The sequence below is a fragment of the Pseudomonas sp. Eqa60 genome (genome assembly GCF_018326405.1).
Classification (GTDB): domain Bacteria; phylum Pseudomonadota; class Gammaproteobacteria; order Pseudomonadales; family Pseudomonadaceae; genus Aquipseudomonas; species Aquipseudomonas protegens.
In genome coordinates this window covers 4,779,400-4,825,000 of the sequence record NZ_AP024342.1, presented here as the reverse complement: position 1 = coordinate 4,825,000, position 45,601 = coordinate 4,779,400, and the positions used below count along the sequence as shown (strand labels likewise).

Here is a 45,601-nt window from a genome sequence, read left to right as displayed (position 1 = left end):
GAAGTCGGAATCGCTAGTAATCGCGAATCAGAATGTCGCGGTGAATACGTTCCCGGGCCTTGTACACACCGCCCGTCACACCATGGGAGTGGGTTGCACCAGAAGTAGCTAGTCTAACCTTCGGGAGGACGGTTACCACGGTGTGATTCATGACTGGGGTGAAGTCGTAACAAGGTAGCCGTAGGGGAACCTGCGGCTGGATCACCTCCTTAATCGACGACATCAGCTGCTTCATAAGCTCCCACACGAATTGCTTGATTCATTGAAGAAGACGATAGAAGCAGCTTTAAGCTCCAAGCTGATAGCTCCAAGCTAACAGTTACAAGCTCGAAATTGGGTCTGTAGCTCAGTTGGTTAGAGCGCACCCCTGATAAGGGTGAGGTCGGCAGTTCGAATCTGCCCAGACCCACCAATTTTGTTATGGGGCCATAGCTCAGCTGGGAGAGCGCCTGCCTTGCACGCAGGAGGTCAGCGGTTCGATCCCGCTTGGCTCCACCATAAACTGCTTCTGAAAGCTTAGAAATGAGCATTCACTTTGAATGTTGATTTCTAGTCTTTTGATTAGATCGTTCTTTAAAAATTTGGGTATGTGATAGAAAGATAGACTGGACGTTACTTTCACTGGTAACGGATCAGGCTAAGGTAAAATTTGTGAGTTCTCTTTTAATTAAGAATGCAAATTTTCGGCGAATGTCGTCTTCATAGTATAACCAGATTGCTTGGGGTTATATGGTCAAGTGAAGAAGCGCATACGGTGGATGCCTTGGCAGTCAGAGGCGATGAAAGACGTGGTAGCCTGCGATAAGCTTCGGGGAGTCGGCAAACAGACTTTGATCCGGAGATCTCTGAATGGGGGAACCCAGCCATCATAAGATGGTTATCTTGTACTGAATACATAGGTGCAAGAGGCGAACCAGGGGAACTGAAACATCTAAGTACCCTGAGGAAAAGAAATCAACCGAGATTCCCTTAGTAGTGGCGAGCGAACGGGGACTAGCCCTTAAGTGGCTTTGAGATTAGCGGAACGCTCTGGAAAGTGCGGCCATAGTGGGTGATAGCCCTGTACGCGAAAATCTCTTAGTCATGAAATCGAGTAGGACGGGGCACGAGAAACCTTGTCTGAATATGGGGGGACCATCCTCCAAGGCTAAATACTACTGACTGACCGATAGTGAACTAGTACCGTGAGGGAAAGGCGAAAAGAACCCCGGAGAGGGGAGTGAAATAGATCCTGAAACCGTATGCGTACAAGCAGTGGGAGCAGACTTTGTTCTGTGACTGCGTACCTTTTGTATAATGGGTCAGCGACTTATTTTCAGTGGCAAGCTTAACCGAATAGGGGAGGCGTAGCGAAAGCGAGTCTTAATAGGGCGTCTAGTCGCTGGGAATAGACCCGAAACCGGGCGATCTATCCATGGGCAGGTTGAAGGTTAGGTAACACTGACTGGAGGACCGAACCGACTACCGTTGAAAAGTTAGCGGATGACCTGTGGATCGGAGTGAAAGGCTAATCAAGCTCGGAGATAGCTGGTTCTCCTCGAAAGCTATTTAGGTAGCGCCTCATGTATCACTGTAGGGGGTAGAGCACTGTTTCGGCTAGGGGGTCATCCCGACTTACCAAACCGATGCAAACTCCGAATACCTACAAGTGCCGAGCATGGGAGACACACGGCGGGTGCTAACGTCCGTCGTGAAAAGGGAAACAACCCAGACCGTCAGCTAAGGTCCCAAAGTTATGGTTAAGTGGGAAACGATGTGGGAAGGCTTAGACAGCTAGGAGGTTGGCTTAGAAGCAGCCACCCTTTAAAGAAAGCGTAATAGCTCACTAGTCGAGTCGGCCTGCGCGGAAGATGTAACGGGGCTCAAACCATACACCGAAGCTACGGGTATCACGTAAGTGATGCGGTAGAGGAGCGTTCTGTAAGCCTGTGAAGGTGAGTTGAGAAGCTTGCTGGAGGTATCAGAAGTGCGAATGCTGACATGAGTAACGACAATGGGTGTGAAAAACACCCACGCCGAAAGACCAAGGTTTCCTGCGCAACGTTAATCGACGCAGGGTTAGTCGGTCCCTAAGGCGAGGCTGAAAAGCGTAGTCGATGGAAAACAGGTTAATATTCCTGTACTTCTAGTTATTGCGATGGAGGGACGGAGAAGGCTAGGCCAGCTTGGCGTTGGTTGTCCAAGTTTAAGGTGGTAGGCTGGAATCTTAGGTAAATCCGGGGTTCTAAGGCCGAGAGCTGATGACGAGTTACCTTTTAGGTGACGAAGTGGTTGATGCCATGCTTCCAAGAAAAGCTTCTAAGCTTCAGATAACTAGGAACCGTACCCCAAACCGACACAGGTGGTTGGGTAGAGAATACCAAGGCGCTTGAGAGAACTCGGGTGAAGGAACTAGGCAAAATGGCACCGTAACTTCGGGAGAAGGTGCGCCGGTGAGGGTGAAGGACTTGCTCCGTAAGCTCATGCCGGTCGAAGATACCAGGCCGCTGCGACTGTTTATTAAAAACACAGCACTCTGCAAACACGAAAGTGGACGTATAGGGTGTGACGCCTGCCCGGTGCCGGAAGGTTAATTGATGGGGTTAGCTAACGCGAAGCTCTTGATCGAAGCCCCGGTAAACGGCGGCCGTAACTATAACGGTCCTAAGGTAGCGAAATTCCTTGTCGGGTAAGTTCCGACCTGCACGAATGGCGTAACGATGGCGGCGCTGTCTCCACCCGAGACTCAGTGAAATTGAAATCGCTGTGAAGATGCAGTGTATCCGCGGCTAGACGGAAAGACCCCGTGAACCTTTACTATAGCTTTGCACTGGACTTTGAATTTGCTTGTGTAGGATAGGTGGGAGGCTTTGAAGCGTGAACGCCAGTTTGCGTGGAGCCATCCTTGAAATACCACCCTGGCAACTTTGAGGTTCTAACTCAGGTCCGTTATCCGGATCGAGGACAGTGTATGGTGGGTAGTTTGACTGGGGCGGTCTCCTCCTAAAGAGTAACGGAGGAGTACGAAGGTGCGCTCAGACCGGTCGGAAATCGGTCGTAGAGTATAAAGGCAAAAGCGCGCTTGACTGCGAGACAGACACGTCGAGCAGGTACGAAAGTAGGTCTTAGTGATCCGGTGGTTCTGTATGGAAGGGCCATCGCTCAACGGATAAAAGGTACTCCGGGGATAACAGGCTGATACCGCCCAAGAGTTCATATCGACGGCGGTGTTTGGCACCTCGATGTCGGCTCATCACATCCTGGGGCTGAAGCCGGTCCCAAGGGTATGGCTGTTCGCCATTTAAAGTGGTACGCGAGCTGGGTTTAGAACGTCGTGAGACAGTTCGGTCCCTATCTGCCGTGGACGTTTGAGATTTGAGAGGGGCTGCTCCTAGTACGAGAGGACCGGAGTGGACGAACCTCTGGTGTTCCGGTTGTCACGCCAGTGGCATTGCCGGGTAGCTATGTTCGGAAAAGATAACCGCTGAAAGCATCTAAGCGGGAAACTTGCCTCAAGATGAGATCTCACTGGAACCTTGAGTTCCCTAAAGGGCCGTCGAAGACTACGACGTTGATAGGTTGGGTGTGTAAGCGCTGTGAGGCGTTGAGCTAACCAATACTAATTGCCCGTGAGGCTTGACCATATAACACCCAAGCAATTTGCTTAAGAAGCGAGTTGCGGTGTGTGAAGACGATACAAACCGAAAGTTTGCGAACACACAAAGCTATTACATACCCATTCGCTGGCACGTTGCACAAGCAACGGACTGGCTACCGAATTTCTTGACGACCATAGAGCGTTGGAACCACCTGATCCCATCCCGAACTCAGAAGTGAAACGATGCATCGCCGATGGTAGTGTGGGGTTTCCCCATGTGAGAGTAGGTCATCGTCAAGATTAAATTCCGAAACCCCAACTGCGCATGCAGTTGGGGTTTTGTTTTTGCGCGTGGAAAAACTTGCGCTATCCAAGTAGCCGCCAAGGCGCCATTGATCAGCCGCGATGGAAATCCCCTCAAAGTCCGTGGGTGGTTTTTGGTATGGTGCAGCTCTTTTTAAAGGACTTGAGTTCATCCGCACGGAACAGCGTCGACCTCTATTCACCGAGAAGCTGTAGCAATGCCCGAAGCGATTCCGATCAAGGACCACGAGAAAGAAAGCCGCCTGGTCAACAAACGGCTGCTGGCCTGTGCCGTATTGGTGGTGGCCATCACCTGCGCCCTGGTGGCGCGGATGTATTTTCTGCAAGTGGTGGAGTTCGACTACCACTCCACCGTTTCCGAGAACAACCGCGTCCATGTGCTGCCGATCACTCCCACCCGGGGGCTGATCTACGATCGCAACGGCGTGGTCCTGGCGGACAACCGCCCCAGCTTCAACCTGACGATCACTCGCGAACGCACCACCGACCTCAAGGGCGAGCTGGACACCGTGGTCGATCTGCTGCACTTGCCCCCGGAAGACCGCACGCTGTTCGACAAGGAGATGAAGCAGGCCCGTCATCCCTTCGTCCCCGTGACCCTGTTCTATGAGCTCACCGAAGAGCAGATCGCCGTGCTCGCGGTCAACGAATACCGGTTGCCCGGCCTGGACGTGGAAGCCCAGTTCGTCCGCCACTATCCCCTGGGCGCACACTTTGCCCACTCCATCGGTTACGTCGGGCGGATCAACGAGAAAGAAGCCAAGACCCTGGACTCGGTGGAGTACCGTGGCACCCAATCCATCGGCAAGACCGGCATCGAGAAATTCTACGAAGCCGAACTGCACGGTCATGTCGGCTATGAGGAAGTAGAAACCAACGCCCAGGGCCGGGTGATGCGAGTGCTCAAGCACACCGATCCGATCCCCGGGAAGAGCATCGTCCTGAGCCTGGACATCAAGCTCCAGGAAGCCGCTGAGGAGGCCCTGGGCGATCGCCGTGGTTCCGTGGTGGCCCTGGACCCGGCCACCGGCGAAGTCCTGGCCATGGTCAGCAAGCCAAGTTTCGACCCCAACCTGTTCGTCACCGGCATCAGCTTCAAGGAATACGCTGCGCTGCACGACTCCATCGACCGGCCCCTGTTCAACCGAGTGCTGCGGGGCCTCTACGCGCCGGGCTCCACCATCAAGCCGGAAGTGGCGATTGCCGGCCTCGATAGCGGCGTGGTTACCGCTTCGACCCGGGTCTTCGATCCGGGCTATTACCAACTGCCGGACTTCGACCACAAGTACCGCAACTGGAACCACAGCGGCGATGGCTGGGTGGACATGGACGCAGCGATCATGCGTTCCAACGACACCTACTTCTATGACCTGGCGCACAAGCTCGGCATCGACCGCCTGCACGACTACATGGCGATGTTCGGTCTGGGCGAGAAGGTCTCTCTGGACATGTTCGAAGAGTCTCCCGGCCTGATGCCCTCCCAGGCCTGGAAACGCGCCACCCGTCGCCAGCCATGGTTCCCGGGGGAAACCGTGATCCTCGGCATCGGCCAGGGCTATATGCAAGTCACGCCGCTGCAACTGGCCCAGGCCACCGCGCTGATTGCCAACAAGGGCGTGTGGAACCGTCCGCACCTGGCCAAGACCATCGATGGCGTGGCCCCGGTGGACGAGCATCCGATGCCCAACATCCTGCTGAAGAATCCCCGTGACTGGGATCAGGTCAACCACGGCATGCAGATGGTGATGCACGATCCCCGCGGTATCGCCCGCGCCGCGGCAGCAGGGGCGCAGTACCGCATCGCCGGCAAGAGTGGTACGGCCCAGGTGGTGGCGATCAAGCAGGGCGAGCGCTATGACCGTCTCAAGACCCGCGAGCGCAACCGTGACAACGCCCTGTTCGTGGGCTTCGCCCCGGCGGAGCATCCACAGATCGTGATTTCGGTGATGATCGAGAACGGCGAAGCCGGTGGTCGGGTGGCCGGCCCCGTGGTGCGGCAGATCATGGACGCCTGGCTACTGGACCAGAACGGCCACCTCAAGCCGCAGTACGCAGCCCCGGCCAAGGCCCCTGGCGATCCTCACGTCTGAATCATTTCAACATCAGGCTACCCGGCGCCGGCTCATGCTGACTGAGCATGTGCTGGATGCTCTGCAGAAACAGTACCTCGGCCCGGCTCATGCGCTGCTCGCGGTTCCACAGCAGGTGAATGTCGACATCGGCAATGCCTTCGTGTGGCGGCAGGCGCCACAGCAGCCTGGCGTCGACATCGGCGGCCACCACATGCTCCGGCAGGCAGCCGATGCCAAACCCGGCGATCACCAGGCGCCGTACTTCCTCCAGGCTCGGCGAGGAGGCGACGATGCGTCCGCTGAAGCCCTGCTGGTCACGGAAGATGGTCAGCGGCGAGAGCATGCCGCCGATCTGGTCGCTGGTGAAACTGACGAAGTTCTCCCGCTGCAGATCGCCCTGGGCCACGTCCTGACGCCCGAATAGCGGGTGATGCTTGCCGCAAAAAAATGCGTAGCGCTGCCGCAGGAACAGCCGTTGTTCCAGGCGTGGCTGTGGCCGCCGATTAAGGCTCAGGCCCAGAGTCGCGGTCTTCTCCTGCAGGGCGCTGACGATGTCCGAGCTGCGCATCACTTCCACCTCCAGATCGACCCGCGGGTGCTGACGATGGAAGTCGGCCAGGAAGTCATCGAAGCGTTCGCTGAAGATCCGGCTGATGATCAACAGCCGCACTTTGCCGATCACTTCGTCGGCGGGCTGTTCCAGCATGCTGCTGACCTGGGACATCTGGCCGTAGATCTCTCCGGCCAGTGCGAAGATCTGCTCACCCACTTCGGTCAGGGCAAAGCGTGGGCCGCGCCGGGCGATCAACTGCCGGCCCAGTTGTTCTTCCAGGCGCTTGAGGGCCTGGCTGACCGCCGGCTGGGTCAAGTGCAGGCGCGCCGCTGCACGGCTGATGCTCAGCTCCTGGCCAATCACCCGAAAGGTGCGCAACAGGTTCCAGTCGAGGCGGTCGTTGAGCAGGCGGCGGGCATCGCGGTCGGACATGGCAGGGGCTCTGGTTCGGGCTGTAGCTGAATAATAAGCCAGGATAATAATCGAGATAACCAATAGAAAATTGACTAATTATCCCCCGGAACGGATAAATCCACCCCAGACAGGTGCCAGCAGAAGCCCCTGCGCCCGACCCTTCCTCCTGCCACAAAAATAACCAAAGGAGCCAACCATGAAGCCTTCCGCTTCGCCGCAGCCACGCCGGGCCGCGGCCGCCGCCTTTATCGGCACCATGATCGAGTGGTACGACTTCTACATCTACGCCACCGCTGCGGCGCTGGTGTTCGGTGCCTTGTTCTTCCCTCCGACGACAAACTGTTCAGCACCATGGCCGCCTTCGGCACCTTTGCCGTGGGCTTCTTCGCCCGACCTTTGGGGGGCATCATCTTTGGCCATATCGGCGACCGCATCGGCCGCAAGAAATCCCTGGTCATCACCCTGCTGATGATGGGCGTGGTCACGGTCTGCATCGGCCTGCTGCCAACTTATGCACAGATCGGTGCCCTGGCGCCGGTGCTGCTGATCCTGCTGCGCATCGTCCAGGGCATTGCCGTGGGCGGTGAGTGGGGCGGGGCGGTGTTGATGGCCGGCGAGCACGCGCCCAAGGGCCGGCGCAACTTCTTCGCGTCTTTCGCCCAGCTGGGCAGCCCGGCGGGGCTGATCCTTTCGCTGCTGGCCTTCAGCGCCGTGACCCGCCTGCCCGAGGACGCCCTGATGAGCTGGGGCTGGCGCCTGCCGTTCCTGGCCAGTGCGCTGTTGCTGCTGGTGGGCCTGGCGATTCGCCTGGGGGTCAACGAGTCGCCGGAGTTCCTCGCCAGTCGCGAGCTGGCGGCCAGGTCGCTACGAAAGGAGCAGGCTCCGGTAATGGAGGTGCTGCGCACCGCCTGGCGTCCCTTGCTGCTGTGCATCGGCGCCAACACCCTGGGGATTGCCGGGGTGTATTTCACCAACACCTTCATGATTGCCTACACCACCCAGCAACTGGAGATTCCCCGTTCGCTAATTCTCGAATGCCTGTTCGTGGTGGCGCTCATCCAGTTCTGCATCCAGCCCCTGGCCGCCTGGGCCGCCGAGAAAATTGGCGCCACGCGCTTTCTCTGCCTGGTGTCGCTGTTGGCCATGGCCTCGCCCTATCCGATGTTCGTGCTGGTGAGTTCCGGGCAGGCGCCGCTGATGATCCTCGGCATCGCCCTGGCAGTGGTGTGCATGGCCTCCTTCTACGCGGTGATCGCCGGTTACGTCAGCGGCATGTTCGAGACCCGGGTGCGCTACACCGCGATCTCCCTGGCCTATCAAGTCTGCGGTGCCCTGGCCGGTGGCCTGACCCCGCTGATCGGCACCTGGCTGGCCCACAGGTTCATCGGCCAATGGTGGCCGATGGCGCTGTTCTACAGCCTGATCGCCGCAGTATCGCTGGTCTGCGTGCTGGCTCTGTCTCGCCGCCATGCCCAGGCCCATCGCCTGGAAATGGCGTCCAACGCTTGATTGTCTGGAGAAACGATCGATGTTGAAAATCAATGGCCAACGCCTCTGGGCGAGCCTGATGGCCATGGCCGAAATCGGTGCCACGGCCCGTGGCGGCAGCTGCCGCCTGGCCTTGAGCGATGAAGACCGGGCTGGTCGCGAACTGTTTGCCCACTGGTGCACCGAGGCCGGCATGAGCCTGAGCGTCGACCCCATCGGCAACCTGTTTGCCCGGCGCCCCGGGAGCGACCCGGACGCTGCCCCGGTGATGATGGGCAGCCACCTGGACACCCAGCCCGAAGGCGGGCGCTTTGATGGGGTCTACGGTGTGCTGGCCGGATTGGAAGTGGTGCGCACGCTCAATGACCTCGGGATCCAGACCCGCAAGCCCCTGGAAGTGGCGGTCTGGACCAACGAGGAGGGCGCGCGTTTCACCCCGGCGATGTTCGGCTCGGCGGTGTTCACCGGGGTCATGGCCCTGGACGCCGCCCTGGCGGTGCGTGACGCCGATGGCATCAGCGTCGCCCAGGCCCTGCAGCGCACCGGTTATGCCGGCAGCCGGCCCCTGGGCGCAGCGGTGGATGCCTACTTCGAAGCCCATATCGAACAGGGCCCGATCCTTGAAGACAACGCCAAGAGCATCGGCGTGGTCAGCGGCGGCCAGGCCATCCGCTGGCTCGATGTGCAGGTCGAAGGCCTGGCGGCCCACGCCGGCACCACGCCGATGCCGCTACGCAAGGATGCGCTGTACGGCGCGGCGCAGATGATTCTTGCGGTGGAGCAGTTGGCAGCGGATTTTGCCCCCCAGGGCCTGACTACCGTGGGTGAGCTGAGCATCGCCAAGTCGTCGCGCAACACCATTCCCGGCTTGTTGAACTTCACCGTCGACCTGCGCCACCACCAGGATCGGCAGATCGCCGCCATGGAGCAGCAGGTGGAGGAACGCCTGCTGGCCATCGCCAGCCAGCGCGGGCTCAAGGTCAGTATCAGCCGGCACTGGGTCAGCCCGGCCACGCCATTTGATGCCGAGTGCGTGGCGGCGGTGCAGCAGGCGGTGGATGGCCTGGGCTACCCTCAGCAGTCCATCGTCAGCGGCGCTGGCCATGACGCCATCTTGCTGGCCCGCTACTGCCCGACGGCTATGGTGTTCATTCCCTGTGTCGGTGGCCTGAGCCACAACGAAGCCGAAGACGTGTTGCCCGAGGACGTGCGCCAGGGCGCCGATGTATTGCTTAACGCCGTGCTGGCCCGTGCTGGCCAGGTTGAATAAGGAGAAGGTCATGCGCAGTTTTTTCCACCCCGAACAGTTGCTCCACCATCCACGCAGCTACTACTCGCGCGGCCAGATGCGCATACCCCAGGAGGTGCCGGAGCGCGCCCAGCGCCTGGTGCAGGCCGCACACTCCCTGGGTTTTGCCGTCGAGCAGCCACGGGATGCCGGGATGGCACCGTTGCTGGCGGTACACGGCGCGCCGTACTTGGCGTTCCTGCAGGATGCGCACCAGGGCTGGAAGGACATCCCCGAAGACTGGGGTGATGAGGTGATGTCCAACATCTTCGTGCGTGAGCCCAATGCCCTGCGCGGGGTCCTGGCCCAGGCCGCGTGCTACCTGGCCGACGGTAGTTGCCCGGTGGGTGAGTCGACTTGGCGTGCAGCCTACTGGTCAGCGCAAAGTGCCGTCGCCGGGGCCCAGGCGTTGCTCGACGGTGAGCCGGCGGCCTACGCCTTGTGCCGCCCGCCGGGCCACCACGCCCGGGCCGAGGCGGCCGGGGGCTTTTGCTACCTGAACAATGCGGCGATCGCCGCCCAGGTCCTGCGGGACAAATACGCCCGGGTGGCGGTGCTGGACACCGACATGCACCACGGCCAGGGCATCCAGGAAATCTTCTACGAGCGCGCCGATGTGCTGTATGTCTCGGTGCACGGCGACCCGACCAACTTCTACCCGGGGGTGGCCGGGTTCGCCGAAGAGCGTGGCGCCGGGGCGGGGGAGGGCTACAACCTCAACCTGCCGATGGCCCATGGCGCCAGCGAAGGGGATTTCCTCGCCCATCTGGAACAGGCCCTGGTGGCGGTGAAGGCGTTCGATGCCGAGGTGCTGGTGCTGTCTTTGGGGTTCGATATCTATGAACTTGACCCGCAGAGCAAGGTGGCAGTGACCCGGGACGGCTTCGCCATCCTTGGCCAGCGAATCCGCAGCCTGGGCCTGCCGTGCCTGATCGTCCAGGAAGGCGGCTATCACCTGGAAAGCCTGGAAGACAACGCCCGCGCCTTCTTCGCAGACTCTGGCGCCTGGGCCCTGTAGGCACCACCAGCCCTGCCCGCTCGCAGGAGCCGGCTTGCCCGCGAAAGGGGCCTCACGCCTTGCACCCGACTAAAGGCCCTCGTTCGCTGGCAAGCCAGCTCCTGCACAAACTGGCATGCATTCGTCTTAGGAGCCGGCCTGCCGGCATAGGGGGCTCAAGCCCTGCGCTCGTCTCGGGGCCCTCTTCGCTGGCAGGCCAGGGCCAACGGGAGGGGGCGTGCGGTACTTGCCATTTGCTTTACGTTAACGTCAAGATGCTCGAGCGCCCGTTCCACTGGCGCAGGTTTTGCTTGATCTCCAATGACAGGGGCAGCAATTCAGGGCTGCCCGATGATCCGGGCAAAGCCCCTTTACTGCCCCCTGAACCCGGTGTAGACATTGACCACGGCTTGCGTGCTTCGCGCAATCCAAGGGAGTGGAGCGGGATGCAGCGGGCGGACCGATTCGGAGCGCTTGATGACTCTTATAAAAACAATAAAGGGTGAGCAGCAACACGAAGCCCGGCTGGCCCGGGAACGGCTGCACCTGGAAGGCCAGATCCCCGACGGGGTTCTGCGTGCGGAAATCGATGCCTCATGGCGGCGCAGCCTCAGCCATGGCGTGCACTTTGGCAGCCAGCACCAACTGACCCTGGAATCCAGCGCCAGCCTCGAAGTGCTGCTGGCCAGCAACCGCCTGTTGCTGGACGCGGCGATCCCGGCCATCGACTACCTGAGCCAGCATCAGGGCAAGGACGGGATGATCATCCTGGCCAATGCCGACGCCACCATCCTAGCCATCGAAGGCCGCGCCGATCGTCTCAAGGACAGCGGCGTGCAGGACATCACCCTTGGCGCCTGCTGGAGCGAAGCCACCCGCGGCACCAACGCCCTGGGCACGGCCCTGGTGGAGGCCCGGCCGACCCTGATCGACTGCGGCGAGCACTACCTGGACCGTCTCAGCCATTTCTCCTGCACCTCGGTGCCCATCCAGTGCCCCCAGGGCGAGATTCTCGGGGTGCTCGACCTGACCCGCGAAGGCCCCCTGGGCCGGGCCCAGGACAGCACCGCGCTGCTGGCCATGGCGGTCAGCCAGATCGAAGCCCGGGTGTTCCATGCCACCTACCCGGAGCAGATCGTCCTGGCCTTCCACAGCCGCCGGCAATACCTCGAATCACCGTGGCAGGGGCTGCTGGCCCTGAGCCTGGGCGGGCAGATCCTCGCGGTCAGCGGCCAGGCCTGCCAGTTGCTCAACACCCCGCGCGCAGCCCTGGTGGGCCGGCGCTGCGAAGAGTTCCTCGGGGTCGATGGCCTGCAACTGCTCGCACGCCTGCAACAGGGCGCCGTGGGTAGCCTGCAAACCGCCAAGGGCGAGCTGTTCTACAAGGCCCTGCGGGCGCCGCAGCCAGCGCTCAACCTGCACCGCGCGCCACGCAGCGCTCCGAAAGCCGCAGCCATGCCCCAGGACCTGGAAGCCCTGGCCGGGGGCAACAGCCGTTACGCCCGCACCTTGCGCATGGCCCGTCAGGGCCTGGCCAATGACCTGCCGGTGTTGCTACTGGGCGAAACCGGCACCGGCAAGGAAGTCCTGGCCCGGGCCCTGCACCGCGCCGGCAGCCGCGCCGAGAAACCCTTTGTCGCGGTCAACTGCGCGGCGATCCCCGAAGGCCTGATCGAGTCGGAACTGTTCGGCTACCGCGAAGGCGCCTTCACCGGCTCGCGTCGTGGCGGCATGATCGGGCGCCTGCAACAGGCCCACGGCGGCACCCTGTTCCTCGATGAGATCGGCGACATGCCCCTGGCCCTGCAAGCCCGCCTGCTGCGCGTACTGCAGGACCGCAAGGTGGCGCCCCTGGGGGCCGGCGAAGAACAGGACATCGACATCGCCCTGATCTGCGCCACCCACCGCGACCTCAAGCAGCAGGTGCAGGACAAGGCTTTTCGCGAAGACCTGTTCTACCGGGTCAACGGCATCAGCGTGCTGTTGCCGGCCCTGCGCGAACGCGAAGACCTGCAGCCCCTGGTGGACAGCTTGCTGGCCAAGCTCGGTGGCGCCCAGGTGAGCCTCAGCGATGAGCTGCGTCGGCTGCTGGCGGACTACCACTGGCCGGGCAATATCCGCCAGCTGGAGATGGTCCTGCGCACCGCCCTGGCCCTGCGCGAAGACGGTGAGTGCCACATCGGCCTGGAGCACCTGCCCAACAGCATGCTCGACGACCTCAATGCCAGTGCCCGACCGCAGACCGGGAGCATCCGCGAGAATGAGCTGGAGCTGATCCGCAGTACCCTGGACAACCACCAGGGCAATGTCTCGGCGGCAGCGGACGCACTGGGCATCAGCCGCGCGACCCTGTACCGCAAGCTCAAACAGTTGCGTGCCTGATGCGGCGCCTGATCACCCGGCTGGTGGACAGCCGTGACCCCCAGGCCCTGAGTGCCGCCCTGGGCTGGCTCTACAGTTTCGTGCGGCCCCATCGGCTGGCCATCGGCGGCCTGCTGGGGCTGTCGGTGTGCGCTTCCCTGCTGGTGCTGGTGCAGCCCTGGCTGACCAAGCTGCTGATCGACGACGGCATGCTGGCCCGGGACTTCCGGCGGCTGGTGCTGATCGCCGCGCTGATGATCGGCGCCGGGCTGCTGGGCACCGTGCTCTCCGGGGTCAACCGCTACCTGCATACGCGGCTGTCCGGGCGCATCCTGTTCGCCCTGCGCGACGACCTCTATCGGCATCTGCAGCGCCTGTCGCCGAGCTTCTACGGCCAGCGGCGGATCGGCGACCTGATGTCGCGCCTGGATGGCGATGTGGCGGAGATCCAGCGCTTTGCCGTGGATTCATTGTTCTCCGCCGTGTCCAGCGTGATCGGCCTGGTGGTGGCGCTGGCCATGCTCCTGACCCTGTCCTGGCAACTGTCGCTGCTGGCCCTGGTGCTGATCCCCCTGGACGTGCTCTGGCTGCGCTGGATGCGGCGCAAGGTGGAGCGCGATGTGCGCCAGTTGCGCGAGCGTTCGGCGGACATGTCCTCGTTCATGGTGGAAACCCTGCCGGTGATGAAGTTCATCCAGAGCGCCGGCCAGCAGCAGCGCGAGGCCCGGCGCCTGGATGGCCTTGGCCAGGGCTACCTGCAACAGCTGCTGAAACTGCAAGTCACCGAGTTCTTCACCCAGGCGGTGCCCGGTACCCTGACCTCGTTGTCCCGGGCCTGCGCCTTCCTGATCGGCGGCTACTGGGTGGTACAGGGCACCTGGCAACTGGGGGCGCTGATTGCCTTTTCCACCTACCTGGGCATGGCGGTGGGCCCGGTGCAGAGCCTGTTGGGCCTGTATGTGGCGATCCAGCGCATGACCGTGAGCCTGGGCCGGGTCATGGAGCTGCGTGGCGAGGAACCGGGCATCAGCAACCCCGAGGCGCCGCTGCCGGTGCCGGAGCAGGGCGAGCTGCATTTTCACGCAGTGCACTTTTGCCACCCGGGCCGCGCCTCGACCCTGCAGGGCATCGAGGCGCGTATTCCCTACGGCCGCAAAGTGGCCCTCAGCGGCACCTCGGGCGCAGGCAAAAGCACGCTCATCGACCTGTTGCAGCGCCATCACGACCCCCAGTCCGGGCAGGTGCTGCTGGGCGGCGTCGACCTGCGCCAGCTGGACCTGGCGCAGTTGCGCCGGCGGGTGGCGGTGGTCAGCCAGGATATCGTGCTGTTTCGCGGCAGCCTGGCGGACAACCTGGCCTACAGCGTGCCCGATGCCAGCCGCGAAGCCGTGGCCGAGGTGGCGCGGCTGGCGCAGTTGCAAGGGCTGATCGAGTCCCTGCCCGAAGGCCTGGACAGCCCCCTGGGGGAGCGCGGCCAGCAATTGTCCGGTGGCCAGAAACAACGCATCGCCATTGCCCGGGCGCTGCTCCAGGACCCGATGATCCTGGTGCTGGACGAAGCCACTTCGGCGGTGGACGAGGCCACCGAGCGCGAGGTGATCGAGGCCATCGACCGCTTGTTCGCCGGGCGCACGCGGATCCTCATCAGCCACCGACCCTCGACCCTGGCCGATGCCGAACTGCGCTTCGAATTGCGCGATGGCGTACTGCATGCGCTGGAGGTGGCCCATGAAGCCTGAGCTGCGCATCGGCGTGATCGACAGCGGCCATGCCGCCCATCAGCGGGTGGCGGGCGGACGACGCTTCTTCCTGCAGCCCGAAGGGATAGGCCATGGCCCCTTGCAGGAAGATGCCCTGGGCCATGGCAGCGCGATCATCGAGGCCATCGGCCAGCGCGCGCCGACGGCGCAGGTCTATGTGGCCCAGGTGTTCGACCGGCGCGCAGTCACCAGCGCCGCGCAAGTCAGCGCCGCGCTGCACTGGTTGCTTGCGCAGGACGTGCGCCTGATCAACCTGAGCCTGGGCCTGCGCCAGGATCGCGACCTGCTGCGCCAGGCCTGTGCCGCGGCCGAGGCCCGCGGAGTGCTGTTGTGCGCATCCAGCCCGGCCCAGGGCGAGGCGGTGTTTCCGGCCAGTTACCCCGGGGTGCTGCGCGTCACCGGCGATGCGCGATGCAGCGCGCAGCAGTGGTCATGGCTGAACACCGCCCAGGCTGATTTCGCCGCCTGCGTGCGCGGCAGCAGCCCGGGGCAGTCCGGCGCCAGCCTGGGGTGCGCGGCCCTGAGCGGGCATATCGCGGCCTACCTGGGTACCCACCCGCAAGCCGACAAGGCCCAGGTCCGGCAGTGGCTGCAGGACAACGCCCACTACCAGGGGCCGGAACGCCGGCAACAGCCATGCACACCATTCTGATCCTCGGCGCGGGGCCGGCCGGGGCCGCAGTGGCCCTGGGGCTGCGCCGCCTCGGCTACCCGGTGACCCTGGTCAGCGACTGGCGACGCTTTCCGGCCCTGGAAGGGGCCTCGCAGCGGGTGCTTGAAGCCTTGCGCGGTGCCGGCCTGGAACAGGCGCTGGCCCAGGCCCTGCAACCGTCCCAGCGGCGGGTGGCATGGAACGGTGCAGAACATGCGCAGAACATCGAATACCTGCTGGATCGCCCGGCCTTCGACCGCGGCCTGCGGGAGGCCTTGCGCGAAGCGCAGGTCAAGCTGATCGAGGGCCGGGTGCTGGGGGTGCAGTCCAGCGAGGCCGGGCATCGGGTCCAGGTGCAAGGGCAGGGCGAGGTGCGCGGCGAGTTCCTGGTGGAGGCCCGTGGCCGGCAGGCGCCGGTGCTGGACAAAGCCTTGCGCCAGGGGGGCGGCAAGGGCCTGCGCGGCCCGGAAACCGTCAGCCTGCTCAACCGCTGGCAGGGCCCTGGCGGCAGCGCCGCCAGCGCGGTGCACAGCCTGGAGGACGGCTGGGCCTGGATGGCCCGGCGCGAGGACGGCCAGTGCTACTGGCAGCTGACTCTGGATGTGGAGAGCGCCGGGCTGCCGGGCAAGGCGCAGTTGCTGGAGTACTGTCGCCAGCGCCGCCTGGGCTCGGCCATGGCCCGGGAATTCTTTGCCGGTGGCCAGGAGCAGCAATTGCACCTGCATGCCCGCAGCAGCACGGCGATCCTCAACCCCCAGGCCTGTGGCGCGAACTGGCTGCGGGTCGGCGATGCGGCCATGGCCGTGGACCCTTTATCCGGCAACGGCATTTTCCAATCCCTGTCCTCGGCGTTGCAGGCCCCGGCGGTGATCAACACCTTGCTGCAGCAGCCGCAACGTGCAGCGCTGGCGCAGCGTTTTCACGAGCAGCGGGTGGAACAGTTGTTCCTGCGTTTTGCGCGCATCGGCCGGGACTTCTATGCCGACGAGCAACGCTGGCCCGAGCAGCCGTTCTGGCAGGCCCGCCGGCAGTGGCCGGATTGCCAGCCGGCGCACAGTGCCGTGGACTTTTCGGCCTTGCGCATCGAGCGCGCCCCGGTGCTGCGCGACGGCCTGGTGGATGAAGCCGAAGTGGTGATCACCCCGGACCAGCCCCTGGGCATCTGGCATGTACAGGGCGTGGAACTGGCGCCGCTGTTGCGCCGTTTGCGCAGCCAGGGGGCGGCCCAGGCCCTGGCGCAACTGAGCCCGGACCAGAATCGGCTGATACGCAGCTGGTTGCTGGCCCAAGGCTACCGCCCCTGAACGGGGATCGTAGGAGCGAGCTTGCTCGCGATCCGCGCAGCGGCCATCCACCGGAGTGAACCTGCGGTCCTTTTCGCCGGCAAGCCGGCTCCTACAGGGGGCACCGGGAGCTGGCGCAGCCCCCGGGCTTGCACTGGCCGCAGTCAGTTACGGGGGTTGAGGTACACCCGCTGGCCGCCTTTCCAGGTTTCGCAGACCTTGATGTCGCGAATCCGGGTGGCCGGGAACTTCTCGTCCAGTGGATCCTGCTCGAGGATCACGAAGTCGGCGAAGTTCTGGTCCTGCAGGGAGCCGGTCCAGGCCTCGGCATGGCACTGCCAGGCAGCGTCGTAGGTGATGGCTTTCAGCGCCTGCTTGCGGGTCAGGCACTGGCCCTCATTGAGGATGGGTTGCAGGCGCGGGTCATGGACGAACAGGTTGTCATGATTGCGGATGCCTTCCATCTTGCGGGTCACCGCCTGCTCCATCGAACGCAGGGGCCCCAGTGGGGTCACGGAATAGTCGCTGTGCAGGGAAATCCGCAGCTCGTGGTCCAGGGCCGACTTGCAGAGGTCGAGCATGTTGTGTGCCTTCTTTTCGAAAATGGCTTTATCGAAGGCGTAGCCCCAGTAGCCGACATGGCCAATCAAAAAGCTCGGTGACAGGCCCAGGCGCTGCATGGTTTCCAGGGTGCTTTTGCTCAGCAGCGAGCAGTGTTCGATGCGATGGCGCTTGTCCAGGCCGCTCTGGCCCTGCAGGGCCAGGTCATAGGCCTGCAGAGTGAATTCGATGGCCTGGTCGCCGTTGGCATGAATCATCAGCGGCCAGCCTTTTTTCACCGCCGCGTGGATAAATTCCTGGTATTTGACCGGGAGTGTTTTCGGGGTGTCCTCGCCCTTGTCGCACAGATTGAAGTTGCCCACCGGGCGGTCTGTCTCGCAGCAGTAGGGCGCGATCTGATAGCCGGTCAACCCCTGGTTGGATCCGTCCGAGATCACCTTGATCGAGCCCTGATACATATGCCTGGCCTCTTCCCGCGTGGCCGGCCGATAGTCCGGCAGCAGCTTGAGGGCTTCGAGCGAGTTGTTGCAGGCGGCGGCGTAGCCGATCCGCAGCGTTCTGGGGTGGGACAGGAAGTAGGCGTTCAATACCAGCTTCGACAAGGGGTCCATCATCGCGTCGTACAGCAGGGTTATCCCGCGGCTGGCCGCGGTGGCGAAGAAGGTGTCCAGGCGCTCGAAGATCTTCAGCATTGCAAGCTTCTGCCTGGCGGGAATCGACAGGATCCCGGCCACTATCTGGGTTTCCTGCAGCACGCCGTTCTCGACCATGACCCCGGTTCTTTCATGCACCAGATCCCGGGCCGCCGTGTTCATGTAGGCGGTGTGCATGGAGGCACTGATCAGCAGCATCGGCCGCTTGGCCTCGATGGTGTCCAGGTAGCCCTCTTCGGGCGTGTCGCCACATTGCAGGGTCATGAGTTGGTTCAGGCCGCCCGGCACCACCTTGAACGGCATCAGCGCCGGATCGACCAGGTGCCCGAGGACCCAGCTCGTGCTGTCGTCGGGGAGGTTGTTCTGGATGGTTTCCTTCAGCCAGCCCCAGGTATAGAGCGGCCGCAGGCGCTGGCTGTTTTTCTCTGGCGCCTGCTGGCTATCGCCGTCGTCGGGCTCGATGGCGCCCAGGTTCAGCCAGCCATCCATGGCGCAGCTCTGCACGATGTGGGCGTGGGGCTCGACCAGGCCGGGCAGCAGGGTCTTGCCGTGCAGCGACTGCTTCTTGTAGTCGATGCCCAGGGCCTGCATGCGGGCTTCGACGGCGGCCAGGGTGCCCGCGGCGACCACGTCGCCGGCATGGATGCCCAGGGCTTCGACCCGCTCATCCATGTTGCCGTCGCGCAAGGGGTAGATGATGCCGTCATGAAACACCAGGGACTCGCCGTTCGCGTCCCTGGCCGGGCCCTGTGCCGCGTTGGGGTGGCTGGCGATATAGCTGGCGGGGTCGAGGGTGTCTTTCAACGCTTCCCAGACGGGGTTGTGGCAGCCGCACTGGATGTAATCGTGATCATTTCCATTTGATCCCATGATGCTTTCCTCGGGTTTTCGGTGGTGATGAGGCGTTGTGGGGGGATGAGCCCAGGCTCTTCAAACGAGGTGGCCAGCCGGCTCGGGCTGAGCGTAGCAGTGCTTTGCACGGCGAACAGGGCGGTCGTCGGGGGGGGCGCCGGACCACCTCCGGCGCCCCGGGTGGGGCGGTTGGCGCGGGGCGGATCAGAGCTTGATCAGCACTGATTTCAACTCGGTGTAGTGCTCGATGGCCGCGTGGCCCATTTCCCGGCCAAGCCCGGACATCTTGTAGCCGCCAAACGGCAGTGCCGGGTCCAGGGCACTGTGGCAGTTGACCCACACCGAACCGGACTTGATCCGCGGAATCATCCGGTGCACCGCCGCCAGGTCGTTGGACCAGATGCTCGCGCCCAGGCCGTAGGGGCTGTCGTTGGCCATGCGCAGGGCGTCGGCCTCATCGTCGAAAGGAATGGCCACCAGCACCGGGCCGAAGATCTCTTCCTGCACCAGCGAATGCTTCTGGTCCACATCCACTATCACCGTCGGCTTGACGAAATACCCCGGGCCGAACTGTTCGCCGCCGCAGGCGATGGTGGCGCCGCTTTCGCGGCCCATCTCGATGTAGCGATAGACCCGCTCCTGCTGGCGCGCGGAAATCAGCGGGCCCATCTCGACGCTGGCGTCCAGGCCATTGCCCAGCTTCATGGCATTGGCGATGCCGGCGATGTCGGCTACCACCTTGTCGAAATGCTTGCGCTGCACATACAGCCGGGAACCGGCGCAGCACACCTGGCCCTGGTTGAAGAAGATCGCGCTGGCAGCCCCGGCCGCGGCGCTGGCCAGATCGGCGTCGGCCATGACGATGGTTGGCGACTTGCCCCCCAGTTCCAGGGTTACCCGGGTCATGGAGTCCATGGCGATCTTGCCGATTTCCTTGCCCACGGCGGTGGAGCCGGTGAAGGTCAGCTTGTCCACCAGGGGGTTGCGGGTCAGGGCGCTGCCGGCGGTGATGCCGGTGCCGGTGACTACGTTGAACACGCCGTCGGGGTAGCCGGCTTCCTGCACCAGCTCGGCCAGTTTCAGGGCGCTGAGTGGCGTTTCATCGGCGGGCTTGAGCACCAGGGTGCAACCGGTGGCCAGGGCCGGGCCGAGTTTCCAGCAGGCCAGCAGCAGCGGGAAGTTCCAGGCGACGATGGCGCCGACCACGCCCACGGCTTCGCGGCGGATGAAGCTGTGGAACTGATCGTCAGGCATCAGGGGCAGCGAGACCTCGACGCTTGAACCCTCGATCTTGGTCGCCCAGCCGGCCATGTAGCGCAAGAAATCGATGGACAGTTGCACGTCCATGGCCTGGGCCACGGCGGCGCTCTTGCCGTTGTTCAGGCATTCCAGCTGGGCCAGCAGTTCGGCGTCGCGCTGCATCAGGTCGGCGAGTTTCCACAGCAGGTTCTGCCGCTCCCGGGGGCGGGTGCGGGTCCAGGGCGAATCGTCGAAGGCCTGGCGTGCGGCGAGCACTGCGCGGTCCACATCGTCCACCGTGGCCCGGGGCACCAGGCACAGCTGTTCGCCGGTGGCGGGGTTGCGCAGGGGCATGGTCTGGCCGTCGCCGGCCTCGGTCCAGTGGGCACCGATCAGCATGCGCGGGGCGCGCTGGATAAAGGCCGTGGTAGCGGCGAGCAGTGGGGCAATAGCCATGGCGAAGCCTCTTGTTGTAGGTGAGGCAGGGGCTTTCGCAATGGCTGTGCCAGTTCCACCCAGGCGCCGCGGCCCCGCTATGGCGGGGCCTGGGGCGCAGCACCGGGGCTTGCGCGGCGGCAGTTTTTCGCAAACTGCGACAGCCCGGTGAGATTCAAGAGACGCATCGGCTGGCAGGTTCCGGGGGCCGGCAGGGGGCTCTAGATGTGCAGCCAGGCCAGGGTGCCCAGCAGCACGCTGCCGCCGGCCGCGCCGTAGGCGAGCTTCTTCAGCCATTCCTTGCGGGTCAGCAGGGTGATGGCCGCCATCGAAATGGCGATCTGAATCGCCATCATCGCCTGGGCCCAGCGATGGTGCTGGTGCAGCGCGGCTTCCGATTGCTCGTCCCAGTCCCGGGCCTCGGCTTCCAGGGCCTCGGCCTTGAGGCGCACCGCTTCCTTTTCCTTCTGGTAGCGCTGGGCTTCGATGCCGTAGTGCGCGGCATCGACTCCGGGAATGTGGGTCGCCAGCTCCGCCAGGTTCTGCCGGCTGGATTTGGCCTGGTAGTAGCTCCACTGGTTGGCGGCTTCAGTCTTTTTCATCGCGGCATTGTTCTTGTCCATCGCCGCCAGGCTTTCCGAGGAGCCGGCCTGATAGCTCAGGAGCGCTCCCAGGGTGGCCATGATCGCCGTCATCACCGCGATCTTGCTGGCGAAGCGGTCACTGCGCGCGTGGGCATGTTCGCTCACGTGTTCCAGGTGCTTTTCGTGGGGGCTGGGCACATCGAATTCTTCGGTCATGGCGATCCGATCGGCTGGGTAGGGGGTGTTTCAAATTGTATCCATGGCCACTGGCGCCAGCAGGGCCAGTGTGAGTTCGTTCAGCTGGCCGACAGCCTGGAGCTGTGGGCCCAGGTCGGAAGGGCTGCGCTTGGGATCAAGGTTGACCATTTCGCGATAATCGAAAAGAAGTTCTCGTTAGACGGTCGCTAGCTGGCCTTTCTAAAGTAGGCGCTTCGAATCCGTGAGTACTTCCCATGCCCATTTACCCGAGGCCTGCATGGGCCCTGTGCGCCCTGTTGGCCGGTTGCACCCTGGGGCCGGAACGGCCGCCCGGCAGCACTGTGCCCCTGCCCGTGAGCCACCTGGACGCAACGGCCGAGCAGGGGCTCGACCAGTGGTGGCAGCTCTACCGTGACCCTGGGCTCAATGCCGCGGTACAGGAAGCCCTGAGCCAGAACCGCGACTTGCGGATGGCTGCGGCCAACCTGCTTCAGGCCCGGGCGCTGCTGCGCGAAACCGATACCCTGCGCCAGCCTTCCACCCAGGTGACGGCCCGCGCCGGCTACGGCAGTACCGCCGACGACCAGCTGGAAGCCGCCTTGCAGGACAGCCAGCACATCCGCACCGGCAGCCGCTATGGGGTCGGCCTGGATGTGCAGTGGGAGGCCGACCTGTTCGGCCGCCTGCACGGCCTGGCCGATGCTGCCCGGGCCGATGCCGAGGCGGCGCGGGCCGCCGAGGACGGCCTGCGGGTGGTGGTGGCCGCAGAAACCACCCGCGCCTGGTTGCAGGCCTGCAGCTATGGCCAGCGCCTGCAGGTGGCGGGCGAGTCCCTGGCGCTGGTGGAGCAGGGCCGCACCCTGAGCGCCCGGCTGTATCGGGCCGGCGCCGCGGTGACCCTGGATGTGGTGCGCGCCGAAGGCCTGGTGGGCCAGGTGCAGGCCAGCCTGCCGCCGCTGCAGGCCGCACGGCAACGGGCCCTGGCCGAACTGGCCGTCTTGCTGGGGCGCCCCCCGGGTGATGCACCGGCGGCGGCCCAGGCTTGTCGCCAGGCCCCGCGCCTGGGTTCGCCCATGCCCCAGAGCGATGCCCTGGCCATGCTGCGTCGGCGTCCCGACGTGAGCCAGGCCGAGCGCCGGCTGGCGGCGGCCACGGCGCGCATCGGCGTGGCCCGGGCCGACCTCTATCCAAGGGTCAGCCTGGGGGCCGGGGTCTTCACGTCGGCGCACCACCCCGCGGGTTTCGATGACCGTGATGCGTCGGTCTGGCAACTGGGGCCGCTGTTGTCCTGGAGCTTGCCCAACCTCAATGCCGCCCGCGCCCGCATCGCCCAGGCCAGCGCCGGAGAAAGCGCGGCACTGGCGGATTTCGACCGCAGCATCCTGGCGGCCCTGAAGGAGCAGCAACAGGCCCTGAGCGACTACCAGGCCGCGTTGCAGCGCCAGCAAGCCCTGCACCTGGCAGCCGAACGTGACCACCAGGCCTTGCGCCTGGCCGGGCTAGCCAGGGCCGCCGGTGCCTCCACGGCCCTGGATTACCTCGATGCCCAGCGCACCGATGTACGTACCCGGGCCGCGGCAGCGCAGGCCGATGCCGCCGTCATCGATACCCAGGTGCTGGTGTTCAAGGCCCTGGGCGGCGGCTGGCGCAGCGCGCCGCCGATTGTCCTGCCGCAGCCGAGCCGGGCTGCGGCCAACCCTTTCCCGCGAACCCCCAACGAGCCTTTGCAATGACCCAGACCCCTGTTCCCGCTTCCCCGGCGCAAGCCGTCACCCGCCGTCGCTTACTCGGTTATGCCGGGCTGGCGCTGGTGTTGCTGCTGATTCTGGCCTGGGGCCTGCGCTGGTGGTTCAACGGGCGTTTCCTGGTGGAGACCGACGATGCCTACCTGCGCTCGGACATCGTCACCATCGCGCCCCGGGTCGCCGGCTACCTGGTGGCGGTCGAGGTCCGGGACAACCAGCCGCTCAAGGCTGGCGACCTGCTGGCGCGGATCGACGACAGCGACTACCGGGCCCGGGTCGAACAGGCGGAAGCGGCGCTGCGCGAGGCCCAGGCCGAACAGCGTGCCGGGCAGGCGCGGCTGGCCAATCTGGCCGCCCGCCAGCAACAGCAGCAGAGCCTGATCGCCGAAGCCCAGGCCCGGGTCGGCGCCGCCGAGGCCGAGGCACAACGGGCCGGCCAGGAAGGGCGGCGGCAGCAACACCTGGCCAGCCAGCAAGTCAGCAGCGTGCAGCAACTGGAAAACGCCGCCGCCCTGGCCCGTCAGGCCGATGCCGCCCTGGGCGCGGCCCGCGCCAGCCTGGCCGCGCGGCGCCAACAGGTACAGGTGCTCGATACCGAACAGCAAAGCGCCCGGGCGCAACTGGACAAGCTCGAAGCGGGCGTGGCCCGGGTCACGGCCCAGCGGCAACTGGCCCGCATCGATCTGGCTCGCACCTTGATCCGCAGCCCGGTGGACGGTATCGCCGGCCAGCGGCGCCTGCGCCTGGGGCAGCACGTCGAAGTCGGCGCGCCGCTGTTGGCGGTGGTGCCTGAGGACGCCTATGTGGTGGCCAACTACAAGGAAACCCAGGTCGACGGCATGCGCCCCGGGCAAGCGGCGCGGGTCGAGGTCGACGCCCTGGGTGGCCATGTACTGGAGGGACGGGTGGAGAGTTTCGCCCCGGCTTCCGGCGCCGAATTCGCCCTGCTGCCGGCGGACAACGCCACCGGCAACTTCACCAAGATCGTGCAGCGCATGCCGGTGCGCATCCGCCTCGATCCGGGGCAGCCGCGACAGGCGCAGCTGCGCCCCGGGATGTCGGTGGTGGTGACCGTGGACACCCGTCATGACTAGTGCCCAGGCCGTATCGGAAGGCACCGGCGAGGCCGCCGCACAGGCAATCTCCCTGCGCACCTGGGTGGCGGTGCTGGGCAGCGTGGTGGGCTGCTTCATGGCCGGGATGAACGTGCACGTGACCAACGCTTCCCTGCCGGACGTGCGTGGTTCCCTGGGGGCGACTTTCGAGGAGGGGTCGTGGATCACCACCGCCTACCTGGTGGCGGAGATCATCATCATTCCCATGACCGGCTGGCTGGTCTCGGTGTTTTCCATGCGCCGGGTGCTGATGGTCGGCACCGCCGGTTTCGTGCTGTTTTCGATCGCCTGTTCCCTGGCGCCGAACATCCACAGCCTGATCTTCGCCCGGGTGCTGCAAGGGGCCTTTGGCGGGGTGCTGATTCCCCTGTCGTTCCAGCTGATTGTCACCGAGCTGCCGGCGGCCCGGCATCCCATGGGCATGGCCCTGTTCGCCGTGGCCAACAATGTCGCCCAGGCCGCGGGACCGTCCCTGGGCGGCTGGCTCACCGATGCCTATTCGTGGCGCTGGATCTTCTACCTGCAAGTGCCGCCGGGGCTGTTGCTGCTGGCGGCCATCGGCTGGTCGGTGCGGCCCCAGCCCATGGTCCTGGCAAAGCTGCGCCAGGGTGACTGGGGCGGCATCGCCAGCATGGCCGTGGGCCTCTCGGCGTTGCAGATCATGCTGGAGGAGGGTGGCCGTTACGACTGGTTCGCCTCAAGCTTCATCAGCCATTGCGCGATCCTGGCCACGGTCGGCCTGCTGGCCTTCGTGGCCATCGAACTGCGTCGCGAGCAGCCGTTGATCAACCTGCGCCTCTTGGGGCGCTACAACTTCGGCATTGCCAGCCTGATGCAATTCACCTTCGGTGCGGTGGTGTTCGGCGTGGTGTTCCTGGTGCCCAACTACTTTGCCCAGATCCACGGCTACAACGCCCGGCAGATCGGCCTGATGATGATTCCCTACGGCCTGATCCAGTTCGTCATGTCGTTCGCCACCCCGCGGCTGATGCGCTGGACCAGCGCCCGCACCATCATCATTGCCGGGTTCGCCATCACTGGCATCGGCTGCCTGATGAACATCCACCTCAACCCCGATGCCTCGGTGAACGTCATCGTGCCCTCGCTGGTGGTGCGTGGTATCGGCCAGTCGCTGGTGGTGGTGGCGCTGGGGGTGATGGCGATCCAGGGGCTGGAAAAGGACCAGGTGGGCTCGGCCTCCGGACTGTTCTCCATGGTGCGTAACGTCGGCGGGGCCATCGGTATCGCGCTGTCCAGCCAGATCGTGGTGGAGCGCGAGAAACTCCACGCCCAGCGCATTGGCGAATCCGTCAGCCTGTTCGCCCAGGCCACCCAGGAGCGCCTGGTGGAACTGGTGCGCCTGTTGGCCCAGGCACCGGTGGAGTACGCAACGGCCCTGCATTCGGCGGCGCTGGCGCCCCTGCGCCAGCAAGCCCTGGGCATGGTGGACAAGGTGCTGCACCGCGACGCCCTGCTGCTGGCCTACAGCGATGCCTTCTTGCTGGCGGGGCTGGCCATGCTGTTGTGCGTGGTGGCCGGTGTGCTGCTGCGCCGGGCCTGAGCCCTCAGCGGTAGAACTCCGAAGGCGGCGTGCCGAACTGGCGCTTGAAGGCGGCGGCGAAGGCGCTCTGGCTGTCGTAGCCGTGCTGCAGCGCCACTTGCACCACCGGCATGCCCTCGGCCAGGCACTCCAGGGACATCAGCAACCGCGCCTGCTGGCGCCAACGGCCAAAGGTGATGCCGGTGTGGCGCTGGAACTGGCGATGGAAGGTCTTGGCGCTCATGGCCAGGCAGTCGCCCCATTGTTCGGCGGTGCGGTTGTCCGAAGGGTCGTCCGCCAGCGCCTGGCACACCCGCAGCATGCGCGGCTCATGGGGCCAGGGCAGGCTGAACGGCAGCACCGGCAGCGAGCGCATCTCATCGAGGATCAGGCGCATCAGGCGGCCGTCGCGGCTGTCCGGCGAATACTGCGTGCCGACCTGGGCGGCGGCCAGGATCAGCTCGCGCAGCAACGGCGAGACCTCGATCACGCAGTCATGCTCGGGCAGGCCGGCAATGGCATCGACATTGATGAACAGGCTGCGCATGCGCACCGCGCCGCGCATGCGTACCCGGTGCTCGACGCCGGCCTGCAACCACACCCCGCGGCTGGGCGGCACCACCCAGCGGCCGGACTCGGTGTCGATCACCAGCACGCCCTCAATGGCATAGGCCAGCTGCGAGCGTGGATGGCTGTGGGCAGGTATTTCATGGCCGTTGGGGTAATCCACGGCGATGCTGGTAACCGGCATGGACAGGCAGTCGATGGACGAGACAACAAGCAGATCGGACATGCAGCGCAGCGCCTCCGCCCCGGAAGGGATCATGGGGCGCTTATCATAGGTGAAAATGTCCATTTTGCGATAATAAAAGGGTGTTTAGCGCATTACATTCAGAAGATCGCTACCTAGACTACTGATCACTCCTTGCCCGCCGACGGTTGCAACCGCCCATGAACCCCCTGTTCCTGACCCTGCTACTAGCGCTACCCCTGCCTTACGGCCGGGGTCTGCCGGTGCTGCCAGGAACCTGGCACCCAGGCTGATCTCCCCCAGACTCCGGCCTCGAAGCGCTTTCCATGATGAAAGCAGGGGAGATCCATCGCGTTCTCCATTGTGCTTTCGAGGTCAGTATGCTCGCCCATCCCCATACCAAATACCGCCCCTTTACCCCCGTGGACCTGGACTCGCGCCAGTGGCCGTCACGTACCATCACCCAGGCTCCGATCTGGCTGTCCACCGACCTGCGCGATGGCAACCAGGCGCTGTTCGAGCCGATGAACCGCGAGCGCAAGCTGCGCCTGTTCGAGGAACTGGTGCGCCTGGGCTTCAAGGAAATCGAAGTGGGATTCCCCGCCGCCTCGCGCACCGATTTCGAGGTGGTCCGCGAGCTTGTGGAACAGCAGCGGATTCCCGCCGACGTCACGCCCATGGTGATGACCCAACTGCGCGAGGACCTGATCCGCGAAACCGTACGCAGTGTGCAGGGTGCGCGCCGGGTCATCGTCCACCTGTACAACGCCATCGCCCCGGTCTGGCGGCGCGTGGTCTTCGGGCTTTCGGTGGACGAGGTCGAGGCCCTGGTGGAGCGCCATGTCAGGCTGTTGCGCGAGTTGACTGACCAGCATCCGGAAACCGAATGGGTGTTGCAGTACTCCCCCGAAACCTTCTGCATGGCGGAGCTCGAGGTGTCCCTGCGCATGTGCAATACCGCGATCCGTACCTGGGACGCCGGCCCGGGGCGCCCGATCATCATCAACCTGCCGACCACCGTCGAGGTGGCCACCGCCAACGTCTTTGCCGACCAGATCGAATGGATGCACAAGCGCCTGGAGCGCCGCGATCAGGTCACGCTGTCAGTGCACCCGCACAACGACCGGGGCACCGGCGTGGCCTGTGCCGAACAGGCGTTGCTGGCGGGCGCCCAGCGGGTGGAGGGCTGCCTGTTCGGCAACGGCGAGCGCAGTGGCAACCTGGATCTGGTGACCCTGGCCCTGAATCTCTATACCCAGGGCATCAGCCCCGGGTTGGACTTCTCCGATATCGCGGCAGTGGCCCGGGTTGCCGAGGAATGCACGGCGCTACCGATCCATCCGCGCCATCCCTATGTCGGCGACCTGGTGTTCACCGCCTTTTCCGGCTCGCACCAGGACGCCATCGCCAAGGGCTTTGCCGCCCAGGCGGCCGACGGTTTCTGGGAGGTGCCCTACCTGCCCATCGATCCGCAGGACCTGGGGCGGACCTACGACAGCATCGTGCGGGTCAACAGCCAGTCCGGCAAAGGCGGGATCGCTTTCCTGCTGCAGCGTGACCACGGCATCGTCATGCCCCGGCGCATGCAGATCGAGTTCAGCGCCATTGTGCAGAAGCTGGCTGATGCCAGTGACGCCGAGTTGAGCAGCGACGCTTTATGGGAGGTGTTCCAGCGCACCTATCTGGCGTGTGCAGAGGGCACGGCCGGCCTGCGGTATCTCGCTCATCGGTTGTTCGATGCCCCCGAGGGGCAGGGGATCGAGCTGCGGGTCGCCACCCCCGGGAACCAGGAGGCGTGCTTGCATGGCCTGGGCAACGGACCTGTCGCGGCGGCCCTGGCCGCCCTGGGCTTGCCGCTGCGCATCGACAGTTTTGAAGAGCGCAACCTGGGGGCGGGGGCCGATGCGCAGGCGCTGGCAATTGTCGAAGCGGTGTGGCCGGGCGTTGCCGGGTCACGTTTTGGCGCCGGCTGTCACGCCAATATCGTCACCGCCTCGGTGCAGGCCGTGATCAATGCCGCGGCGCGGTTTTATCCCGAGCAGGCGCCGGCATTCGTCCCCACCCAGGCATCGCTTGCGGAGCGGGCGGCTCCCTGAGTGACCCGCACCAGCAGTCGGCGCCCCAGGGGCCGGCCGCTGGAGCCCGGGCAAAAAAAAGCCCGCTGTAGCGCGGGCCAAATGGGATTCGTTAAGGAGTGATTGGCAATATAGGGGCGGCGAGGTGAAAGCACCGTGAAAAAAAAGTCGTGCAGGGATAAACCTCCAGCATCTTTGCCCAAGTCGTAGGGTGTTTTCGGATATGTCCGATATTACTGCCCCTGGAGCCCGCGTATATTCCCTCCTGCTCGCCCAGCCAAAGGGGGTACTTCGGTCTGGATGCCACTGCCGAAGTGATGGGCGAGCACCTTTTTCCCTCCTGCCGTTTCTTTCTCCCTGGCTGTTTCCTTCCCGCTTGGCCTGGCCAATATCCTCATCCCATTCCCTTCAGGGCAGATCGAGCCGGCGCCGGATCTCGGCCCACAGTTGCGGGTCGTCGAAGTCGTTGATCACGCGGTGGGCGCCGGCATCCAGCAGGGTTTGCGGGCGCTGGCTGGTGGCCAGGCCGAACGTGCAGATCCCGGCTTTTACCGCGGCTGTCAGCCCGGGTACCGAGTCTTCGAAGGCCAGGGCCTGGTCGGCGGTGGCCTGCAGGCATTCCAGGCCGCTCAAGTAGGGCAGGGGATCGGGCTTGGCCCGAGGCAACTCCTCGGCCACCAGCACCGTCTGGAAGCGCTGTCGCAGGCCCAGCACCTCGAGCATGTGCTCGGCATTGGCCCGGGGCGCGTTGGTGACCACGCACACGCCGATGCCGTGCTCCTGGGCAAAATCCAGCAGGCGCAGCAGGCCGGGCATGGGCATCAGTTGCGGGGAGAGTTGGCGAAAGCGCACTTCCTTGCGCTCGGCAAAGGCTTCATGTTCCGCCACGCTGCGCTCGGGGAACAGGTAGCGGCACATGTTGGCATTGGCCTGGCCGCTGACATGGGCTTCGAATTCTTCCTGGGTGAAGGTCCGGCCATCCTCTTCCAGCAGCAGTTGCTGCAGGGCCAGCAGGTGCAGGGCGTCGGTGTCGGTCAGGGTGCCATCAAGGTCGAAGAGCAGAGCATTGAGCATGGGACAGTTCCTGTCGGGCCCCATCCGGGCCGGTTGGCTGAATCGATCAAGCCCGCATCCTAGCAGGCTTGATCCCAACCGTGACCGGTTCGCTCGGGGCCTCAGCCCTGTGCGTTGTCGCCTTCGCCCTGGTCTTCCACTTCGTCAGGCTGCGGGCAGTAGTCCTGGGGGTTGGCCGGCCACAGCACCTGGTCATGGCCGTCGTGCACCTGTTCGGCGCCGCAATCGACCTGGCTGACCTGGAAGCTCGGAGTGCCGTCCAGGCGATACAGGGCCTTGAGGCTGCGGGACTGGTCGTCGCCCATGCCTTCCACGGCATAGCCGAAGATGGCGCCGCGGGTTTCGTCCACCACCAGTTCCTGCCACTTGCCGGGGATCAGCCGCTTGCCCTTGAGGTCGTACAGCGCCGAGGTGGCCAGGGCCGAGGTGTCGTCGGTGGCCAGCAGGTAGTGGCCGCTGTTGTCCAGGCGGATGTCGACGTACTGGCCCGGCTCCAGCAGCACCTTGCCGCTGGCGTCCATCAGGCCCACGGTACGCACCTGGGTGGCCTGGCCGAACAGGGTGGCCTGCTTGGTCGGGCTGTTGGCGGTGCTGAAGACGAACAGGTCGGCATTGATCGCGCCGATCTGGGCGTAGGTGGGCTTGAACAGCTCGACGCCCTTGTCCACATCGAAGATACCGAAGGTGGCGCTGAACACGTTCTGCAGCACCGCGACCTGGTTCAGTCCCGGTACCTGCCGGAACATTCCCAGCGGGCTGAAGCCGGCCGGGTCCGCCGAGTCGTAGACCGGCTGCACTTTCCATTGGCCCTGGCGGTCGATCAGCCCGGCCTTGCCGGAGCTGCCGTCGGCGTTCTTGGCGGTGACCAGCGCGCCCTGCTTGCCGAACACCTGGCAGGTACCGAACTGGGCCTGGATCACGGTCTTGCCCTGGAAATCCATGTAGCCGCAGGGGCTGTCGTATTTTTCCCGGAAGGCCACCAGGCCGTCACCCGGTTCGCCCATCCAGTTGTAGGTGGCGGCGCTGATCAGCTGGGCCTGGGCATCGGCCAGGGCCTTGCCCTGTTCGGTGCTGACCACCAGATGCTGGTTGGCAAAGTAGTCGATGCTGTCGAAGTCGATCTTCTTCTGCTCGCCGGTCTTGAGGTTCAGCGCCCACTTGTCGTTGCCGCGTTCGGCGATCATCCACCAGCCGCGCTTGGCGAAGTCATCGCGGACCATGCTGCTGTCATACAGGGCTTCGGTCACCACCTCGCCCTTGGCGCTGAGAATGCCGCGCTTGCCGCCGATCTCGTAGACGATGAAGTCGTCGTTGCCGCCCACGTACAGATCGTCGAAGCGCGGTGGCTGAATCTGTTTGCCGCTCTGGTCGATGATGCCCAGCTTGCCGTCCTGGCCGAAGCCGAAGTAGCCCGGGGTCAGCAGCCGCAGGTCATCGGTGAAGGCGGCCTTGAGGGTCTGCTTGCCATCGGCGCTGCTTAGGTTCCAGGTACCGTCCTTGGCGAACAGGAAGGTCTTGTCCAGGGGCAGGGCGACCACGGCGTCGTAGTCGTTGTCGGCGCTGACCAGCACCTTGCCGTCCTGGTCCAGCACCGCGCATTCGCCATTGGCGCAGATCGGCATGACCATGGCCGCCGGCGCGGGGGCCGCAGCGACGGCTGCAGTCTTGGGACTGGTTTCTTCCTTGCATCCGACCAGGGTCAGAGCAGACAACGAGAGGATCAGCGAGCCGAGACGGGCACAGGCGCTTCTATCCATGAACTTCAGGTTCCTTGTAAGAGGGGAGGTGCGGCACACCCCATGGGACGGGGCAGGCAAAGCGGGGGTGATTCTGCGGCGCCGCCGGATAAATGCAAGATCCAATTGCAAAGAAAACCAGCGGTACAGCCTCGTTGCCGGCCTTGAGAGCTGTTCTGGCGCTGGCTAATCGCTGTCTCAGACTGAGACGTTTGTCTCGAAATTGAACGTCGGGTAACACCCGCAAGCCCGCCAGGGACCGGCGTCTTCGCCCAAGTCGTTGATTCCGGGTTCTTTTATAAGCTGGCACGCTCCGTGTATTGCATATCAGCAGACGTTTCTCTTGCCTCCATGACCGGGCGTGCCGGGCATGGCAGAAACCATAAAAACGACTCGCTAAAAATAAGAAAGCACCGTGGGAGGTTTGACGTTGATGAAGAGAAGACTGCGCCTGAGGCTCAGTGCCAGCCTGCTGGCCATTGCCACCTGTACCGCCTTGCATGCCCCTTCGAGTTTCGCCGCGCGGGATGCGCAGAGCATCCTCAAGGAAACCTGCCAGGGTTGCCACACCCCCGAGGCCGGGGAAGCCCTGAGCCGCATCAGCCACCAGCGCAAGACCCCGGAAGGCTGGCTGATGAGCATTGCCCGCATGCAGACCATGCACGGGCTGCAAATCAGCGATGACGACCGCCGCACCCTGGTCAAGTACCTGGCCGATACCCAGGGCCTGGCGCCCAGCGAGACCGACGGCGTGCGCTACGCCCTGGAGCGACGGCTGAACACTGTCGAGCATTTCGACGAACAGACCACCCAGATGTGCGCCCGCTGCCACTCCGGCGCGCGGATCGCCCTGCAACGCCGGCCGGCCCAGGAATGGGAGCGGCTGGTGAATTTCCACCTTGGGCAATGGCCATCCCTGGAGTACCAGGCGCTGTCCCGGGACCGGGAATGGCTGCCCACCGCCCTCAAGGAAATGGTGCCGCTGCTGGCCCAGCGTTATCCCCTCGACAACCCCGCCTGGACAGCCTGGCAACAGGCCCGCCCGCAAGCGACGGCGCTGGCGGGGGACTGGAGCTTCAGCGGCCACCTGCCGGGCAAGGGCGAACTGGCCGGGGTGATGAGCGTCAGCGCCGGGGAAGGCGATCAGTTCAAGCTCAGCGTCAAGGGCCAGTACGCCGATGGCAGCCCGTTCAATGGCGAGGGCAGCGCGATCCTCTACAACGGCTATGAATGGCGCGGCAATGTCACCGTGGATGGCGTGGTCATGCGCCAGGTGCTGGCGGCCCAGGGCAATGCACTGCAAGGGCGGATGTTCGAGGCCGAGCACGACGAGCGCGGCTTGGACTTCATCGCCGCCCGGCAAGGCAGCCAGCGGTTGCTGGCGGTGCAGCCGGCTTACCTGAAGGCCGGTGAGGAGGCCGAGGTGACCCTGGTGGGCGCCGGCCTTGCGGGCACTCCGAGCTTCGGCAAAGGGGTGGAGGTCGTGCAGGTGCTGGAGCAGAGCCCCGAACGCATCCGCGTCAGGCTCAAGGCGGCGGCCAGCGCCCAGCCGGGGCTGCGGGAAGTCAGCGTCGGCAGCCTCAAGGGCGCGACGCTGGCGGTGTACCAGCGCATCGCCGAGGTCAAGGTGGTGCCGGCATTTGCCGTGGCGCGGATCGGTGACGGCGGCGGTTCGACGCCCAAGGTCCAGGGCCGCTTCGATGCCGAAGCCTGGGGCAAGGGGGCCGACGGCAAGGCCTACCGCATCGGCGTGATGCCGGCGCAGTGGAAGGTCGAGGCCTTCGACGCCCAGGCGGCCAAGGATGAAGACGTCAAGTACGCCGGCAGCATGCAGGCTGACAGTGGCGTGTTCACCCCAGGGGATGCCGGGCCCAACCCGCTGCGCAAGATGTCCACCAACAACGCCGGCAACCTCAAGGTGATCGCTGCGGTGGAGGAGGGGGGCAAGGCCCTGACCGGTGAAGGCCAGCTGATCGTCACCGTGCAACGCTGGAACAATCCACCCATTCCCTGAGGGGCGTCGAGCGATACCGACAGACACTTTCAGGCAATGACCGCAGGCCCCGAACGCGGGGCAGGCACAGGAGGTTGTAATGGGCGCAATTCTGAATCTGGTGGAGCGCAACCTGCATGAAGTGCAGGTGGACGCCAACCGCATGCTGTTCCATATCCCCAGCAGTTCGCTGTTTGCCAGCGATGCCTTGACCGGCAGCATCATCGATGCGCTGCGCGGCCCGGGCTGTACCCCGGAAGACTTGATCCAGCGTCTGGCCGGCGCCTATGACGGTGCCGACGTCAGCGACACCCTGCGCGAGCTGATGGCCCTGGAACTGGTCAGCGACGGCTCGCCCCTGACCCCGGAAATCGGCGTCAAACGGGTCGAACGCACGGCGATCAATACCGTGGTGCTCAACGTCAATACCGGCTGCAACCTGAGCTGCACCTACTGCTACAAGGAAGACCTGGACAAGCCCTCGGCGGGCAAGAAGATGGGCCTGGACACGGCCATTGCCTCGGTGGAAATGCTGCTCCAGGAGTCCCCGGACGAGGAGCGCTACACCGTGGTGTTCTTCGGCGGCGAACCCTTGAGCAACCGGCCGCTGATCGAGGCCATGGTGGACTACTGCGAACAGCGCTTTGCCGCCGCCGGCAAGTTCGTCGAGTTCGTCATGACCACCAACGCCACCCTGCTCACCGAAGAGGTGGTGGACTACCTCAACGCCCACCGCTTCGGGCTTTCGGTGAGCATCGACGGGCCCAAGACCGTGCACGACCGCAACCGCATCACCGTGGGCGGGCAGGGCACCTATGACGTGGTGCGGCGCAAGGCGCAGATGCTTCTGGAACGCTACGACAGCCGGCCGGTGGGGGCGCGGGTGACCCTGACCACCGGGGTCACCGACCTTGAGACCATCTGGGATCACCTGTTCAACGAGCTGGGGTTCGCCGAAGTGGGGTTCGCCCCGGTGACCTCGGGGGACATCAGCAGCTTCAACCTCAGCAGCGAGGAGCTGATCGAAGTCTTCGCCAGCATGAAGCGCCTGGGCCGGCGTTACCTGGCGGCGGCACTGGAGCACCGCAATATCGGCTTCTCCAACCTGCACCAGCTGATCACCGATATCCACGAGGGCCACAAGAAGGCGCTGCCCTGCGGCGCCGGGCTGAAGATGCTGGCGGTGGACCACAAGGGCGAGCTGAACCTGTGCCACCGCTTCACCGGCTCATCCCTGCCGACCTTCGGCAATGTGCATGACGGTGGGGTCAAGCAGATGGAGCTCAATGACTTCCTGTCCCAGCGCCTGGACCGCACCAACACCGGCTGCGACAGCTGCCGCATCCGCAACCTGTGTTCCGGCGGCTGCTACCACGAGAGCTATGCCCGCTACGGCGACCCGGCGCACCCGACTTATCACTATTGCGAACTGATGCGTGACTGGGTGGATTTCGGCATCGAAGTCTACAGCCGGATCATGGCGCACAACCCTGCGTTCATCAGCAGCTACATCACTCCGCGCAAGGCTCACTGACATGAAACATCTCAAGCCGATCAACAACAAAGCTCAGAAACTGACCGAGGCCGCGGCCCAGGACCGTATCGAAGAAGTGCTGGCGATGAACTCCGTGGCCGGCTGCGCCTCGACCACCGACCCGGGCTGGGAAATCGATGCCTTTGGCGGCGTCTCGTCACTGTGCCAGCCGATGGAGGCCGACCTCTACGGCTGCTCCGACCCTTGCTGGTGGCCGGCCCAGGTGCCGGACATGATGAGCACCTACCCCGACTGGAACAAGGACGCCCAGGCCTCCAACGACAACTGGCGCAACCTCGGCACCGTCTTCCCCAAAGACAAGTAACCGGACAGCACAAGGATTCCAGCATGCGAGCTATCACAGTGTGCGGCCTGGCCGCCGGCGCGGTTCTCAGCGCCTGTTCTTTCACCGCCCTGGCCGACGAGGGCCTGGCCCTCAACAGCGGTCACGAGTACATGGTGACCACCAATTACCCGAACAACCTGCACGTTCTCGATCTGGCCACCGACAGCCTGTACAAGACCTGCAAGATGCCCGACGCCTTCGGCCCCGGCACCGTGCAACTGTCGCCGGACCGCAAGATCGCCTACGTGCTGAACAACCACTATGCGGATGTCTACGGCGTCGAGCTCGACAGCTGCAAGCAGGTGTTCCACGCCAGCATCACCCAGCATCCGGGGGAGAAGGCGCGCTCGATGTTCGCCTTCACCGTCAGCCACGACGGCAAGGAGCTGTACACCGTGGCCAACCCGACCCTGTTGCTCAATGACCGCTATGAGGTCAAGGAGCCGCGGCTGGATGTCTACGCCACCGATGCCGGGCTCGACGCCAAGCCGCTGCGCAGTTTCCCCGCGCCGCGCCAGCTGACCATCATGCAGAGCGGCGACGACGGCACCCTGTATGTGGCCGGGCCGGACCTGTACAAGGTCGACGTCAAGACTGGCAAGTTCGAGGTACTGATCCCCAGCCGCCACTGGAAACGCCCCAACTACAGCGCGCCGGACGTGCTCTACGTGTGGAACCAGCAGACCTTCCGCCATGACTTTTCGCTGCTCTACACCGCGGCGAAGTTCAAGGACAAGAAGCAGGACCCGGCTACCGCCGAGCCGCTGTACGGGCTGTTCAGCGTCGATCTCGCAACCGGCAAGACCGAGACCACCGACTTCGGACCGCTGACCGAGATCTACTTCAGCGGCATGCGCTCGCCCACGGACCCCAACCTGATGTTCGGCGTGCTCAACCGCCTGGCCAAGTACGACATCAAGCAGAAGAAACTGCTCCAGGCCGCGACCCTGGAACACTCCTACTACTGCATCTCGTTCAACCGGGCCGGGACCAAGATCTACCTGGCGGGGACCTTCAACGACGTGGCGATCTTCGATGTGCAGAGCATGAAGCAGATCGGCAAGATCACCCTGCCGGGCGGCGACATGGCCATCACCACGGCGCAGATCTTCGTCCGCTGACCCCGCCCCCAGCCACCGGCTCCTGTAGCAGCCGGCTTGCCGGCGAACAGGCCGGCAAGCCGTGCAGAGCCCTCACCGACGCCTTCGCGGGCAAGCCCGCTCCTACCGTGCGGGGACCGGGCAGCTCAAGTCGCCTTCCTTGCACTGCAGGTACTGTTTGAAACTCTCCACGCGGGTCTTGGTCAAGGCCGTGATGCAGTTGCTGTAGGCCACCGGATACAGGCTGCCACCTTCCACGCCCGAGGTGGAAAAACTGCACTCGGCATCGCGGAACGCCACCCAGGCGCGCTGGGCGCTGACCAGCAGCTTTTTGCTGTGTGGCTGGTCTTTCAGGCGCTGGTTGATCTGTTGGTAAAGGGCGTTCAGCTCCTTGTCCGCGGCCTTGTGCTGGAAGTTGGCGCACAGGCTCATATCGGTCTGGGTGGTGTTGTTGCATTCATAGGCCTGGGCCAATGGAGCAAGCAGCAGCGGCGCAAGGGCCAGCAACAGGATCGGACGCATGGAAAGTCTCGCAATCGGTCAATGAGGAAGAAACAGTCTAGCCGCGGCTGGGTTGCCACTCGGGCCAGCGTTGCAGCGCTTCGTCGGCCAGCCAGGGCACATCGTGGGAGGTCCAGATATGCACCTGTGGCGTCTGCCCCGGATCATCGTCCAGGGTCGCCACCCGCAGGATCACGTGGGGCTGCCCCGGGCGCTCCGCCAGCAGGTGAGAACCGCAGACCGAGCAGAAGTGCCGCAGCTTGCCCGGGGACGATTCGTAGGTGCTCAGGCGTTCCTGGCCCTGGGTCCACTGGAAGTGTTCGCGCATGACTCCGGCGGTCGAAGCAAAGGCCGCGGCGTGGGCCTTGCGGCAGGTCTGGCAATGGCAGTGGCCGATGGGCATGTCCAGGCGGTCGACCCGGTATTGCACCGCCTTGCACAGGCAACTGCCATGCAGCGGCCGGGCAGGCGCGCGACGCCGGGCGGCGGCCAGCAGGTCGTCGGCCATGGCCTGGATCTCCTCGCCCATGTGCAGCTTGGCCAGCCAGTGCGGCGGTATGCCCTGGGCCCCGTAGAAGGCTCCGGCCAACTGGCCGACGATGGCGGCGGTGGTGTCGGCGTCGTCCCCCAGGTTGGCGGCGGCCAGCACTGCTTCGGCATAGCTGTCGCTGTGCTGGAAGCACCAGAGCGCGGCCTCCAGGGAGTCGACGCAATAGCCGTTGCCGCGAATCTGGTCGCGGGTTTTATCCAGGTAATTGCCCTGGGCCAGGGCCGCGACCTTGCTCTCGCGAAAGCCCTGGGCGTCGAGCCGTTGCAGTTGCTGCTTGCTGGCACCGTCCAGGGCCTTGGCGATCAGCCCGGCCAACAGCTGGCAGCATTCGATGGCTTCGGCGGCGCCGTGGGTGGTACGCGAACTGGCCCCGGCAAACTCGCGGACCTGGGCCAGGTCGGGGTAATGGAACAGCACCACCGGCGCCAGGCGCATCAGCGAGCCATTGCCGGCGGTCTGCGGGTCGCTGGAACCCGCCAAGGGCTGGCCGTGTTCCTGATAGTCGGCCAGGGCCTGGCGCACCGTCATGCCGATATCGAAGCATTCGCCGGTGGCGCTCAGGTAGCCCCATTGCCACCAGTTGAGGTAGCGGCCCATCTGGTCGGCGGGGTCGAAACCGTCCTTGCGCAACAGGCTTTCCCCCAGGCACAGGGCCATGGAGGTGTCGTCGGTCCACTGTCCGGCCTTGAGGTTGAACGGGCCGCCGCCCAAGAGATCGGTGACCGGGGGGAAACTGCCCCGTGGCTTGAATTCCACACTGGTGCCCAGGGCATCGCCACAGGCCAGGCCCAGCAGGCTGCCACGGTAACGGTCGGTGAGGGTGAGGGGCATGGCAGGTCCTTTGCAGAGGTATTGGCGCCGGCGACAGTAGCATTTTTCGTTCTGGGCAATCAGTGGGGCCTTCGGCCAGATAAAGGTTGCGCTCGATTCAGAGAGGTCTAGTGTTCATCACTGGAGGTGGCCCATGAATTCTTCAGATCGCATCGAACGCAAGATCCTGCTCAAGGCCGACCCGGCCCAGGTCTGGCAGGCGCTGAGCGAGGCCGAACGCTTCGGCCGCTGGTTTGGCGTGGCCCTGGCCGGCCAGCAGTTCATACCCGGCCAGCGGGCCCGGGGCGCGGTGACTTACCCAGGCTATGAGCACCTGACCTGGGATGTCCTGGTGGAGCAGATGCTGCCCCAGGAGCTGTTCTCCTTCCGCTGGCACCCCTACGCCATCGATCCCGCGCAGGACTATTCGGCAGAGCCCAGCACCCTGGTCCGGTTCGAACTGGAAGAGCACGCCGGTGGTACCTTGCTGCGGGTCACCGAGTCGGGCTTCGACGGCATTCCCGCCGAGCGCCGGCTCAAGGCCTTTCGCATGAACAGCCGGGGCTGGGACGAGCAGATGAGCAATATCGAGAACTACCTGCAGCAGGGTTGAAACAGGCAGTTGCAAGCGGCACGTTGCAGAGCCAGGCCTGTCGCCTGAAACTGGCTGCTTCCCGTCTGGAGCAGCCCCTTGTTCGAAACCTATATGAAACGCTGGCGCCTGACGCCCGATGGCGATCCCATCGTCACCCCGGGCAGCCGCTTGTTGCCGGTGCGTCTGCAAGACGGTGCGCCGGCCATGTTGAAGATTGCCCTGGATGAACACGAGCAGGCCGGCAACCGGCTGATGGCCTGGTGGGCCGTGGAGGGGGCGGCGCGGGTTCATGCCCAGCAAGGCGATGCCCTGCTGATGGAGCGCGCCATGGGCAAGGGTTCGCTGATGCGCATGGCCCTGGCGGGCCAGCACGATGAGGTCAGCCATATCGTCTGCGCCACCCTGCAACAGTTGCACCGGCCACGGGCACAACCGCGGCCGCCGCTGGTGTCGCTGGACCGCTGGTTTGCCGACCTGCGCGAGGCGGCGCCGCAGCAGGGCGGGTTGTTCCTGCGCTGCCTGGCCGAAGCCGAGCACCTGTTGGCCACGCCCCGGGAGCTGGTGGTGCTGCATGGCGATATACACCACGACAATGTGCTGGACTTCGCCGAGCGCGGCTGGCGGGTGATCGACCCCAAGCGGGTACATGGCGAGCGCACCTTCGATTTCGCCAACCTGATCTGCAACCCGGACCTGCCCAGCGCCACCGACCCTGTGCGCTTTGCCCGCCAGGTGCAGGTGATTGCCCGGGCGGCGCAGCTGGAGCCGCGCCGGCTGGTGCAGTGGGTGTTGGCCTTCAGTGGTTTGTCCGCTGCCTGGTTTCTCCAGGACGATCATCAGCCCGGGGCGCAGCACCAGCTCAAGCTCGCGGCTTTGGCCGCCCAGGCACTGGAGGGGTGAACTAGGGGTTTGCGTAAGTGCGGTATAGCGAATTTCCTACACGCGCTGTAATTCAATGCGCCTTCTGCGCACCGGGCTTTGTGTTTAATCTTCTTTCCCACAACTGCAGCGCAGGAAGCGCTCAGGATCAGGGAAGGTCGACCATTAGCACGGATGCTGCAGACAGGAAGTCATAATGGTCTTGGAAAAAACCCGCTTCGGCGGGTTTTTTTTCGTCCGGCATTTCGTGCCTGCAGCCTGGGTGCGGTGGCCGCTTTGATACTTCACGCAGTGGAACATGAACGTGGCAGGTTTTTTTCAGCCCGACGCTAAGCGCGGGCTTCTGTGCAAATGGCCGTGGTTGCGGCAGATCGTTGTAGTGGGTGCGGCGCTGCTGCCCACCTTGAGCTGGGGGGGAATGTCGTGCCAAGGGCCGGATTGCCCCGGCATTCTGACGATGCTGGCATTTTTCCTGGGGGCCTTTGTCCTGGCCAATATACTTGGCGCACTGTGGATGATTGGCCGGAAGATCAAGTCGGTCTGGCGGCGCTGGCGTGATCCGAATGGCCGTGAGGCGTGCGAGCCGCCGGCCACGGATGATGCCCCCGGCCATTGACGCCGGTGAGCAGGCGCTCTTCGCCGGCAAGCCGGCTCCTGCAGGTGTGGTCAACGAGTGATTTCGTTGCGGACCTTTTCCAGAGCCTGCTCCAGCAGCGGCAGGCCGATGGAGCCCAGGGCCAGGCGCAAGGCCTGGGGCACATGGGCGGTGGTGGCGAAGGGCTCGGCCGAGGTCACCGTTACCCCCTGATGTTCCAGGGCCGCCACCACGGCATCGGCCCGCCGCCCTTCCGGCAGTTTCAGCCAGAGAAAATACGATGAGCCATAGGCCTGGTAATCGCAGCCCTTGAGCACCCTCCGGGCCAGTTGCTGGCGGCTGCGGGCATCGTTGCGCTTCTGTTCTTCCAGGCTGTCCACCAGCCCCGACTCGATCCAGCGGCAGCCCAGGGTCACGGTCAGCGACGGGGTGCTCCAGGTGGACACGCGGATCGCCCGTTCCAGGGCCGGGATCATCTCCAGGGGCGCGACGATAAACCCCAGGCGCAAGCCCGAGGCGACGCTTTTCGACAGCCCGGAAATATACAACGTGCGCTCCGGGGCCAGGGTCTGCAGCGGCGGCGGGGCCGGTTCGGCGAGGAAGGCGTAGGCGCCGTCCTCGATCAGCAGCAGGTCATGCTCGCGGGCCAGTTGCGCCAGGCGCCGGCGTTCGGCCAGGGGCATCACAGTGCCCAGGGGGTTGTGCAGGGTCGGCATGCAGTACAGCGCCCGCACCGGGCGCCGGCGGCACAGGGCCTGCAGGGCGTCGAGGTCCATCTGGCCGTTGTGCTGGGGCAGCGCTTCGAGGTCCAGGCGATGGACCTGGGCCAGGGTCTTGAGGCCGGGGTAGGTCAGGGCGTCCACTGCCAGGATGTCCCCGGGCTGGAGCAGCGCCAGCAGGCTCACCGCCAGCCCCTGCTGGGCGCCGTTGACGATCAGCACCTGCTCGGCGGCGACGCGGATCTCGCGGTTGCGCAGGTGCCGCGCCGCGGTCTGGCGCTCATGGGGGCGGCCGCCCTGGGGCGCGGAATGCAGCAGGGCATCCAGGTCGCCGGAGGCGGCTATCGCCCGCAGCCCCTCGCGCAGGCTTTCCGCCTGGCCGGGCAGGGACGGGTAGTTGAACGCCAGGTCCACCGAGGCGGCGCTGGCCGGGTGCTGTTCCAGGCCCATGCCCCGGGGCAGGCTGGTGTCGCGGACAAAGGTGCCGCGCCCGGGCTCGCCCACCACCAGGCCGATGGCTTCCAGCTCGTGATACACCCGCAGCGCCGTGGCTAGCGCCACCTGCTCGCTGGCCATCAGCGCCCGCACCGTCGGTAGCTGAGTGCCTGGGCACAGCTGGCCGGCGCGGATGCGCTGGGCGAAGTGATCGACGATGGTTTTGTAACGGGTACGGCGCATGCTCGGCCACCTCATGTATCTAGAACACTTTTTTGTTTGTATCAGGCAGGCGTCCTAATCTAGCGGCTTTTGCGCAGGAGCGCTCACATGCCGGACCTTTCCACCCTGTCGATCTTCCTCGGCGCCGTGCTGCTGTTGCTGCTGTCGCCGGGACCCAACATGGCCTTTGTCATCAGCCACGGCGCAGCCTATGGCTGGCGCGGTGGGGTGGCATCGGGGCTGGGGATCGGCGCAGCGGATATCGGCCTGACCCTGCTCACGGCCACGGGCGTCACCGCCGTGGTGGCCAGCTGGCCGCCGGCGTTCGACCTGATCCGCTATGCCGGGGTTGCCTACCTGTTGTGGCTGGCCTGGAAGGCCCTGGGCCAGCGGGGGGGCCTGGACCTTGCCGATACACCCCGGGTGCCGCTGGCCACGGTGTTTGTCCGGGCCCTGTGCAACAGCCTGCTGAACCCCAAGGCGCTGCTGTTCTTCATGGTGTTCCTGCCGCAGTTCGTGCGCCCCGAGCACGGCAGCATCGCTGTGCAACTGGTGGTCCTGGGCTTGCTGCTGACCCTGGTCAGCGGGGTCTTCCATACCAGCCTGGGGATCTTCGGCGCGGCCTTGCGCCGTGGCTTGCCCGGCAGCGATTCGCGGCTGGCCCGCTGGCAATCCTGGCTGCTGGCGGCGGTGCTGCTGGCCCTGGCCCTGCGCCTGGCGCTGCTGGCGCGTCCGCTCTGATTCATCAGCCAATGGAGTTTGACCATGTACATCGCCGCCTTTATCTACCAGCCGGGCCAGCGCGACGAGGAGTTCCACCGCCTCAGTGCGCTGATCGACGAAATTGCCATCAGCCTGCCGGGCTTCGTCGGCGCCCAATCCTGGACCAGCGCCGACCAGGGGCTGATCAACGCCAGCTATTACTGGGAGGACGAAGCCTCGATCCAGGCCTTTGCCAGTCACCCCAGGCACATCGAAGCCAAGCGCCAGTACCGGCGCTGGTACGCCGGTTATCAGGTGGTGATTTCCAGGGTCGAGCGCACCTATGGCGATGGCGCCATCACCCAGTTGCTGGGCAATGCCCGCCAGGGCCCGGTGCGCCGTGCCTGAAGGCTCAGCCGGCTGCCAGCCGCGCGGCCGCGCGCAGGGTGATTTCCCGGCGCTTGTGCAGCGAATCCGCGGCGCGCTGGCGGGCCTGCTGCACCACGCTGGCGGGGGCCGTGTCCGGGCTGCCGGCATTGAACGGTGGCGCCGGGGCGTACTCCAGTTGCAGCTGTACCCGCTGCGCGGTGGCGGCGTCGAACAGTTCGGCGGCCAGGGTCAGGGCGAAGTCGATGCCGGCGGTGATACCGCCGCCGGTCAGCAGGTTGCCGTCACGCACCACCCGCTCATGCACCGGTATCGCCCCCAGCGGCGCCAGCAGTTCGTGGTAGGCCCAGTGGGTGGTGGCGCGCTTGCCCTGGAGCAGGCCCGCAGCGCCGAGCACCAGGGAGCCGGTGCACACCGAGGTCACGTAGCGCGCCCGGGCGGCCTGCTGGCGGATGAACGCCAGGGCCTGCGGGTCTTCCATCAGCGCCCCGACCCCGGTACCGCCGGGGATGCAGATCACATCCAGCGGCGGGCAGTCGGCGAAGCTTGTGGTGGCCTGCAGCACCAGCCCCGAGCTGGCCACCACCGGCCCCGGCTCCTTCCAGATTAGGTGCACCTGCACATCCGGCAGCGAGGCCAGTACGTCATGGGGGCCGGTCAGATCCAGTTGCTGGACCTCGGGGAACAACAGAAAACCTATCTGCACTGCCATTGCCTGTTCCTTGTGTCGATGAAGTGGACGGCTTGACTCTAGCGCTCTAGGATTTGGCGCATACGCCAACCAGCCCTCGATTTACGCCAACCATGCCCACTGCGCCGAAAAACGTGTTTGTCCTGGCCTTCGCCAATGCCCAGTTGCTGGATGTCAGCGGGCCGCTGCAGGTATTCGCCTCGGCCAATGACCGGGCCCGCGGCCTGGGCCTGCCCTTGCCCTACCACCCGCGGGTGATTGCCAGCCCGGGCGGGGCGACCCTGAGCTCCTCGGGGCTGGCGCTGCTGGCCGAGCCGCTGCCGCTGCCGCAAGAGCCCTGCGACACCCTGATCGTTGCCGGTGGCTGGGGCGTCTACGAGGCGGCCCGTGATCCTGAACTGGTGGCCTGGGTGGCGGCCCGGGCTGCGGCGTCACGGCGGGTGGCGTCGGTCTGCACCGGGGCCTTTCTGCTGGCCGCCAGCGGCTGGCTGGACGGGCGCCGGGTGGTCACCCACTGGACCCGCTGCGAGCAGTTGGCCGAGCAGTATCCGCAACTGCAGGTGGAGGCCAATCCGATCTTCATCAACGATGGCCCGGTGTGGACCTCGGCCGGGGTCACCGCCGGCATCGATCTGGCCCTGGCCCTGGTGGAGGCCGACCTGGGGCGCGCAGTGGCGCTGGAAGTGGCGCGGCAACTGGTGGTGTTTCTCAAGCGCCCGGGGGGCCAATCGCAGTTCAGCGTAACCCTGTCGCTGCAGAACCAGGGTGGGCGTTTCGACCGGCTGCACGCCTGGATCGCCGAGCACCTGGACCGCGAACTGACGGTGCCGGTGCTGGCCGAGCAGGCGGGAATGAGCGAGCGCAGTTTCGTCCGTCACTACCGCGCCGACACCGGCCAGACCCCGGCCCGGGCCATTGAACTGATCCGTGTGGAAAGCGCCCGGCGCCTGCTGGCCGACAGCACCCTGCCGATCAAGCGCATCGCCGCCCAGTGCGGTTTCGGTAGCGAGGAAACCCTGCGTCGCAGCGTGCTGCGGGCCCTGGGCGTGACGCCCCAGGCCTACCGCGAACGCTTCGCCAGCATTGCGCAGCCTTGAGCGCGGGTTTCAGCCTTCTACCAGGCTCAGTTGGCCGTCGGCATACAGCACTTCGCGGCCGATCCAGGCCGGGTCTACCTGGGGCAGTACCGCCGAGGGCTTGCGCAGTTCGCGCAACAGGGTCGAACCGTGGGACAGGCGCCCGCCCATGCGTGCGATCACTGCCCGGGCCTGCTGATAGTGGGCATGGCGCCCGGGGTCGAGGGTGTCCTCCAGCAGAATGTCGACCCCCAGCACGCCCTGGACCTGGCCCGGGTAGATCATGAACCCAGCCGCCTGCTCGCTGCCTTCGCGGCCGTCCTGCCAGAAGCTGCCGCCACGGTTGCGCACCTGCTCATGGGGGGCGAACCAGTAGCCGCGATCAGCCTCGGGCACGGCGTGGTGCAGGCGGAAGAAGATCCGCATCAGGTTGTCCCGGTACCACTCGCGCACTTGCAGGTAATAGCCGCGCATGCCCGGCAAGCCCAGGCGGTGGGCCAGGGTGATGGCCGGGCTCCAGTGCGGGAAGGCTTGCAACGGCAACTCGGCGCACTGCGGACGCGGGGTGCCTGGGTCGGTTTCCCAGGGCAGGCGATGGGGGCTGTTGTCCAGGTTGTCGTAGGCGGTGGGCGGACGCCCCAGCAGCGCGCCGCCACTGCTGGCCAGGGCGGTGGCGATGCACAGGTTGCCCTGCACCACGAACACATAGAAGCGGCTGAACCAGTCTGCCAGTTGCTGGCCGTCGGCCCCGGCGGCGCGCAACTGCGCCAGCTCCCGGTCGAAGCGCCGCAGGCCCGGCTCCAGGCTCAGCAGGTGGCCGCGGGCGATGTGCTGCATGCGCAGGAACCGTGGCAGCGAGCGCAACAGGCGCAGGGGCCGCAAGGGCAGCTGCGGGGTGGCGCCGCCCACCTCGCCGGCATAGCTGGAGGAGGGCAGGCCCCAGTCGGCCAGGCGCGCCAGGAACAGGTCGTTGTTGATATAGGAGGCGCCGCCGAACACCGCGGTGAAGGGTTCATTGTCCTGCAGTACACGGGCGTCCCAGCGCGCCATGATCGCCGGAATGCTCGCCGCCGCCCGGCGCTGGCCGTACTCGACGAAACGGCTGGGTTGCGGTGGCAGGATCTCGGCGATATTGGCTG

At 65.0% G+C, this 45,601-nt stretch carries 33 protein-coding genes, 2 tRNA genes, 3 rRNA genes and 2 pseudogenes (2 of these 40 running past the window's edge); 27 read left to right on the top strand and 13 right to left on the bottom strand.

Going from position 1 to position 45,601, the window contains the following annotated elements; all coding sequences use genetic code 11:
• The 6 genes from KI242_RS21630 to mrdA all read left to right on the top strand — a co-directional run.
• Positions 1–212 (top strand): 16S ribosomal RNA (locus KI242_RS21630); it begins 1,327 nt to the left of the window's first position.
• 123 nt (positions 213–335) lie between these two features.
• A tRNA-Ile gene (locus tag KI242_RS21625) sits at positions 336–412 on the top strand.
• 10 nt (positions 413–422) lie between these two features.
• Positions 423–498: transfer RNA gene (locus KI242_RS21620), tRNA-Ala, on the top strand.
• A 233-nt stretch (positions 499–731) separates the two neighbouring features.
• A 23S ribosomal RNA gene (locus KI242_RS21615) occupies positions 732–3,623 on the top strand.
• A gap of 138 nt (positions 3,624–3,761) precedes the next feature.
• Positions 3,762–3,877, top strand: a 5S ribosomal RNA gene (gene rrf / locus KI242_RS21610).
• The 16S, 23S and 5S rRNA genes sit together here with 2 tRNA genes alongside, the layout of an rRNA operon.
• A 221-nt stretch (positions 3,878–4,098) precedes the next feature.
• A complete protein-coding gene (gene mrdA, locus KI242_RS21605) occupies positions 4,099–5,991 on the top strand; it encodes a penicillin-binding protein 2 (RefSeq protein ID WP_011062421.1) in 1,893 nt (630 codons plus the stop codon).
• 1 nt (position 5,992) lies between these two features.
• Here the strand turns inward: mrdA and KI242_RS21600 are convergent, their stop codons facing one another.
• Positions 5,993–6,958, bottom strand: a complete 966-nt coding sequence (locus KI242_RS21600) for a LysR family transcriptional regulator (RefSeq protein ID WP_065363151.1) — start codon at positions 6,956–6,958, stop codon at positions 5,993–5,995.
• 178 nt (positions 6,959–7,136) lie between these two features.
• Between KI242_RS21600 and KI242_RS21595 the strand changes: the two are divergent.
• The 7 genes and pseudogenes from KI242_RS21595 to KI242_RS21565 all read left to right on the top strand — a co-directional run bounded on the left by KI242_RS21595 (position 7,137) and on the right by KI242_RS21565 (position 16,790).
• A pseudogene (locus tag KI242_RS21595) lies at positions 7,137–8,449 on the top strand (MFS transporter).
• 19 nt (positions 8,450–8,468) lie between these two features.
• Positions 8,469–9,698, top strand: coding sequence for a Zn-dependent hydrolase (locus KI242_RS21590; protein WP_212805563.1), 1,230 nt, complete (start codon positions 8,469–8,471; stop codon positions 9,696–9,698).
• A 10-nt stretch (positions 9,699–9,708) separates the two neighbouring features.
• Positions 9,709–10,734, top strand: coding sequence for a histone deacetylase family protein (locus KI242_RS21585; RefSeq protein WP_041119293.1), 1,026 nt, complete (start codon positions 9,709–9,711; stop codon positions 10,732–10,734).
• Between the two features lie 456 nt (positions 10,735–11,190).
• Positions 11,191–13,095, top strand: a complete 1,905-nt coding sequence (locus tag KI242_RS21580; protein ID WP_212805562.1) for a sigma-54-dependent Fis family transcriptional regulator — start codon at positions 11,191–11,193, stop codon at positions 13,093–13,095.
• A complete protein-coding gene (locus KI242_RS21575; protein ID WP_212805561.1) occupies positions 13,095–14,813 on the top strand; it encodes an ABC transporter ATP-binding protein in 1,719 nt (572 codons plus the stop codon). The genes KI242_RS21580 and KI242_RS21575 overlap by 1 nt, the downstream gene beginning before the upstream one ends.
• Positions 14,803–15,486, top strand: coding sequence for a S8 family serine peptidase (locus tag KI242_RS21570; protein ID WP_212805560.1), 684 nt, complete (start codon positions 14,803–14,805; stop codon positions 15,484–15,486). Before KI242_RS21575 ends, KI242_RS21570 begins: the two co-directional genes overlap by 11 nt.
• A complete protein-coding gene (locus KI242_RS21565; protein ID WP_212805559.1) occupies positions 15,471–16,790 on the top strand; it encodes a tryptophan 7-halogenase in 1,320 nt (439 codons plus the stop codon). Before KI242_RS21570 ends, KI242_RS21565 begins: the two co-directional genes overlap by 16 nt.
• 143 nt (positions 16,791–16,933) lie before the next feature.
• On the opposite strand, the gene KI242_RS21560 is transcribed toward KI242_RS21565, so the two are convergent.
• The 3 genes from KI242_RS21560 to KI242_RS21550 all read right to left on the bottom strand — a co-directional run bounded on the left by KI242_RS21560 (position 16,934) and on the right by KI242_RS21550 (position 21,309).
• Complete coding sequence (locus tag KI242_RS21560) at positions 16,934–18,853, bottom strand: amidohydrolase family protein (protein WP_212805558.1); 1,920 nt, start codon at positions 18,851–18,853, stop codon at positions 16,934–16,936.
• Between the two features lie 186 nt (positions 18,854–19,039).
• Entirely contained in the window at positions 19,040–20,530 is a 1,491-nt protein-coding gene (locus KI242_RS21555; protein ID WP_015636451.1) for an aldehyde dehydrogenase family protein, read from the bottom strand.
• Between the two features lie 200 nt (positions 20,531–20,730).
• Positions 20,731–21,309, bottom strand: a complete 579-nt coding sequence (locus KI242_RS21550; protein ID WP_047288088.1) for a DUF4337 domain-containing protein — start codon at positions 21,307–21,309, stop codon at positions 20,731–20,733.
• Between the two features lie 236 nt (positions 21,310–21,545).
• On the opposite strand from KI242_RS21550, the gene KI242_RS21545 reads away from it, so the two are divergent.
• From KI242_RS21545 to KI242_RS21535, 3 genes are read left to right on the top strand one after another with little or no spacing between them, the layout of a single operon-like run.
• Positions 21,546–23,024, top strand: coding sequence for a TolC family protein (locus KI242_RS21545; protein ID WP_212805557.1), 1,479 nt, complete (start codon positions 21,546–21,548; stop codon positions 23,022–23,024).
• On the top strand, positions 23,021–24,130 hold the full coding sequence (locus tag KI242_RS21540; protein ID WP_212805556.1) for an HlyD family secretion protein: 1,110 nt from the start codon (positions 23,021–23,023) through the stop codon (positions 24,128–24,130). Before KI242_RS21545 ends, KI242_RS21540 begins: the two co-directional genes overlap by 4 nt.
• On the top strand, positions 24,123–25,712 hold the full coding sequence (locus KI242_RS21535) for a DHA2 family efflux MFS transporter permease subunit (RefSeq protein ID WP_011062406.1): 1,590 nt from the start codon (positions 24,123–24,125) through the stop codon (positions 25,710–25,712). The genes KI242_RS21540 and KI242_RS21535 overlap by 8 nt, the downstream gene beginning before the upstream one ends.
• 4 nt (positions 25,713–25,716) lie before the next feature.
• Here KI242_RS21535 and KI242_RS21530 read toward each other — a convergent pair whose 3' ends face one another.
• Complete coding sequence (locus KI242_RS21530) at positions 25,717–26,547, bottom strand: helix-turn-helix transcriptional regulator (RefSeq protein WP_015636445.1); 831 nt, start codon at positions 26,545–26,547, stop codon at positions 25,717–25,719.
• A 275-nt stretch (positions 26,548–26,822) separates the two neighbouring features.
• On the opposite strand from KI242_RS21530, the gene KI242_RS21525 reads away from it, so the two are divergent.
• Complete coding sequence (locus tag KI242_RS21525) at positions 26,823–28,538, top strand: 2-isopropylmalate synthase (RefSeq protein WP_212805555.1); 1,716 nt, start codon at positions 26,823–26,825, stop codon at positions 28,536–28,538.
• 387 nt (positions 28,539–28,925) lie between these two features.
• Here KI242_RS21525 and KI242_RS21520 read toward each other — a convergent pair whose 3' ends face one another.
• Together KI242_RS21520 and KI242_RS21515 are read right to left on the bottom strand one after the other, a co-directional pair.
• A complete protein-coding gene (locus tag KI242_RS21520; RefSeq protein ID WP_015636443.1) occupies positions 28,926–29,591 on the bottom strand; it encodes an HAD-IA family hydrolase in 666 nt (221 codons plus the stop codon).
• A gap of 101 nt (positions 29,592–29,692) precedes the next feature.
• A complete protein-coding gene (locus tag KI242_RS21515) occupies positions 29,693–31,348 on the bottom strand; it encodes a WG repeat-containing protein (protein WP_015636442.1) in 1,656 nt (551 codons plus the stop codon).
• 412 nt (positions 31,349–31,760) lie between these two features.
• Here KI242_RS21515 and peaA point away from each other — a divergent pair, with 412 nt between their 5' ends.
• From peaA to peaD, 4 genes are all read left to right on the top strand, one after another.
• Positions 31,761–33,341 (top strand): quinohemoprotein amine dehydrogenase subunit alpha, encoded by a 1,581-nt coding sequence (peaA, locus tag KI242_RS21510; protein ID WP_123472812.1) that lies wholly within the window; start codon positions 31,761–31,763, stop codon positions 33,339–33,341.
• A gap of 79 nt (positions 33,342–33,420) precedes the next feature.
• Positions 33,421–34,854, top strand: a complete 1,434-nt coding sequence (gene peaB, locus KI242_RS21505; RefSeq protein WP_015636440.1) for a quinohemoprotein amine dehydrogenase maturation protein — start codon at positions 33,421–33,423, stop codon at positions 34,852–34,854.
• A gap of 1 nt (position 34,855) precedes the next feature.
• The gene (gene qhpC, locus KI242_RS21500) at positions 34,856–35,179 is read left to right on the top strand and encodes a quinohemoprotein amine dehydrogenase subunit gamma (protein WP_011062399.1); all 324 of its coding nucleotides are present in this window, start codon (positions 34,856–34,858) and stop codon (positions 35,177–35,179) included.
• A 23-nt stretch (positions 35,180–35,202) separates the two neighbouring features.
• Positions 35,203–36,321 carry a quinohemoprotein amine dehydrogenase subunit beta gene (gene peaD, locus KI242_RS21495; protein ID WP_011062398.1) on the top strand — a complete coding sequence of 373 codons (1,119 nt, stop codon included), beginning with the start codon at positions 35,203–35,205 and terminating at the stop codon, positions 36,319–36,321.
• 102 nt (positions 36,322–36,423) lie between these two features.
• Here peaD and KI242_RS21490 read toward each other — a convergent pair whose 3' ends face one another.
• From KI242_RS21490 to KI242_RS21485, 3 genes and pseudogenes are all read right to left on the bottom strand, one after another.
• Positions 36,424–36,822, bottom strand: a complete 399-nt coding sequence (locus tag KI242_RS21490; RefSeq protein ID WP_015636438.1) for a lysozyme inhibitor LprI family protein — start codon at positions 36,820–36,822, stop codon at positions 36,424–36,426.
• Positions 36,823–36,859: 37 nt separating this feature from the next.
• Complete coding sequence (locus tag KI242_RS31895) at positions 36,860–37,309, bottom strand: GFA family protein (protein ID WP_225368814.1); 450 nt, start codon at positions 37,307–37,309, stop codon at positions 36,860–36,862.
• A pseudogene (locus KI242_RS21485) lies at positions 37,283–38,182 on the bottom strand (ADP-ribosylglycohydrolase family protein); the annotation flags it as partial. The gene KI242_RS31895 and the pseudogene KI242_RS21485, both read right to left, overlap by 27 nt.
• Before the next feature lie 133 nt (positions 38,183–38,315).
• Here KI242_RS21485 and KI242_RS21480 point away from each other — a divergent pair.
• The 3 genes from KI242_RS21480 to KI242_RS21470 all read left to right on the top strand — a co-directional run bounded on the left by KI242_RS21480 (position 38,316) and on the right by KI242_RS21470 (position 40,251).
• The gene (locus KI242_RS21480; protein ID WP_011062395.1) at positions 38,316–38,774 is read left to right on the top strand and encodes an SRPBCC family protein; all 459 of its coding nucleotides are present in this window, start codon (positions 38,316–38,318) and stop codon (positions 38,772–38,774) included.
• Positions 38,775–38,852: 78 nt separating this feature from the next.
• Complete coding sequence (locus tag KI242_RS21475; RefSeq protein ID WP_212805554.1) at positions 38,853–39,656, top strand: aminoglycoside phosphotransferase family protein; 804 nt, start codon at positions 38,853–38,855, stop codon at positions 39,654–39,656.
• Positions 39,657–39,933: 277 nt separating this feature from the next.
• On the top strand, positions 39,934–40,251 hold the full coding sequence (locus KI242_RS21470) for a hypothetical protein (RefSeq protein WP_053152913.1): 318 nt from the start codon (positions 39,934–39,936) through the stop codon (positions 40,249–40,251).
• Positions 40,252–40,301: 50 nt separating this feature from the next.
• Here the strand turns inward: KI242_RS21470 and KI242_RS21465 are convergent, their stop codons facing one another.
• On the bottom strand, positions 40,302–41,627 hold the full coding sequence (locus KI242_RS21465) for a PLP-dependent aminotransferase family protein (RefSeq protein ID WP_015636436.1): 1,326 nt from the start codon (positions 41,625–41,627) through the stop codon (positions 40,302–40,304).
• Positions 41,628–41,714: 87 nt separating this feature from the next.
• On the opposite strand from KI242_RS21465, the gene KI242_RS21460 reads away from it, so the two are divergent.
• Positions 41,715–42,347 carry a LysE family translocator gene (locus tag KI242_RS21460; RefSeq protein WP_011062392.1) on the top strand — a complete coding sequence of 211 codons (633 nt, stop codon included), beginning with the start codon at positions 41,715–41,717 and terminating at the stop codon, positions 42,345–42,347.
• Between the two features lie 24 nt (positions 42,348–42,371).
• Positions 42,372–42,716, top strand: a complete 345-nt coding sequence (locus tag KI242_RS21455) for an antibiotic biosynthesis monooxygenase (RefSeq protein WP_011062391.1) — start codon at positions 42,372–42,374, stop codon at positions 42,714–42,716.
• 4 nt (positions 42,717–42,720) lie between these two features.
• Here the strand turns inward: KI242_RS21455 and inhA are convergent, their stop codons facing one another.
• Positions 42,721–43,407, bottom strand: coding sequence for an isonitrile hydratase (inhA, locus tag KI242_RS21450; protein WP_011062390.1), 687 nt, complete (start codon positions 43,405–43,407; stop codon positions 42,721–42,723).
• A 92-nt stretch (positions 43,408–43,499) separates the two neighbouring features.
• Here inhA and KI242_RS21445 point away from each other — a divergent pair, with 92 nt between their 5' ends.
• Positions 43,500–44,483, top strand: a complete 984-nt coding sequence (locus KI242_RS21445; protein WP_019094099.1) for a helix-turn-helix domain-containing protein — start codon at positions 43,500–43,502, stop codon at positions 44,481–44,483.
• 9 nt (positions 44,484–44,492) lie between these two features.
• On the opposite strand, the gene KI242_RS21440 is transcribed toward KI242_RS21445, so the two are convergent.
• Positions 44,493–45,601: the end of a hypothetical protein gene (locus KI242_RS21440; RefSeq protein WP_015636432.1), read on the bottom strand. It continues 1,330 nt past the right edge of the window; only the last 1,109 of its 2,439 coding nucleotides appear in the window; its start codon lies off the right edge, out of view; it ends in the stop codon at positions 44,493–44,495.

What these genes read in the sequence shown, in the direction of transcription:
- mrdA (WP_011062421.1), top strand. Translation starts at nt 4,099, where the DNA reads ATGCCCGAAGCGATTCCGATCAAGGACCACGAGAAAGAAAGCCGCCTG.
- KI242_RS21600 (WP_065363151.1), bottom strand. Translation starts at nt 6,958, where the DNA reads ATGTCCGACCGCGATGCCCGCCGCCTGCTCAACGACCGCCTCGACTGG.
- KI242_RS21590 (WP_212805563.1), top strand. Translation starts at nt 8,469, where the DNA reads ATGTTGAAAATCAATGGCCAACGCCTCTGGGCGAGCCTGATGGCCATG.
- KI242_RS21585 (WP_041119293.1), top strand. Translation starts at nt 9,709, where the DNA reads ATGCGCAGTTTTTTCCACCCCGAACAGTTGCTCCACCATCCACGCAGC.
- KI242_RS21580 (WP_212805562.1), top strand. Translation starts at nt 11,191, where the DNA reads ATGACTCTTATAAAAACAATAAAGGGTGAGCAGCAACACGAAGCCCGG.
- KI242_RS21575 (WP_212805561.1), top strand. Translation starts at nt 13,095, where the DNA reads ATGCGGCGCCTGATCACCCGGCTGGTGGACAGCCGTGACCCCCAGGCC.
- KI242_RS21570 (WP_212805560.1), top strand. Translation starts at nt 14,803, where the DNA reads ATGAAGCCTGAGCTGCGCATCGGCGTGATCGACAGCGGCCATGCCGCC.
- KI242_RS21565 (WP_212805559.1), top strand. Translation starts at nt 15,471, where the DNA reads ATGCACACCATTCTGATCCTCGGCGCGGGGCCGGCCGGGGCCGCAGTG.
- KI242_RS21560 (WP_212805558.1), bottom strand. Translation starts at nt 18,853, where the DNA reads ATGGGATCAAATGGAAATGATCACGATTACATCCAGTGCGGCTGCCAC.
- KI242_RS21555 (WP_015636451.1), bottom strand. Translation starts at nt 20,530, where the DNA reads ATGGCTATTGCCCCACTGCTCGCCGCTACCACGGCCTTTATCCAGCGC.
- KI242_RS21550 (WP_047288088.1), bottom strand. Translation starts at nt 21,309, where the DNA reads ATGACCGAAGAATTCGATGTGCCCAGCCCCCACGAAAAGCACCTGGAA.
- KI242_RS21545 (WP_212805557.1), top strand. Translation starts at nt 21,546, where the DNA reads ATGCCCATTTACCCGAGGCCTGCATGGGCCCTGTGCGCCCTGTTGGCC.
- KI242_RS21540 (WP_212805556.1), top strand. Translation starts at nt 23,021, where the DNA reads ATGACCCAGACCCCTGTTCCCGCTTCCCCGGCGCAAGCCGTCACCCGC.
- KI242_RS21535 (WP_011062406.1), top strand. Translation starts at nt 24,123, where the DNA reads ATGACTAGTGCCCAGGCCGTATCGGAAGGCACCGGCGAGGCCGCCGCA.
- KI242_RS21530 (WP_015636445.1), bottom strand. Translation starts at nt 26,547, where the DNA reads ATGGACATTTTCACCTATGATAAGCGCCCCATGATCCCTTCCGGGGCG.
- KI242_RS21525 (WP_212805555.1), top strand. Translation starts at nt 26,823, where the DNA reads ATGCTCGCCCATCCCCATACCAAATACCGCCCCTTTACCCCCGTGGAC.
- KI242_RS21520 (WP_015636443.1), bottom strand. Translation starts at nt 29,591, where the DNA reads ATGCTCAATGCTCTGCTCTTCGACCTTGATGGCACCCTGACCGACACC.
- KI242_RS21515 (WP_015636442.1), bottom strand. Translation starts at nt 31,348, where the DNA reads ATGGATAGAAGCGCCTGTGCCCGTCTCGGCTCGCTGATCCTCTCGTTG.
- peaA (WP_123472812.1), top strand. Translation starts at nt 31,761, where the DNA reads ATGAAGAGAAGACTGCGCCTGAGGCTCAGTGCCAGCCTGCTGGCCATT.
- peaB (WP_015636440.1), top strand. Translation starts at nt 33,421, where the DNA reads ATGGGCGCAATTCTGAATCTGGTGGAGCGCAACCTGCATGAAGTGCAG.
- qhpC (WP_011062399.1), top strand. Translation starts at nt 34,856, where the DNA reads ATGAAACATCTCAAGCCGATCAACAACAAAGCTCAGAAACTGACCGAG.
- peaD (WP_011062398.1), top strand. Translation starts at nt 35,203, where the DNA reads ATGCGAGCTATCACAGTGTGCGGCCTGGCCGCCGGCGCGGTTCTCAGC.
- KI242_RS21490 (WP_015636438.1), bottom strand. Translation starts at nt 36,822, where the DNA reads ATGCGTCCGATCCTGTTGCTGGCCCTTGCGCCGCTGCTGCTTGCTCCA.
- KI242_RS31895 (WP_225368814.1), bottom strand. Translation starts at nt 37,309, where the DNA reads ATGGCCGACGACCTGCTGGCCGCCGCCCGGCGTCGCGCGCCTGCCCGG.
- KI242_RS21480 (WP_011062395.1), top strand. Translation starts at nt 38,316, where the DNA reads ATGAATTCTTCAGATCGCATCGAACGCAAGATCCTGCTCAAGGCCGAC.
- KI242_RS21470 (WP_053152913.1), top strand. Translation starts at nt 39,934, where the DNA reads ATGAACGTGGCAGGTTTTTTTCAGCCCGACGCTAAGCGCGGGCTTCTG.
- KI242_RS21465 (WP_015636436.1), bottom strand. Translation starts at nt 41,627, where the DNA reads ATGCGCCGTACCCGTTACAAAACCATCGTCGATCACTTCGCCCAGCGC.
- KI242_RS21460 (WP_011062392.1), top strand. Translation starts at nt 41,715, where the DNA reads ATGCCGGACCTTTCCACCCTGTCGATCTTCCTCGGCGCCGTGCTGCTG.
- KI242_RS21455 (WP_011062391.1), top strand. Translation starts at nt 42,372, where the DNA reads ATGTACATCGCCGCCTTTATCTACCAGCCGGGCCAGCGCGACGAGGAG.
- inhA (WP_011062390.1), bottom strand. Translation starts at nt 43,407, where the DNA reads ATGGCAGTGCAGATAGGTTTTCTGTTGTTCCCCGAGGTCCAGCAACTG.
- KI242_RS21445 (WP_019094099.1), top strand. Translation starts at nt 43,500, where the DNA reads ATGCCCACTGCGCCGAAAAACGTGTTTGTCCTGGCCTTCGCCAATGCC.